The organism is Micromonospora sp. DSM 43699 (assembly GCF_055517075.1).
Window position 1 is genome coordinate 1 of the sequence record NZ_JBTMMT010000033.1, and the last position, 57,671, is coordinate 57,671.

Annotated in this window: 17 protein-coding genes and 1 pseudogene (1 of these 18 running past the window's edge); 7 read left to right on the forward strand and 11 right to left on the reverse strand. The window is 73.7% G+C overall.

Translation table 11 applies throughout. From position 1 onward, the window contains the following. The 4 genes from AC0AIB_RS17480 to AC0AIB_RS17495 all read right to left on the reverse strand — a co-directional run. A partial coding sequence (locus tag AC0AIB_RS17480) for an SDR family NAD(P)-dependent oxidoreductase (protein ID WP_465097073.1) occupies positions 1 to 9,083 on the reverse strand: 9,083 nt, incomplete at its 3' end. 344 nt (positions 9,084 to 9,427) lie between these two features. Next, positions 9,428 to 10,279 (reverse strand): metallophosphoesterase family protein, encoded by an 852-nt coding sequence (locus tag AC0AIB_RS17485; RefSeq protein WP_465097074.1) that lies wholly within the window; start codon positions 10,277 to 10,279, stop codon positions 9,428 to 9,430. Positions 10,280 to 10,436: 157 nt separating this feature from the next. After that, entirely contained in the window at positions 10,437 to 24,560 is a 14,124-nt protein-coding gene (locus tag AC0AIB_RS17490; RefSeq protein ID WP_465097075.1) for a type I polyketide synthase, read from the reverse strand. Between the two features lie 47 nt (positions 24,561 to 24,607). Continuing rightward, positions 24,608 to 30,148, reverse strand: coding sequence for a type I polyketide synthase (locus AC0AIB_RS17495; RefSeq protein WP_465097076.1), 5,541 nt, complete (start codon positions 30,146 to 30,148; stop codon positions 24,608 to 24,610). A gap of 275 nt (positions 30,149 to 30,423) precedes the next feature. Between AC0AIB_RS17495 and AC0AIB_RS17500 the strand changes: the two genes are divergently transcribed. Further along, entirely contained in the window at positions 30,424 to 31,182 is a 759-nt protein-coding gene (locus AC0AIB_RS17500; protein WP_328348256.1) for a thioesterase II family protein, read from the forward strand. Positions 31,183 to 31,252: 70 nt separating this feature from the next. Here AC0AIB_RS17500 and AC0AIB_RS17505 read toward each other — a convergent pair whose 3' ends face one another. The 3 genes from AC0AIB_RS17505 to AC0AIB_RS17515 are packed head-to-tail and all read right to left on the reverse strand — an operon-like array spanning position 31,253 to position 48,605. Continuing rightward, positions 31,253 to 32,140: an SAM-dependent methyltransferase gene (locus AC0AIB_RS17505; protein WP_328348258.1), complete on the reverse strand. Its 888-nt coding sequence runs from the start codon at positions 32,138 to 32,140 to the stop codon at positions 31,253 to 31,255. Positions 32,141 to 32,167: 27 nt separating this feature from the next. Next, the gene (gene mhpA / locus AC0AIB_RS17510) at positions 32,168 to 33,787 is read right to left on the reverse strand and encodes a bifunctional 3-(3-hydroxy-phenyl)propionate/3-hydroxycinnamic acid hydroxylase MhpA (RefSeq protein WP_328348260.1); all 1,620 of its coding nucleotides are present in this window, start codon (positions 33,785 to 33,787) and stop codon (positions 32,168 to 32,170) included. A 34-nt stretch (positions 33,788 to 33,821) separates the two neighbouring features. Next, positions 33,822 to 48,605: an SDR family NAD(P)-dependent oxidoreductase gene (locus AC0AIB_RS17515; protein WP_465097077.1), complete on the reverse strand. Its 14,784-nt coding sequence runs from the start codon at positions 48,603 to 48,605 to the stop codon at positions 33,822 to 33,824. Between the two features lie 192 nt (positions 48,606 to 48,797). Between AC0AIB_RS17515 and AC0AIB_RS17520 the strand changes: the two genes are divergently transcribed. Then, positions 48,798 to 49,622 carry a hypothetical protein gene (locus AC0AIB_RS17520; RefSeq protein ID WP_465097078.1) on the forward strand — a complete coding sequence of 275 codons (825 nt, stop codon included), beginning with the start codon at positions 48,798 to 48,800 and terminating at the stop codon, positions 49,620 to 49,622. Beyond that, positions 49,619 to 50,656 carry a 3-dehydroquinate synthase family protein gene (locus tag AC0AIB_RS17525; RefSeq protein WP_465097079.1) on the forward strand — a complete coding sequence of 346 codons (1,038 nt, stop codon included), beginning with the start codon at positions 49,619 to 49,621 and terminating at the stop codon, positions 50,654 to 50,656. Before AC0AIB_RS17520 ends, AC0AIB_RS17525 begins: the two co-directional genes overlap by 4 nt. 157 nt (positions 50,657 to 50,813) lie before the next feature. Here AC0AIB_RS17525 and AC0AIB_RS17530 read toward each other — a convergent pair whose 3' ends face one another. The 3 genes from AC0AIB_RS17530 to AC0AIB_RS17540 are packed head-to-tail and all read right to left on the reverse strand — an operon-like array spanning position 50,814 to position 53,822. Continuing rightward, positions 50,814 to 51,509 carry an HAD-IA family hydrolase gene (locus AC0AIB_RS17530; protein WP_328348265.1) on the reverse strand — a complete coding sequence of 232 codons (696 nt, stop codon included), beginning with the start codon at positions 51,507 to 51,509 and terminating at the stop codon, positions 50,814 to 50,816. Between the two features lie 31 nt (positions 51,510 to 51,540). Further along, entirely contained in the window at positions 51,541 to 52,662 is a 1,122-nt protein-coding gene (locus tag AC0AIB_RS17535; protein ID WP_328348266.1) for a Gfo/Idh/MocA family protein, read from the reverse strand. Further along, positions 52,659 to 53,822, reverse strand: a complete 1,164-nt coding sequence (locus AC0AIB_RS17540) for a DegT/DnrJ/EryC1/StrS family aminotransferase (protein ID WP_328348268.1) — start codon at positions 53,820 to 53,822, stop codon at positions 52,659 to 52,661. Before AC0AIB_RS17540 ends, AC0AIB_RS17535 begins: the two co-directional genes overlap by 4 nt. A 522-nt stretch (positions 53,823 to 54,344) precedes the next feature. Between AC0AIB_RS17540 and AC0AIB_RS17545 the strand changes: the two genes are divergently transcribed. The 4 genes and pseudogenes from AC0AIB_RS17545 to AC0AIB_RS17560 all read left to right on the forward strand — a co-directional run bounded on the left by AC0AIB_RS17545 (position 54,345) and on the right by AC0AIB_RS17560 (position 57,016). After that, positions 54,345 to 54,776, forward strand: coding sequence for a type II 3-dehydroquinate dehydratase (locus tag AC0AIB_RS17545; RefSeq protein WP_465097080.1), 432 nt, complete (start codon positions 54,345 to 54,347; stop codon positions 54,774 to 54,776). Positions 54,777 to 54,842: 66 nt separating this feature from the next. Continuing rightward, entirely contained in the window at positions 54,843 to 55,199 is a 357-nt protein-coding gene (locus AC0AIB_RS17550; RefSeq protein ID WP_328348270.1) for a DoxX family protein, read from the forward strand. An 8-nt stretch (positions 55,200 to 55,207) separates the two neighbouring features. Then, a pseudogene (locus AC0AIB_RS17555) lies at positions 55,208 to 56,116 on the forward strand (ROK family protein); the annotation flags it as partial. Positions 56,117 to 56,194: 78 nt separating this feature from the next. Continuing rightward, a complete protein-coding gene (locus AC0AIB_RS17560; RefSeq protein ID WP_328348833.1) occupies positions 56,195 to 57,016 on the forward strand; it encodes a shikimate dehydrogenase family protein in 822 nt (273 codons plus the stop codon). 184 nt (positions 57,017 to 57,200) lie between these two features. Here the strand turns inward: AC0AIB_RS17560 and AC0AIB_RS17565 are convergent, their stop codons facing one another. Then, a protein-coding gene (locus tag AC0AIB_RS17565; RefSeq protein WP_465097081.1) for a glycosyltransferase crosses the window boundary here: on the reverse strand, positions 57,201 to 57,671 show its 3' end. Its footprint extends 813 nt past the window's final position; the window shows 471 of its 1,284 coding nt (coding positions 814–1,284); the start codon falls outside the window, past its right edge — the gene reads right to left on this strand; it ends in the stop codon at positions 57,201 to 57,203.

The following is a 57,671-nucleotide window of genomic DNA, read 5'->3' on the forward strand; positions in this document are numbered from 1 at the left end:
CAGACAGCCGCACCCAACAACGGATGCCCCGCCGCCGCGAGACCCACCCCCGACACGTCGCCCGCACGCCAGGCCACCGCCACCGGCCAGAACCGCTCCCGCTGGAACGCATACGTCGGCAGGTCCACCCGCACCGCACCACCACCGGCGAAGACGCCTGCCCAGTCGACGGGTACGCCGGCCGTGTGCAGGCTGCCGAGAGCGGTGAGGAGCTGGCGGGGGCCGTTCTCGTCGCGGCGCAGGGAGCCGACCACGACGCCGGGCTGCCCGGCGGCCGGGTGCTGGCCGGCCGGGTCGGCGACGGCCCGGTCGAGCGCGTCCTGAACCACCACCTTGAGCACGGGGTGCGGGCTGACCTCGACGAACGTCCGGTGGCCGGCGGCGATCAGGGCGTCGACGACGGGAGCGAGGCGGACCGGCTCGCGCAGGTTGCGGTACCAGTAGTCGGCGTCCAGCTCCGTGGTGTCGACGCGATCGCCGGTGACGGTGGAGTGGAAGGCAACCTCGGTGGGGTGGGACTCGATCGTGCCGAGTGCCACGGCCAAGTCCTCACGGACCGCTTCGACGTGGCCGCAGTGGGACGCGTAGTCCACGGCGATCTGCCGGGCCCGGATGCCGCGCTCCGTGCAGGTGGCGAGCAGTTCGGCGACGGACGTCGCGTCGCCGGAGACGACGGTGACGCCTGCCCCGTTCAGCGCGGCGACGGAGAGGGTGTCCGCCCAGGGCGCGATGAGCTGCCCGGTGTCGGCGGCAGAGAGCGGCACGGAGACCATGCCGCCGAGCCCGGAGATGGCGAGCAGGCCCCGGCTGCGGGCCACGACCAGACGGATGGCGTCGGGAAGGGTGAGCGCGCCGGCGGCGCAGGCGGCGGCGATCTCACCCTGCGAGTGGCCGATGACCGCGTCCGGCCGGACGCCGCAGGCCTTCCACACCTCGGCGAGGGAGACCATGACGGAGAAGAGCAGCGGCTGGACGACGTCGACGCGGTCCATCGGCGGGGCGCCCGGGGAGCCCCGCAGGACGTCCTCGACGGACCAGTCGACCAGTCGGGACAGCTCCGCCGCGCACTCCCGCATCCGGCTCCGGAAGACCGGCGAGGAGTCGAGGAGGTCGAGGGCCATGCCGGTCCACTGGGAGCCCTGGCCGGGGAAGACGAAGACGACCTTGGGCGTGCCGTCGCCGATGCTGACGCGGTGGTCCGCCTCGACCAGGGTGGCGAGCCCGGTCAGCGCGTCGTCGCGGTCGGCGGCGACCACGACCTGCCGGTACGGGTGGTGCGCGCGGCCGGTGGCGAGCGAGTACCCGAGGTCGAGCAGGTCCAGGTCCGGGTGCTCGGCGAGGTGGTCGCGGATCCGCGCCGCCTGGTCGCGCAGCGCGCGGGCACTGCGCGCCGAGACGGGCAGCGGTACGGCGTCGACGGCGACCAACCCGGGCAACGCGGCAGGACGCTCGGGGCGGGGCGTCGGGGTGTCGACCCGGGCCTGCTCGATGATCACGTGCGCATTCGTGCCGGAGATCCCGAACGACGACACCGCCGCCCGACGCGGCCGATCCACCACCGGCCACGGCATCGCCTCCGTCGCCAACGCCACCGCCCCCGCCGACCAGTCCACATGCGGCGACGGCTCATCCACATGCAACGACGCCGGCACCAGACCATGCCGCATCGCCATAACCATCTTGATCACACCCGCCACACCCGCCGCCGCCTGCGTGTGACCAAGATTCGACTTCACCGACCCCAACAACAACGGCCGACCCCCCGACCGACCCTGCCCATACGTCGCCAACAACGCCTGCGCCTCGATCGGATCACCCAGCGTGGTCCCGGTGCCATGCGCTTCGACAACATCCACATCCGCCGTCGACAGCCGCGCGTTGGCAAGAGCCTGACGAATCACCCGCTGCTGCGACGGACCATTCGGCGCCGTCAACCCATTCGACGCACCATCCTGGTTCACCGCACTACCCCGCACCACCGCAAGAACCCGGTGCCCACGCCGCCGGGCGTCTGACAGCCGCTCCACCAGGAGCATGCCCACACCCTCACCCCAACCAGTGCCGTCCGCACCCCCGGCGAACGCCTTGCACCGACCATCCGGAGCGAGACCGCCCTGGCGGGAGAACTCGGAGAACATGCCCGGAGCGGCCATCAGCGCCACGCCACCGGCGAGGGCCATCTCGCACTCGCCGGAGCGCAGCGCCTGCGCGGCCAGGTGCAGGGCCACCAGCGACGACGAACACGCCGTGTCCACAGTCACCGCCGGCCCCTCCAGACCGAAGGTGTACGCGACCCGGCCGGAGGCGACACTGCCGGCGGTGCCGGTCAACAGGTGGCCTTCGAGCCCGTCGAGGCCGTCGCTGCCGCTGGCGGCGTAGCCGGAGGAGGCGGCACCGATGAAGACACCGGTGATGGTGCCGTGTCCGCTGGTGGGGTCTATGCCGGCGTACTCGAACGCCTCCCACGAGGTCTCCAACAGCAACCGCTGCTGCGGATCCATCGCCAGCGCCTCACGGGGCGAGATGCCGAAGAAACCCGGATCGAACTCGGCCGCGTCGTACAGGAAGCCACCCTGCCGGGTGGTGGACGTCCCCGCCCGGTCGGCGTCCGGGTCGTAGAGGGTCTCCAGGTCCCAACCCCGGTCGGTGGGGAAACCGCCGATCGCGTCCCCACCCGAGGCGACCAGAGCCCACAACTGTTCGGGGGTCGCCACCCCACCCGGGTAGCGGCAGGCCATACCGATGATCGCGATGGGCTCGTCGGAGGCCGCCGTACCGGCGGTCGGGGCCACGGGCCGGTCGCCGCTGCTGGTCTCGTCGAGCCGCTCGTGCAGGTGCTCGGCGAGCCGGGCCGGTGTCGGGTAGTCGAAGACGAGGGTCGCGGAAAGCCGCAGCCCGGTCACCGAGGCCAACCGGTTCCGCAGCTCCACCGAGGTCAACGAGTCGAACCCGAGTTCCTTGAACGCCCGACCACCCGGCACCGCCTGCGCCGACGCATGCCCCAGCACCGCCGCCGCCTGGGCACAGACCAACTCCACAAGCAACCGACGGGCCTCGTCCTGCGACAGCCCGACCAGCCGGTCACGCCAGGAAGAGCCACCGGTGCCGGTCGGGCCGCCGGCCTGGCGGCGTCCGCCCGATCGGGCGAGCAGCCGCAGGATCGGCGGAACCTGTCCGGCGTCCCCGGTGATCCGGAGGCGGGCCGCAGCGATCGCCGGCAGTGCCCTGGCCGTCGCGGCGTCGAACAGGGCGGCGCCCTCGGCGGCGGTGAGGCCGGTCATGCCGAGCCGGCTCAGCCGCTGCTCGTCGTCCCGGTCGAGGTGGGCGGTCATGCTGCTGGTGGCGGCCCACATGCCCCAGCCGATACTGGTGGCCGGCAGTCCGTCCGCCCGCCGGTAGGACGCGAGGGCGTCGAGGAACGCGTTCGCCGCCGCGTAGTTGCCCTGACCGGGCGAACCGAGCGTCGCCGCGATCGACGAGAACATCACGAACGCCGACAGGTCCAACCCCGCCGTCGCCTCGTGCAACGCCCACGCCGCATCCACCTTCGGCCGCATGACGGTGGCCACGGCGTCCGCGTCGAGGGAGGTGATCGTCGCGTCGGCGATGACCCCCGCGCAGTGCACCACCGCGGTCAACGGATGCGCCGGGTCCACACCCGCGACCAGAGCAGCGACCTGCGCCGGATCGGCGACGTCCACAGCCACCGGCATCACGACCGCGCCCGCGCCGGTCAGCTCCGCGACCGACGCTGCGTAGTCGCTGCCCTCGGCGGGCAGACGACGCGACACCAACAGCAGACGGCGGGACTGCCCGGTAGCGACCAGATGCCGCGCCACCACACCCGCCAAAGTGCCCGACGCACCCGTGACCAGCGTCGTGCCCTCCGGGTCCACCGGGGCAGGCACGGTGAGCACCACCTTGCCCACGTGCCGGGCCTGACTGATGTGCCGCAACGCCCCCCGCGCCTCCCGCACATCCCACACCCGGATCGGCAACGGCCGCAGCACACCCCGCTCGAACAACCCCAACAACTCGGCCAGCATCTGCCCGATCCGGACACCACCCGCCTCGTTCAGATCGAACGCCCGATAAGCGACACCCGGATACTGCTCCGCCACCACATCGGCGTCCCGGACGTCGGTCTTGCCCATCTCCACGAACCGACCACCACGCGGCAACAACCGCAACGACGCGTCCACGAACTCACCGGCCAGCGCGTCGAGCACCACGTCCACACCCGAACCACCCGACGCGGCCAGGAACACGCCCTCGAACTCCGTGGTCCGCGACGACGCGATCCGCTCCGGCGCGACCCCCAACTCCCGCAGAACGCCCCACTTCCCAGGACTCGCCGTCGCATACACCGTCGCACCGAAATGCCGGGCGAGCTGGATCGCCGCCATACCCACACCACCGGCACCCGAATGGACCAGCACCGACTCACCGGCCCGCAGACCAGCCAGGTCGCGCAACGCGTAGAACGCCGTCAGGAAGACCAGCGGGACGGAGGCGGCCTGGGCGTACGACCAGCCGGCGGGGATCCTGGCCACCCGCTCCCGCTGCGCCACCACCTGGGGGCCGAACCCGGGCTCGAACATGCCCATGACCCGGTCGCCGGGCACGAGGTCGTCGACGTCCGGACCGACCTCCAGCACCACGCCCGCGCCCTCGCTGCCCATCCGGGCCGCCGGGTCCGGGTACATGTCGAGCGCGATCAGCACGTCGCGGAAGTTCACGCCTGTGGCCCGCACCGCGATGCGCACCTGCCCCGGCGCGAGCGGCAGAGCCGGGGCGGGCACCAGGTCGACGCCGTCCAGCGTGCCGGGCGTGACCGGCGCGAGGTGCCAGAGGCCCGACGCCGGGGGCACCAGGTCGTCGCCGGTGAGGCGGGTCAACCGGGGTACGAAGACGGTGCCGCCGCGGATCGCGAGCTGGTCGCCGGTCGGGGTCGGGTCGCCGGCCACCGCCGCGACCAGCGCAGCGGCGTCGACGTCCAGGACACCGTCCAGGTCGACCAGGACGATGCGGCCCGGGTGTTCGGACTGCGCCGACCGCAGCAGACCCCACACCGCCGCACCGGCCGGATCGACAGCCCGGTCCTCGTCGCCGACCGCCATCGCGCCCCGGGTGAACACCACCAGCCGGGAGTCGGCGAGCGCGTCCGCCGCCAGCCACGCCTGCACCGTCACCAGGACGTTCACGGTCGACGCCCGGACCGCCTCCGGCACCGGGACCCCGGTGACGTCCCGCGTCGGCAGCAGCAGCAACGTCGGTGAGGGCTCCCCCGCCTCGACGGCGGCGAGCAGGGCCGCCACGTCCGCGTACGCCGACACCCCGGGCAGGTCGACGCCGAGCGCGGCGTCACCGGTCGTCAGCACCGCCGAGCTGACCAGCGCCGCGACCGGCGCGACGTCCTCGACGTGCCAGGAGACCTCGAACAGGGAACGGTCCACCGCGCTCGGCGCGGAGGCGGCACCCATCTCCCGCAGGACGAGAGAGTCCACCGACACCACCGGCGCACCCGACTCGTCCACCGCCACCAGACGCACACCCGAACCCACCCGCCTCAACCACACCCGCAACACACGAGCACCCGAGGCATACACCTGCACACCCTCGAACACGAACGGCACCCGAGGACCCGACGACCCGTCCCCCACATCCAACAACCCGATCGGATGCAACGCCGCATCCAACAACGCCGGATGCACCCCGAACCCCGACACGTCCACCACACCATCAGGCAGAACCACCTCGGCGAACACCTCGCCATCACCCGACCACACCCGACGCAACCCCTGAAACACCGGCCCGTACGACAGGCCGTGCTCCGCGAACGTCGGGTACCAGCCGGCGAGTTCCACCTCGGACGCCCCGGCCGGCGGCCAGACCGGCAGGACCGGCTCGTCGGCCGTCGCGGGTTCGAGCACGCCCTCGGCGTGCCGGATCCACTCGGCGTCGACGTCGTCGTCGAGCTGCGAGTACACCGCCACATCCCGACCACCGGCACCATCAGCATCACCAACACGCACCTGCACCCGAACCCCACCGACAGCCGGCAGATGCATCGGCGCCGCAACTGTCAACTCCCGAACCCGCGACGCACCCACCTCATCACCAGCCCGCACCACCAACTCCACAAACGCCGTACCCGGCACCACCACCGAACCCGACACCACGTGGTCGGCCAGCCACGGGTGGGTCGAGGCCGACAACCGACCCGTCAACAGCACCCCACCATCACCAGCCAACCGCACCGCCGCACCCAACAACGGATGCCCCGCCACACCCAGACCAGCACCCGAGACATCACCCACCCGCCACGCCGACACCACCGGCCAGAACCGCTCCCGCTGAAACGCGTACGTCGGCAGGTCCACCCGCACCGCACCACCACCGGCGAACCACGACGCCCAGGTCACCGGCACGCCATGGACGTGCAGTTCGGCCAGGGCACCCAGCAGGCCGATCACCTCGGACCGGTCCCGGCGCTGGGCGGCGACGGCGAGGACGTCGTCGCCGGGCAGGGCGTCGGCGGTCATCGCGGTCAGGACGCTCTGCGGGCCGACCTCCAGGAACGTGTCCACCCCGGCGGCGCGGAGCGCGGTGATCCCGTCGGCGTACCGGACCGCGTCGACGACGTGGCGCACCCAGTAGTCGGGGGTGCGGAGGTCGTCGCCGTCGGCGAGGGCACCGGTCAGGTGCGACACCACGGGCAGCACCGGCGCGGAGAAGGTGAGCCGGGTCAGCAGCGCCCGGAACTTCGCCAGCATCGGTTCCATCAGCGGGCTGTGGAAGGCGTGGCTGACGGTGAGCCGGCGGGTGCGCACACCCCGGTCCCGCCAGACCCGCTCCACCTCGTCCAGCGCTTCGACGGCACCCGACACGACGACCGCCGACGGGCCGTTCACGGCCGCGATCCCCACCCGGTCGGTCGACCCCTCGATCGAAGCGGCCACGTCGGCCTCCGGCGCGGCCACCGCGAGCATGCCGCCACCGGCCGGCAGAGCCTGCATCAACCGGCCACGGGCGGCGACCAGCGCGCAGGCGTGCTCCAGGGACAGCACCCCCGCCACGTGCGCGGCGACGATCTCCCCGACCGAGTGGCCGGCTACGAAGTCGGGAACGATCCCGAACGACTCCACCAGGCGGAACAGCGCCACCTCGACCGCGAACAGCCCGGCCTGGGTGAACTCCGTCCGGTCCAGCAGCGCCGCCGCCGGCGAGCCCGCGTCGGCGAACAGCACCGCCCGCAGGGGCTGCGACAGGGCCCGGTCGAGGTGCCCGCAGACCTCGTCGAAGACGGCGGCGAACACCGGGAACGCCGCGTACAGCTCCCGGCCCATGCCGGCACGCTGCGCGCCCTGCCCGGAGAAGAGCACCGCGAGCGGACCCCTGTCGGCCGCCTGACCGGTGACCACCACACCCGACGGCTCCCCCGCCGCCAGCGCCCGCAGCCCGGCCAGCAGGTCGTCGCGGCCGGTGGCCGACAGGACGGCCCGGCTGTCCAGAGTGGTCCGCGAGGTGGCCGACGCGAACCCGACGTCCAGGGGGCGCAGGTCCGCGTCGCTGTCCAGCCAGGCCGCCCAGCGGCCGGCCTGCGCGCGGAGCGCGGCGGGATTCGCGGCGGAGAGCAGGACCGGGGCCGCCGGCAGCGTCCGCGCTCCGGGCGTACCGTCGGTCGGGGGTTCGGACGCGGCGGCCTGTTCCAGCACGAGGTGGGCGTTGGTGCCGCTCATGCCGAACGACGAGACGGCGGCGCGGCGCGGCCCGTCCGTTTCGGGCCACGGTTGGGCCTCGGCGAGCAGGGAGACCGCGCCGGCCGTCCAGTCGACGTGCGGGGTGGGCTCGGCCACGTGCAGGGTCGCCGGCAGCAGCCCGTGCCGCATCGCCATGACCATCTTGATCACACCGGCCACCCCGGCCGCCGCCTGGGTGTGCCCGATGTTCGACTTCAGGGAGCCGAGCCAGAGCGGCCGGTCGGCGGGTCGCTCCCGGCCGTACGTGGCGAGCAGGGCCTGGGCCTCGATCGGGTCACCCAGCCGGGTGCCGGTGCCGTGCGCCTCGACGACGTCGACGTCGGCGGGGGTGAGCCGGGCGTTCTCGAGGGCCTGCCGGATGACGCGCTGCTGCGCGGGGCCGTTCGGGGCGGTGAGGCCGCTGCTGGCCCCGTCCTGGTTGACGGCGCTGCCCCGGATGACGGCGAGCACGGGGTGGCCGTTGCGCCGGGCGTCGGAAAGCCGCTCCACGAGCACCATGCCGACGCCCTCGGCCCAGCCGGTGCCGTCCGCGTCGGCGGAGAACGCCTTGCAGCGCCCGTCGGAGGCGAGGCCGCGCTGGCGCGAGAACTCGACGAACCCACCGGGGGTGGCCATCACGCTGACGCCACCGGCGACGGCGAGGGTGCACTCACCGTCCCGCAGGGCCTGACCGGCCAGGTGCAGGGCGACCAGCGACGACGAACAGGCGGTGTCGATGGTGACGGCCGGGCCCTCCAGCCCGAACGTGTAGGCGAGCCGTCCGGAGATGACGCTCGCGGCGGTGCCGGTCAGCACGTACCCCTCGACGCCCTCCGGCAGGCGACCCAGCACGGACGCGTAGTCCTGGCCGGCGGTGCCGACGAACACCCCGGTGCGGCTGCCGCGCAGGGTGCCCACGTCGATGCCGGAGCGCTCGAAGACCTCCCAGGTGGTCTCCAGCAGCAGCCGCTGCTGGGGATCCATGGCCAGCGCTTCGCGGGGCGAGATGCCGAACAGGGTGGGATCGAAGTGACCGGCGTCGCGCAGGAAGCCGCCCCGGTCGCTGTACGAGGTGCCCGGGTGGTCCGGGTCCGGGTCGTACAGCGCGGCCAGGTCCCAACCGCGGTCCGTGGGGAACGTCCCGGTCGCGTCCGTGCCGGCGGCGACGAGGTCCCACAGCTCCTCCGGCGAGCTGACGCCGCCGGGGAAGCGGCACGCCATGCCCACGACGGCGATCGGCTCGGCTTCGGCGTCCTCCAGTTCCCGCAGGCGCCGGTGCGCCTGGCGGAGTTCCGTGGTCACCCACTTCAGGTGTTCGAGGAGCTTCTCTTCGTCCGCCATGACCCACCCGCCCGGAACTTGCTACCGATCGATTTCCGCCGAACACTGAGGAAGCCGTCGATCCGGCCCGGCATCTTCGACAGGCAGCGACCGATGGCGGCGCGGAGGCGCACTCACCGCATCAATGTCCGTCCCTCACCGCTGACCAACCGCACACCACCGCACCGTCCGCCCTGGGGATGCCGGTATCCGACCGCTAACGTGAGTGGACGGTACTGAGCGGTGAACTGCCGCCCAACCCCTACGGACCCCTCATTCAGCCCGGCCGGACGGGCCATCGGAGCAGCGGAAAACAGCAGGATGAGGGCGGTCGAGACGTTCCCGGACGCTCTTGCGGTGCACCGTCAGGCGGAGTACCCGGCGGGAGTCGGCAGGAGGGACCGCAACCGGCCGGGAGGGGTGGCACGACGACGCCACTCACGCGGGTAGCCGACCGACACCTCCTCGAAACGCACCCCGTCGTACCAGGTGGTGCGGGGGATGTGCAGGTGCCCGTACACGGCCACGCGGGCCTCGTAGCGCAGGTGCCAGTCCGCCGTCAGATCGGTGCCGCACCACTGGGCGAACTCGGGGAACCGCAGGATGCGGGTCGGCTCACGGACCAGCGGGTAGTGGTTGACCAGGACGGTGGGCAGCCTCCCACGCTCCGCGTCGAGCCGCCGCTCGGTCTGGATGACCCGGGCCCGGCACCAGGCGTCCCGACTCGGATACGGGTCCGGGTGCAGCAGGATCTCGTCGGTGCAGACGACACCGGTCTCGTGCGCCAGCGCCAACGCCTGCTCCCGGGTGTACGTCCCCGGGGGCCGCCACGTGTAGTCGTAGCCGACGAAGAGCGGGGCGACGAGGACGGGGTCGCCGTCGGTGTCCCACACCGGGTACGGATCCTCCGGTGTGACCACACCCAGCCGGCGGCACAGCTCGACCAGGTGCCGGTAACGCGCCTCGCCACGCAACTGCACGGCGTCGTCCCGAGGCGTCCACAGCTCGTGGTTGCCCGGTGCCCAGATCACCTTGGCGAAGCGCTCGCTGAGCAGACCGAGCGCCCACTCGACGTCGGCGACGAACTCGCCGACGTCACCGGCGACGATCAACCAGTCCCCGTCGTTACCGGGGCGCAGGCCCTCGACGATCGCGCGGTTCTCCGCGTACACGACGTGGAGGTCGCTGATCGCCAGCAGTTGACGGACGTGGGTCACCCGGAACCTCCCGTACCTGCGGGCACCCGCGCGCACCCCACCGTCCGTCCCGCGTGCCGGCCGGGGACGACCACCTGACGGGCTCCGACCCTACGGAGCCCGTCAGGTGGTGGCACACCCCTAGGTGCGCGCGGCGCACCCCTAGGGCGGACCATGGTCACGACTTGCCGAACTCCCGCTGGATGATGTCGAAGACGTCGTCCTCGGTGGCGCTGGCCAGGTCGTCGGCTACGTCGCCCTCGTCCCCGGCGGGTGCCGGAGCGGCTGCCACGGGGGACGTGCCGCCCCGCCACCGGGCCACCAGGTCCTCCAGCCGGCGGGTGATCTCCGCGTCGTCGCGCCGGTCGTCGGGGACCGCGCGCAGGAGCTGGTCGAGCCGCTCGATCTCGGCGACGACCGGGCCGGCCGCCGCGTGCGGCACCAACTCGGCGCGCAGGTGCGCGGCGAGCGCCGCCGGCGACGGGTGGTCGAAGACCAGGGTCGTCGGCAGGGTCAGACCCGTCTCGGCGGTGAGCCGGTTGCGCAGCTCCACGGCGGTGAGCGAGTCGAAGCCGAGTTCCAGGAAGCCCCGGCCGGCCCGGATCGCCGCCGGGGTGCGGTGCCCCAGGACGGTGGCCGCGGTGCCGCGTACCAGGTCGAGCAGGATGCGCTCCCGCTCGGCCTCGCCCGCGGCGGTGAGCCGGTCCCGCAGAGCCTGCGGTGCCCCGGTGTCCGCCGCTGGCGTCTCCGGCTGGCCGGCGGCACCGGCCTCCGGAATGCCGTCGAGCAGCGGGCTGGGGCGCAGGGCGGTGAAGGAGGCGGCGAACCGGTCCCAGGCCACGTCGGCGACGACCACCGAGACGTCGTCCCGGTCCAGGGCACCCTGCAACGCGGCGACCGCCAACTCGGGCCTCATTGCCGGCAGACCACGCCGGGCCAGTTGCTCCTGCTGCTCGCCCTGGGCCATGCCGGCACCGGCCCAGGGGCCCCAGGCCACTGCGGTGCCGGCGCGGCCACCGGCCCGGCGCCGCGCGACCAGCCCGTCGAGGTACGCGTTGGCCGCCGCGTAGCCGGCCTGCCCCGCCGAACCCCACACACCCGCGATCGAGGAGAACACCACGAACGCGTCCAACCCGTCGGGCAACAACTCGTCCAGGTGGACCGCGCCGTCGACCTTGGCCCGGAGCACCTCGGCCAGTTCCCCGGCGGTCATCTCGGCCAGCGGAACGGACTGCGCCGCCCCGGCGGCGTGCACGACGGCGCGGACCGGGTCACCCTGCCCCGCCAAACCCTCCAACAACGCCGACACCTGCGCCCGATCAGCCACGTCACACGCGACCACAGTCACCCGCGCCCCCGCCACCCGCAACCGCTCCACCAACTCCACCACACCAGACGCCCGCCCACCCTGCCGACTCGCCAACACCACATGCCCCGCACCCGCACCGACCACCCACTCCGCCACCCGCGAACCGAGCGCCCCCGTACCACCGGTGACCAACACCGTCCCCGACAACCCGAACACCCGACGCACCGGATCACCCGACGCACGCACCAACCGCCTGACGAACACCCCCGACGGCCGCACCGCCACCTGGTCCTCGACACCGGAGGCCAGCACCCCGGCCAGCCGACGGACAACCCGGCCATCCACCACCTGCGGCAGATCCACCAGACCGCCCCACCGACGCGGCTCCTCCAACGCCACCACCCGACCGAGACCCCACACCGCAGTCCCGACGGCATCCGGCACGGCATCGGAGCGCCCGACGGAGACCGCACCCCGGGTCAGCCACCACACCCGGGCACCCACACCGCAGTCACCCAACGCCTGGACCGTTGCCAGCGCCGCACCGACGCTCGCACCGGCGAGCGACAGCAACGAGACGATTCCGGCGACCTCGCCGACGTCGCGGAGCGCCTTCGCCACCGGCTCGCGGTCGTCGGCCGGACCATCGAGCGTCACCGTCCGGACCTGCCCGCCAGCCGCGGTCAGTCCTTCGGTCACGGCCGCGAGCACCGCACCGTCCAGACCGAGGTACGGCACCAGCAGCAGCCACGTGCCGGACAGCGCCGGCTCGGCGTCCGGTACGGCCGTCCAGTCGATCCGGTAGCGCCAGGAGTCGGCGGTGGAACGCTGCCGTCCCTCCCGCCGCCAGCGGGCCAGCTTCGGCAGCAGCGCACTGAACGGCTGATCGGCGTCGAGCTGGAACTCCTCCCCCAGCCCGGCCAGATCCTCCTGCTCCACCGCCGCCCAGAACCGCTGGTCGGTCTCCGACGCGGGCACTGCGGAGGGGACGACGGCCGGCGGCGTGTCGTACAACCAGTAACGCTGTCGTTGGAAGGCGTAGGTGGGCAGGTCGACAGTGCGCGGCTGGCCGCCGGTATGGGTGAACCAGCCCGCCCAGTCCACCGCAGTGCCGGTCACGTGCAGTCGAGCCAGGGCGGTGACCAGAGCCGTCGTCTCCGACTGGTCCCGGCGCAGCACGGGAACCAGATGCACCGCCCGGTCAGCCGGAATGTCGGCAGCCATCGCCGTCAACGTCGCGTCCGGACCCACCTCCAGAACCGTGGTCACACCCAGCCCATACAACGTGGCGACCCCGTCGGCGAACCGCACCGCCTCACGAACATGCCGCACCCAATAATCCGGACCCGCGATCTCCACCGGATCCGCCACCCCACCGGTCAGATTCGACACCACCGGCAACCTCGGCGCACACCAGGCCAGACCCGCAATCGCGGCCCGGAACTCCTCAAGCATCGGCTCCATCAACCGCGAATGAAACCCATGACTCACCAACAACCGCTTCACCCGCCAACCCCGCCCAACACACCACTGGGCCACCCGATCCAAATCCTCCACCAGACCCGACAACACCACCGACGCCGGACCATTCACCGCCGCCACATCCACACCACCACCGACCAACTCACGCACCTCGGCCTCAGAAGCACCCACCGCCAACATCCCCCCACCAGCCGGCAACCCCTGCATCAAAGAACCCCGCGCCGCCACCAACACACACGCATCCTCCAACGACAACACCCCCGCCACCCACGCCGCCGTCACCTCACCGATCGAATGCCCGGCCACAAAGTCGCCGGTCACACCCCACGAGGACAACAACTCATACAACGCCACCTCCACCGCGAACAACCCCGCCTGCGTGAACACCGTCTGATCCGCCAAACCCGCCAGATCAGACCCCGGCCCGGCGAACACCACCTCCCGCAACGAACGCGGAAGCCGACCCTCGAACAACCCACACACCCGATCGAACACATCCGCGAACACCGGAAACCGATCGTAGAGTTCCCGACCCATGCCGGACCGCTGCGCACCCTGACCCGTGAACACCAACCCCAGACGACCAGACACGGCCTGCCCGACCACCAGCGTGCCGGCCCGCTCGGCAGCACCACCGGCCAACGCCTCCAACCCCGCACACAGGTCACCGCCGGTCGCACCCAACACCACCGCCCGATGCTCCAACGCCGCCCGAGTCGTCACCAACGACCAACCCACATCCACCGGCGACAACCCGGCCCGCTCCCGGACGAAACCGGCCAACCGACCCGCCTGACCGACCAGAGCCTCCACCGACCGCCCCGACACCAACCACGGCACCACCGGCAGCGAACCAGCCGCTGACCCGGCATCCACCGACGCGAGGGACGAAGCCGACACCGGCTCGGCCTCGGCCTCGGGCTGCTCGATGATCACGTGCGCGTTCGTGCCGGAGATACCGAACGACGACACCGCCGCCCGACGCAGCCGATCCACCACCGGCCACGACCGCAACCCCGCCACCAACTCCACAGCACCCGCCGACCAATCCACCCTCGACGAAGGCACATCCACATGCAACGACGGAGGAACAACACCATGCCGCATCGCCAGCACCATCTTGATCACACCCGCCACACCCGCAGCCGCCTGCGTATGACCGATATTCGACTTCACCGACCCCAACAGCAACGGCTCATGCCCGTCCCGCCCCTGCCCGTACGTCGCCAACAACGCCTGCGCCTCGATCGGATCACCAAGAGTCGTCCCGGTGCCATGCGCCTCCACCACGTCCACGTCCGCCGCGCCCAGACGGGCATTCGCGAGAGCCTGCCGGATCACCCGCTGCTGCGACGGACCGTTCGGCGCCGTCAACCCGTTCGACGCACCATCCTGATTCACCGCACTACCCCGCACCACGGCGAGGACTCGACGGCCATCGCGGCGCGCGTCGGAAAGCCGCTGCACCAACAGCACCCCGACGCCCTCGGACCAGCCGGTCCCGTCGGCGCCCTCGGCGAACGACCTGCACCGCCCGTCCGGCGCGAGGCCGCCCTGCCGGGAGAACTCGACGAAGGTGGCCGGGGAGGCCATCACGGTCACGCCGCCGGCCAGGGCCAGGTCGCACTCCCCCGACCGCAGCGACTGCGCCGCCAGGTGCAACGCCACAAGCGACGACGAACACGCCGTGTCCACGGTGACCGCCGGCCCCTCGAACCCGAACGAGTACGACACCCGCCCCGACAGCACGCTGGTCGCGCTGCCGGTGAGCAGGTGACCGCCGACCTCCTGGTCCCGACCCATCGCTGTCGAGGCGTACCCCTGGAAGCTGGCGCCCGCGAAGACGCCGACCCGTTCGCCCTTGAGGCGCGACGGGTCCACGCCCGCGGATTCGATCGCCTCCCAGGACACCTCCAGCAGCAGCCGCTGCTGCGGGTCCATGGCCAGGGCCTCGCGGGGCGAGATGCCGAAGAACTCCGCATCGAACGCTCCCGCGTCGTAGACGAAGCCGCCCTGGCGGGGGAAGGACGTGTCGGTGAGCTGGCCGTCGAGGAAGCTGTCCCAGCCCCGGTCGAGCGGGAAGTCGGAGATGCCGTCCCGGCCCTCGGTGAGCAGTTCCCAGAGCTGGTCGGCGCTGTCGACACCGCCGGGCAGGCGGCAGCCCATGCCGACGATGACGATCGGGTCGTCGTCGACCGCGACGGGCCGGCCCTCGGCCACCGCCGACGCCGGTGCGCCGGTCAGTTCCCTGCCCAACTGGGCTGCCAGAAGCAGCGGTGTCGGGTGGTCGAAGACCAGGGTGCTGGGCAGGGTCAGGCCGGTCTCGGCGGTGAGCCGGTTGCGCAACTCGACGGCGGTGAGCGAGTCGAAGCCCTGACGCTGGAACGCCCGGTCGGCCGGTACGGCGTCCGGCGTCGCGTGCCCGAGCACGGCGGCAGCCTGAGTCCGGACCAGGTCGAGCAGGTAATCGTCCCGCTCGGTGGTTGTCATGCCGGCGAGCCGACGGCCGAACTGCGTACCGTCGCCGGTGTCCCCGTCGGCGTCGGTCCGCGCGGGTCGCGCCTCGGGAATCTCCTCGAGCAGCGGGCTGGGGCGCAGGGCGGTGAAGGAGGCCGCGAACCGGTCCCAGGCCACGTCGGCGACGACCACCGAGACGTCGTCCCGGTCCAGGGCACCCTGCAACGCGGCGACCGCCAACTCGGGCCTCATCGCCGGCAGACCACGCCGGGCCAGTTGCTCCTGCGCCTCGCCCCGCACGGCCATGCCTCCGCCGGCCCAGGGCCCCCACGCCACGGCGGTGCCGACAGCACCCCGGCCACGACGGCGTGCGACGAGTGCGTCCACGAAGGCGTTGGCCGCCGCGTAGCCGGCCTGCCCCGCCGAACCCCACACACCCGCGATCGAGGAGAACACCACGAACGCGTCCAACCCGTCGGGCAACAACTCGTCCAGGTGGACCGCGCCGTCGACCTTGGCCCGGAGCACCTCGGCCAACTCGTCCCGACCGGTCTCGGCCAGCGGGGTGAACTGGGGGGCGCCGGCGGCGTGCACGACGGCGCGGACCGGATCGCCCTGCCCCGCCAAACCCTCCAACAACGCCGACACCTGCGCCCGATCAGCCACGTCACACGCGACCACAGTCACCCGCGCCCCCGCCACCCGCAACCGCTCCACCAACTCCACCACACCAGACGCCCGCCCACCCTGCCGACTCGCCAACACCACATGCCCCGCACCCGCACCGACCACCCACTCCGCCACCCGCGAACCGAGCGCCCCCGTACCACCGGTGACCAACACCGTCCCCGACAACCCGAACACCCGACGCACCGGATCACCCGACGCACGCACCAACCGCCTGACGAACACCCCCGAGGAGCGCAGGGCGAGCTGGTCCTCGCTGCCGCCGGCCGTCAGCATTCCGCAGAACCGGCGGACCGCCCGCTCGTCCATCTCCTGCGGCAGATCCACCAGACCGCCCCACCGGCGCGGCTCCTCCAACGCCACCACCCGACCGAGACCCCACACCGCAGCTCCGACCGGATCCACGGGCTCGTCGGCCCTGCGCACCGAGACCGCACCGCGCGTCACCCACCACACCCGGGCACCCACACCGCAGTCACCCAACGCCTGGACCACCGCCAGCCCGTCACCTACACCCGCACCCGCGAGCGACAGCAACGACACCACTCCGGTGAGGTCGTCCGGGTGGGATACGGCGGCACGCAGCCGGTCGGCTACCTCGTCACGGCCAAGCGCCGTCGGGTCGAGGAGCACCGTCACGACCTCGGCACCGTGCCCGGCCAGGCCGGCGATCACGGGGTGGTCGGTCTGCGTCGACGCTGCCAGCACCAGCCAGGTCCCGGTCAGGTCCGCCTTCGGTACGGACGCCGCTGGCCGCCACTCGACCCGGTAGCGCCACGAGTCGGCGGTGGAACGCTGCCGTCCCTCCCGCCGCCAGCGGGCCAGCTTCGGCAGCAGCGCACTGAACGGCTGATCGGCGTCGAGCTGGAACTCCTCCCCCAGCCCGGCCAGATCCTCCTGCTCCACCGCCGCCCAGAACCGCTCGTCGACGTCGCCGTCCGAGCGCAAGGTCGTGCCGCCGGCCGCCGTCACCTCCGGCCAGTACCAGGTGCGCTGGAAGGCGTAGGTGGGCAGGTCGACGGTGCGCGGCCGGCCGCCGGTGTGGGTGAACCAGCCCGCCCAGTCCACCGGAGTACCGGTCACGTGCAGTCGGGCCAGCGCGGTCATGAGACTGCTCGTTTCCGGCTGGTCCCGGCGCAACGCGGGGATCAGGTGCACCGCCCGGTCGGCCGGAATGTCGGCGGCCATCGCCGTCAACGTCGCGTCCGGACCCACCTCCAGAACCGTGGTCACACCCAGCCCGTACAACGTGGCGACCCCGTCGGCGAACCGCACCGCCTCACGAACATGCCGCACCCAGTAATCCGGACCCGCGATCTCCACCGGATCCGCCACCCGACCGGTCACGCCCGAGACGACCGGCAACCGTGGCGCACCCCAATTCAAACCCGCAATAGCAGCCCGGAACTCATCGAGCATCGGCTCCATCAATCGCGAATGAAACGCATGACTCACCGACAACCGCTTCACCCGCCAACCCCGCTCGGCACACCACCCGGCCACCCGATCCAGATCGTCGACCCGACCCGACAACACCACCGACGCCGGACCGTTCACCGCCGCCACATCCACACCGGCACCCACGACAGCCCGCACCTCGGCCTCAAAAGCACCAACCGCCAGCATGCCCCCACCAGCCGGCAACCCCTGCATCAACGAACCCCGCGCCGCCACCAGGACACACGCATCCTCCAACGACAACACCCCCGCCATCCACGCCGCCGCCACCTCACCAATCGAGTGCCCCGCCACAACATCGGCGGTCACACCCCACGAGGACAACAGCTCATACAACGCCACCTCCACCGCGAACAACCCCGCCTGCGTGAACACCGTCTGATCCGCCAAGCCCGCCAGATCAGTACCCGGCCCGGCGAACACCACCTCCCGCAACGAACACGGAAGCCGACCCTCGAACAGGGCACACACCCGATCAAACACGTCCGCGAACACCGGAAACCGGTCGTAGAGTTCCCGACCCATGCCGGACCGCTGCGCACCCTGACCCGCGAACACCAACGCCCGACGACCCGACACCACCTCACCCGTCACCAGGCCAGGCCTCGATTCACCCCCGGCCAGCGCCGCCAACCCGGCCGACAGGTCACCGGCGCTGCTACCCAACACCACCGCCCGATGCTCCAACGCCGCCCGACTCGTCGCCAACGACCAACCCACATCCACCGGCGACAGCCCGGCGTGCTCCCCGACGAACCCCACCAACCGACCCGCCTGACCAGCCAGAGCCTCCACCGACCGCCCCGACACCAACCACGGCACCACCGGCAGCGAACCAGCCGCTGACCCGGCATCCACCGACGCGAGGGACGAAGCCGACACCGGCTCGGCCTCGGCCTCGGCCTCGGGCTGCTCGATGATCACGTGCGCGTTCGTGCCGGAGATACCGAACGACGACACCGCCGCCCGACGCAGCCGATCCACCACCGGCCACGACCGCAACCCCGCCACCAACTCCACAGCACCCGCCGACCAATCCACCCTCGACGAAGGCACATCCACATGCAACGACGGAGGAACAACACCATGCCGCATCGCCAGCACCATCTTGATCACACCCGCCACACCCGCAGCCGCCTGCGTATGACCGATATTCGACTTCACCGACCCCAACAGCAACGGCTCATGCCCGTCCCGCCCCTGCCCGTACGTCGCCAACAACGCCTGCGCCTCGATCGGATCACCAAGAGTCGTCCCGGTGCCATGCGCCTCCACCACGTCCACGTCCGCCGCGCCCAGACGGGCATTCGCGAGCGCCTGCCGGATCACCCGCTGCTGCGACGGACCGTTCGGCGCCGTCAACCCGTTCGACGCACCATCCTGATTCACCGCACTACCCCGCACCACGGCGAGGACTCGACGGCCATCGCGGCGCGCGTCGGAAAGCCGCTGCACCAACAGCACCCCGACGCCCTCGCCCCAACCCGTGCCGTCCGCCGAGTCCGCGAACGACCGGCAGCGCCCGTCGGCGGAGAGCCCCCGCTGCCGGGAGAACTCCACGAAGGCACCCGGGGTGGACATCACGGTCACGCCGCCGGCCAATGCCAGATCGCACTCCCCCGAGCGCAACGACTGCACCGCCAGATGCAACGCCACAAGCGACGACGAACACGCCGTGTCCACGGTGACCGCCGGCCCCTCGAACCCGAACGAGTACGACACCCGCCCCGACAGCACGCTGGCGGAGGCACCGGTGGCGCCGTACCCGGCGAGGTCTTCGCCGCCGTGGCGGATGAGGTTGTCGAAGTCCTGCCCGTTCGTGCCGGCGAAGACACCGACGCGGCTGCCACGCAGAGCGTCCGGGTCGATCCGGGCGTCCTCGATCGCCGCCCAGGAGACCTCCAACAGCAGCCGCTGCTGCGGGTCCATGGCGGTCGCCTCGCGGGGCGAGATGCCGAAGAACTCCGCGTCGAACGCTCCCGCGTCGTCCAGGAAGGCACCCTGGGTGACGTACGACGCCCCGGGGTGGTCCGGGTCGGGGTGGTAGAGGGCGGCCAGGTCCCAGTGCCGGTTCGTGGGGAAGTCGGACATCGCGTCGACGCCGTCGGCGAGCAGCCGCCAGAACTCCTCCGGCGATCCGGCCCCGGCAGGGAACCGGCAGCCCATGCCGACGATGACGATCGGGTCGTCGTCGACGGGGCGTACCACCGGGTGTGGCGTCTCGGGCCGGGCATGCCCGCCCAGCAGCTCGGTACGGACGTGGGCCGCCAGCGCGGTGGGGTTGGGGTGGTCGAAGGCGAGGGTCGTGGGCAGCGTGAGCCCGGTGGCGGCGTCGAGCCGGTTACGCAGCTCGACGGCGGTCAGGGAGGTGAAGCCGAGGTCCCGGAAGGCGCGCTCGGCCGGCACCTGGTCGGCGCTGCCGTGGCCGAGCACCGCCGCGACCTCGACGCGCACCACGTCGCGCAGGGCGTCGAGTTGTTCGCTCTCGGAGAGCCCGGCGAGACGGTGTCGCAGGGCGCTGCCACCGCCGGCCCGGTCGGCGGTGGCGGCGTCGGTGACCTGCGGTGCGGTCAGCAGGTCCCGGATCAGCGGATCGGGCCGACCACCGACGGCGCTGGCCGCCACCCGGTTCCAGTCGACGTCGGCGACCACCAGGTGGGTCTCGTCGTGCTCTAGTGACCGGGTGAGGGCGCGGACAGCCGTCGCGGGGTCCATCGCCGCGATGCCGTTGCGGGCCATCCGGCGTTCGAAGCCGCCGGCACTGACCCCACCCTCGGCCCACAGGCCCCAGGCGACGGAGGTGGCGGGCAGTCCTTCGGCGCGACGGCGTCGGGCGAGGGCGTCGAGCCAGGCGTTCCCGGGAGCGTAGTTGGCCTGCCCGGGGCCGCCCATGGTGCCGGCCAGGGAGGAGAACAGGACGAACGCCGACAGCTCGTGGTCGCGGGTCAACTCGTCGAGGTTCCGGGCGGCGTCGACCTTGGCGCGCAGGGCGGTCGTCATCTGCGCCACGGTGAGAGCGTCGACCAGCGTGTCGTCGAGTGCCGCAGCGGTGTGTACGACGGTGGTGAGCGGCAGGTCGGCGGGGACGGTGGAGAGCAGGTCGCGCAGCGCGTCCCGGTCCGCCACGTCGCAGGCCGCGACGGTGACCCGGGTGCCCAGCCCGGTCAACTCCTCGGCCAGGGTGCCGGCACCGGGGGCGTCCGGACCGCGCCGGCTGACGAGCAGCAGGTGCTCGGCACCCGCCGCCGCGAGGGCACGGGCGACGTGGCCGCCCAGCGCACCCGTACCGCCGGTGACGAGCGCCGTGCCACGTGGGGTCCAGCTACGGCCGGGACCGGCCGGCTGACCGGAGGGGACCAGCCGTTTGGCGTACGCGCCGGTGGCCCGGAGGGCGAGCCGGTCCTCGGTGCGTTCACCGCCGAGCAGCCGGCGCAGCAGCCGTACGCCCCGCGCGTCCGGCGTCCCGGGCAGGTCGACGAGGCCACCCCAGCGGTGGGGGTGCTCGGCACGCAGCACACCGCCGAAGCCCCAGAGCATCGCCTGGTCGGGGTCGACGAGGCCCTCACGCGGGTCGACGGAGACCGCGCCCCGGGTGGCGATCCAGAGTCGGGCGGCGGTCCCGGCGTCGCCGAGGGCCTGGGCGAGGGTGACAGTGGCGGCGAGGCCGGCCGGCACGGAGGCGGAGTCGGGATGCGTGCCGGAGGAGAGGGCGAGCAGGGACAGGACGGTACCGGGTTGTCCCTCGGCGTACGCCCCGGTCAACTCCTGCGCCAGGCGGGCCCGGTCGATTCCGGCGGCCACCGGCAGCACCCGTACGCCGGGCGCGGTGAGTGCCGCCGCCCACTCCCCGGCGGTTCCCTCCGGCTCGGCGGGCACGACGAGGAGGAGGTCCCCGGTCTCCGGGCGGGTGCTGTCGGGAAGCGGCTGCCAGGCGACCCGGTACCGCCACGAGTCGAGGGTCGAGTCGGTCTCCTGGCGGCGTCGCCACGCGGAGAGTGCGGGGAGCACGGCACCGAGCGGGGCCCCGGGGTCGACGGCGAGGGTGGCGGCGAGCGTCTCGACGTCCTGGTTCTCGATGACCTGCCAGAACGTCTCGTCGCGGGGAGCTGTGACACGGCCCTCGGCACCGGCGGCGCGCGTGCGGGCGTTGAGCCAGTACCGCTGTCGCTGGAAGGCGTAGGTGGGCAGGTCGACAGTGCGCGGCTGGCCGCCGGTATGGGTGAACCAGCCCGCCCAGCCCGCCCAGTCCACCGGAGTCCCGGTCACGTGCAGTCGAGCCAGCGCGGTGACCAGTGCGGTCGTCTCCGGCTGGTCCCGGCGTAGCACGGGAACCAGATGCACCGCCCGGTCAGCCGGAATGTCGGCAGCCATCGCCGTCAACGTCGCATCCGGACCCACCTCCAGAACCGTGGTCACACCCAGCCCATACAACGTGGCGACCCCGTCGGCGAACCGCACCGCCTCACGAACATGCCGCACCCAATAATCCGGACCCGAGATCTCCACCGGATCCGCCACCCCACCGGTCACGCCCGAGACGACCGGCAACCGTGGCGCAGACCAGGCCAGGCCCGCAATCGCGGCCCGGAACTCGTCGAGCATCGGCTCCATCAACCGCGAATGAAACGCATGACTCACCGACAACCGCTTCACCCGCCAACCCCGCCCAACACACCACTGGGCCACCCGATCCAGCTCGTCGACCAGACCCGACAACACCACCGACGCCGGACCATTCACCGCCGCCACATCCACACCGGCACCCGCGACAGCCCGCACCTCGGCCTCGGTGGCACCAACGGCCAGCATGCCCCCACCAGCCGGCAACGCCTGCATCAAACAACCCCGCGCCGCAACGAGAGCACACGCATCCTCCAACGACAACACCCCCGCCACCCACGCCGCCGCCACCTCACCAATCGAATGCCCCGCCACAACGTCGACGCTCACACCCCACGACGACAACAACTCAAACAACGCCACCTCCACCGCGAACAACCCCGCCTGCGCAAACACCGTCCGATCCAACAAACCCGCCAGATCAGACCCCGGCCCGGCGAACACCACCTCCCGCAACGAACACGGAAGCCGACCCTCAAACAACCCACACACCCGATCGAACACATCCGCGAACACCGGAAACCGGTCGTAGAGTTCCCGACCCATCCCCAACCGCTGCGCACCCTGACCCGCAAACACCAACCCCAGACGACCCGACACCACCTCACCCGTCACCAGGCCAGGCCTCGATTCACCCCCGGCCAGCGCCACCAACCCGGCCGACAGATCGCCGGCGCTGCCACCCAACACCACCGCCCGGTGCTCCAACGCCGCCCGCGAACTGGCCAACGACCAACCCACATCCACCAGCGACAACCCGGCCCGCTCCCGGACGAAACCGGCCAACCGACCCGCCTGACCGGCCAGAGCCTCCACCGACCGCCCCGACACCAACCACGGCACCACCGGCAGATCGACAGCCGCTGGTCCCGCCTCCACCGATGCCGCAGACGAAACCGGCACCGCTTCGGCCTCGGGCTGCTCGATGATCACGTGCGCGTTCGTGCCGGAGATACCGAACGACGACACCGCCGCCCGACGCAGCCGATCCACCACCGGCCACGACCGCAACCCCGCCACCAACTCCACAGCACCCGCCGACCAATCCACCCTCGACGACGGCACATCCACGTGCAACGACGGAGGAACCAGACCGTGCCGCATCGCCAGCACCATCTTGATCACACCCGCCACACCCGCCGCCGCCTGCGTATGACCGATATTCGACTTGATCGAGCCGAGCAACAACGGCTCGTCCCGCCCCTGCCCGTACGTCGCCAACAACGCCTGCGCCTCGATCGGGTCACCAAGAGTCGTCCCGGTGCCGTGGGCCTCGACCACGTCCACGTCCAGGGTCGACAGCCGCGCCGCCGCGAGCGCCTGTCGGATGGCCCGCTGCTGGGCCGGGCCGTTCGGCGCGGTCAGCCCGTTCGACGCACCGTCCTGGTTGACCGCGGTGCCCCGCACCACGGCGAGGACGCGGTGGCCGTTGCGGCGGGCGTCGGAGAGCCGCTCCACGAGGAGCATCCCGACGCCCTCGGACCAGCCGGTCCCGTCGGCGCCTTCGGCGAACGACTTGCACCGCCCGTCCGGGGCGAGGCCGCGCTGCCGGCTGAAGTCGATGAACGTCTCCAGGGTGGTCATCACGGTGACGCCGCCGGCCAGCGCGAGGGTGCACTCGCCGGACCGCAGGGACTGCACCGCCAGGTGCAACGCCACCAGTGAGGACGAGCAGGCGGTGTCGACGGTGAGCGCCGGCCCCTCGAACCCGAAGGTGTAGGCGACCCGGCCGGAGAGGACGCTGCTGGCGGTGCCACCGCCGATGAAGCCGTCCAGGGTCTCCGGGACCTCGTCCAGTCCGGCGGCGTAGTTGTGGTACATCATGCCGGCGAACACGCCGACGCGGCTGCCTCGCAGGGAGAGCGGGTCGACCCGGGCGTCCTCGATCGCCTCCCAGGACGCCTCGAGCATGAGCCGCTGCTGCGGGTCCATGGCCAGGGCCTCGTACGGCGAGATCTTGAACAGCTCGGGATCGAAGTCCCCGGCGTCGTGCAGGAATCCGCCCTCGCGGGCGTACGTGCTGCCCCGCCGCTCCCCCGTCGGGTCGTACGCCCGGTCGATGTCCCAGCCCCGGTCGACGGGGAATCCGGTGATGCCGTCGGTGGCGGTGGCGACGAGGTCCCAGAGCTGCTCGGGCGAGCGGACCCCGCCGGGGTAACGGCAGCTCATCCCGACGATCGCGATGGGCTCGTGGTTCTTGGCATCGACCGCCTTCAGGCGTTCGCTGGTCTCGTGGAGATCGGCGGTGACGCGCTTGAGGTACTCACGGAGCTTGGCTTCGTTCGCCATCGGGGATTCACCTGTCGCGTTGGTCGGCAAGCGGGGCGGTTCGACGGTCAGGAACGACCGAACCTGCTGTCGATGAAGTCGAAGATCTCGTCGTCGCTGGCGTCGTCGAGGGACGGGGCGGCCGAGTCGGTGTCTCCGACCTCGCCCTCCCAACGGGTGAGCAGCGTCCTGAGCCGCGCGGTCACCGCCGTGCGGGTCTCCTCGTCGGCGGTCAGCTCGGCCAGGGCCCCCGCCGGGGTCGCGGCGAACACCGCCTCCAGCCGGTCCAGCTCGTCGAGGAGGGTCGGCACGGATCGGGCGGGGCCGAACTGCGCCATCAGGTGCCCGGTCAACGCCTCCGGAGTGGGATGGTCGAAGACCAGGGTGGCCGGCAGGGGCACACCGGCCAGGCTGGTGAGCCGGTTGCGCAGTTCCACGGCGGTCAGCGAGTCGAAGCCGAGTTCGGTGAAGGACTGCCCGGTGCCGACGGCGGCCGATGAGGCGTACCCGAGCACCTCGGCCACCTGGCCGGTGACCATTTCCTCGACCAGCCGGCGTCGCTCCTTGTCGGAGGCTGCGGCGATCCGGTCGCGGAACCCGCCGGCCGGCGCGGCCGACCCGGCGGCGCTGCGCCGCACGCGTACGCCGGCCAGGCCGCGCAGCGGCGCCGGGAGGTGCTCGACCGTGTCCATGGTCCGCAGCCCGGCCAGGTCGAGGCGGACGGGCAGCAGCAGCGCTTGCGGGCTGCGCCGGCTGGCGTCGAAGAGGGCGAGGGCCTGGTCGGTGCCGAGCGGGACGAAACCCTGGCGCGCCATCCGTTCCCGGCTGCCGGTGCCCAGGTCCCGGGTCATCCCGCTGCCCTCCTCCCACAGCCCCCACGCCAGGGAGGTCGCGGCGAGCCCGGCGGCGTGCCGGTGGTGGGCCAGACCGTCGAGGAAGGCATTGGCCGCCGCGTAGTTGCCCTGCCCCGGGCCACCGAGCGGGCCGGCGATCGAGGAGAAGAGCACGAACATCGGCAGGTCCAGGTGCCGGGTGAGGTCGTGCAGGTGCCAGGCGGCGTCCGCCTTGGGACGGAGCACGGCGGCGGCCCGCTCCGGGGTCAGCGCGGTGACCACCGCGTCGTCGAGGGTGCCGGCGGCGTGCACCACCCCGGTGAGCGGGTGCTCGGCGGGGACGGCGGCGAGCAGCGCGGCGACCGCGTCCCGCTCGGCCACGTCGGCGGCGACGAGGCGGACCTGCGCGCCGAGGCGGGCGAGGTCGGCGAGGAGGTCGGCCGCGCCGGGGGCCTCGTGGCCGCGCCGGCCGACGAGGAGCAGGTGCCGGACCTTGTGCGCGGTGACCAGGTGACGGGCGATGATGCCGCCGAGGGTGCCGGTGGCACCGGTGACCAGCACCGTGCCGTCCGGCAGCAGGTCGGTGGTGTCAGTCGGGTAGGCGTCGGCCTGGGTGAGCCTGGGTACGAGCAGTTGCCCGTCACGGACGGCGAGTTGGGGCTCGTCGCTGGCCAGGGCACGGCCGAGCAGGTCGGCGTCGACCCCACCGTCGAGGTCGGCCAGCACGAACCGGCCGGGGTGCTCCAGTTGCGCCGTGCGCACCAGACCCCAGACGGTGGCACCGGCCAGGTCGGTCACCTCTGCGCTCGGGCCGGCCGGGACCGCGCCCCGGGTGAGCACGACGAGCCGCCGATCGGCGAACCGGTCGTCGGCCAGCCACTCCTGCACGGCGGCCAGGACCTCGGCGAGCCGGGTGTGGGCCGAGGCGAGGGGATCGCCGGACGGGGTGTCCTCGACGGGGAGCAGCACCAGTCGGGAATCCTGCCGGCCGGCATCGATGTCGTCGACGAGCGCGGGAAGTCCACCGGCCAGCGACGAGCCAGCGAGTCCGGCGGCGGCGTGGAGCGCCACGATCCCCGACGCCGGCCGGGACGGCAGCGTCAGCGGCGACCACCGCACGTCGAAGAGCGGCAGCCCGGCCGATCCGGTGGAGTCGAGCTGGCCGGCGCCGACGGGCCGGGAGAGCAGCGAGCCGATCCGGGCGACGGGGGCACCGGCACCGTCGGCGAGGGTCAGCGAGACCGCCGAACCTGTCCGGGTGACGCGTACCCGGAGGTGGGTCGCGCCGACGGCGGCGAGTGTGACGCCGGACCAGGCGAACGGGAGGCGGGCCCCGGACGCGTCGGCGTCGACCTCGTCGGTGAGGCCGACGACGTGCAGCGCCGCGTCCAGCAGGGCCGGGTGGAGGGTGAACCCGCCGGTGCCGGTGCCGTCGGGCAGGGCGACCTCCGCGAAGACCTCGTCGCCGGTACGCCACACGGCGCGCAGCCCCCGGAAGGTGGGACCGTGATCCACCCCGAGGCGGTGCAGCTGCTCGTAGATCGGGTCGACCGGCAGGGCGGCGGCATCGGCCGGTGGCCACTCGGTGAGCGGTTCCGGCGCGTCGGGGGTGCCGGGGGCGAGGACGCCCTCGGCGTGCCGGGTCCAGTCGCCGCGCGGGTCGTCCGCCTGACGGGAGTGGATGGTGACCCGGCGGCGGCCGTGCTCGTCGGGGGCGGCGAGGTGGAGTTGCACCGTACGGGCGCCCTGCTCGGGCAGGACGACCGGGGCGGCGAGGGTCAGTTCCTCCAGCGTGTCGCAGGCGGCCTGCGCCCCCGCGTGCAGCGCCATCTCCACCAGTGCCGAGCCCGGTACGACGACCGAGCCCCACACCACGTGGTCGGCGAGCCAGGGCTGGGTCTGCACGGACAGCCGCCCGCCGTGGATCCGGACGTCGTCGGCGGCGGTGACGAGTTCGGCGTCGAGCAGGACGTGTTCCGTACCGCGCACCCCGAGTCCGGAGGCGTCGGCACCGGACGGCCCGGCGTTGAGCCAGTAACGCTGTCGCTGGAAGGCGTAGGTAGGCAGGTCGACAGTGCGCGGCTGGCCGCCGGTATGGGTGAACCAGCCCGCCCAGTCCACCGCAGTGCCGGTCACGTGCAGTCGAGCCAGGGCGGTGACCAGAGCCGTCGTCTCCGACTGGTCCCGGCGCAGCACGGGAACCAGATGCACCGCCCGGTCGGCCGGAATGTCGGCGGCCATCGCCGTCAACGTCGCATCCGGACCCACCTCCAGAACCGTGGTCACACCCAGCCCATACAACGTGGCGACCCCGTCGGCGAACCGCACCGCCTCACGAACATGCCGCACCCAATAATCCGGACCCGCGATCTCCACCGGATCCGCCACCCCACCGGTCAGATTCGACACCACCGGCAACCTCGGCGCACACCAGGCCAGACCCGCAATCGCGGCCCGGAACTCCTCAAGCATCGGCTCCATCAACCGCGAATGAAACCCATGACTCACCAACAACCGCTTCACCCGCCAACCCCGCCCAACACACCACCCCGCCACCCGATCCAAATCCTCCACCAGACCCGACAACACCACCGACGCCGGACCATTCACCGCCGCCACATCCACACCACCACCAACCAACTCACGCACCTCGGCCTCAGAAGCACCCACCGCCAACATCCCCCCACCAACCGGCAACGCCTCCATCAAAGAACCCCGCGCCGCCACCAACACACACGCATCCTCCAACGACAACACCCCCGCCACCCACGCCGCCGTCACCTCACCGATCGAATGCCCGGCCACAAAGTCGCCGGTCACACCCCACGACGACAACAACTCATACAACGCCACCTCCACCGCGAACAACCCCGCCTGCGTGAACACCGTCTGATCCGCCAAACCCGCCAGATCAGACCCCGGCTCGGCGAACACCACCTCCCGCAACGAACACGGAAGCCGACCCTCGAACAACCCACACACCCGATCGAACACATCCGCGAACACCGGAAACCGATCGTAGAGTTCCCGACCCATGCCGGGCCGCTGCGCACCCTGACCCGTGAACACCAACCCCAGACGACCAGACACGGCCTGCCCGACCACCAGCGTGCCGGCCCACTCGGCAGCACCACCGGCCAACGCCTCCAACCCCGCACACAGGTCACCGCCGGTCGCACCCAACACCACCGCCCGATGCTCCAACGCCGCCCGAGTCGTCACCAACGACCAACCCACATCCACCGGCGACAACCCGGCCCGCTCCCGGACGAAACCGGCCAACCGACCCGCCTGACCGACCAGAGCCTCCACCGACCGCCCCGACACCAACCACGGCACCACCGGCAGGTCCACCTCGACCGCCGCCTGCGATACATCCACGTCGGCCGGCAGGGGTTCGGGCTGCTCGATGATCACGTGCGCGTTCGTGCCGGAGATACCGAACGACGACACCGCCGCCCGACGCGGCCGACCCACCACCGGCCACGGCATCGCCTCCGTCGCCAACACCACCCCACCCACCGACCAGTCCACCCTCGACGACGGCACATCCACATGCAACGACGGAGGAACAACACCATGCCGCATCGCCAACACCATCTTGATCACACCCGCCACACCCGCCGCCGCCTGCGTATGACCGATATTCGACTTCACCGAACCGAGCAACAACGGCTCATCCCGCCCCTGCCCGTACGTCGCCAACAACGCCTGCGCCTCGATCGGATCACCAAGAGTCGTACCCGTACCGTGCGCCTCCACCACATCCACGTCCGCCGCGCCCAGACGGGCATTCGCGAGAGCCTGCCGGATCACCCGCTGCTGCGACGGACCGTTCGGCGCCGTCAACCCGTTCGACGCACCATCCTGATTCACCGCACTACCCCGCACCACGGCGAGGATTCGACGGCCGAGCCGCTGGGCGTCGGAGAGGCGTTCGACGAGAAGGACGCCGACCCCCTCGGCGAGGGAGGTGCCATCGGCGGCGTCGGCGAAGGCGCGGCACCGGCCGGTGCGGGAGAGGTTCCCCTGGCGGGTGAAGTCGACGAAGACCGCCGGGGTGGGCATCACGGAGACGCCGCCGGCCAGGGCCAGGTCGCACTCCCCCGACCGCAACGACTGCACCGCCAGATGCAACGCCACAAGCGACGACGAACACGCCGTGTCCACGGTGACCGCCGGCCCCTCGAACCCGAAGGTGTAGGCGACCCGGCCGGAGCTGAGGCTGCCGGCGTTGCCGAGGCCGAGGTAGTCGACGACGCCGTCGGGCACGTCGGTGGCACCGGCCGCGTAGTCGCCGTGGGTGAGGCCGGCGAAGACACCGACCGGACCGCCCCTCAACGCGGTCGGGTCAACCCCGGCGGACTCGAACGCCTCCCAGGAGACCTCCAGCAGCAGCCGCTGCTGCGGGTCCATGGCCAGGGCCTCACGGGGCGAGATGCCGAAGAAGCGGGGGTCGAAGTGGCCGGCGTCGTGGAGGAAGCCGCCCTCCCGGACGGAGGAGGTGCCGGGGCGTTCCCCGGTCGGGTCATAGAGATCGTCGAGGTCCCAGCCCCGGTCGGCGGGGAAACCGGCGACGGCGTCCCCGGACGCGGCGACGAGTTCCCACAGCGCCTCGGGCGAGGTGACGCCGCCGGGGAACCGGCACGCCATCCCGACGATGGCGATCGGCTGCCGGGCCTCGTCCTCGACGTCACGGAGCCGTTGCCTGGTCCGCCTCAGGTCGGTGGTGACCCGCTTCAGATACTCCCGGAGCTTCTCTTCGGTGTCCATCAACCTGACCCATCGCAGTGGCCGGCGGAGACCTGACGCGGTTGACGGTGCGCATGCGCGAATTCTCAGGCCAGTTCGGTTCCACGTCCTTGAGTACACGTCACCCGAGAGCCACGGGTCCCCCTCTGCGGGGAAGCTATGGCGTCGTATGACCTGCGACAACCCCTAACCGGTACGGCCGGTCCGCTAGGGGTGGCCCACCTCCGGCGGCGCGGATAGCGTCCGGTGGAGTGGCCGGGTCGCCCGGGCCCCATCGCTGGGAAGGACCGCGCAGAGATATGACCGAGCACGACAACGGCCTGTGGGTACGCCGGTTCCACCCGGCTCCGGCCGGTACGCCCCGGCTGGTGTGCCTGCCGCACGCCGGCGGGTCCGCGAGCTTCTACTTCCCGGTCTCCCGGGCGCTGTCGCCGGCCGTGGAGGTCCTCAGCATCCAGTACCCGGGGCGGCAGGACCGCCGCCACGAGCCGTGCGTCGACAACATCCCGGAGCTGGCCCGGCAGGTCTTCCGGGTGCTGCGGCCCTGGATCGACGAGCCGTTGGCGATCTTCGGACACAGCATGGGCGCGAGCCTCGGCTTCGAGGTGGCGCGGCTGATGGAGGCGGAGACCGGCAGGCCGGTTACGCGCCTGTTCGCGTCGGGACGACGGGCGCCGTCCTGCCACCGGGACGAGACGGTGCACCTGCTCGACGACGAGGGCCTGCTCGCCGACGTGGAGAAGCTGAGCGGCACGAACGTGGCGACGCTCGGCGACCCCGACATGCTCCGGGCCGCGCTGCCGGCCATCCGCAACGACTACCGGGCGGCGGAGAAGTACGAATACACCCCCGGGCCGAAGCTGTCCTGCCCGGTGACGGTGTTCACCGGCGACGACGACCCGAAGACCACTGTCGACGAGGCCAGGGTGTGGCAGGAGCACACCACCGGGCCGTTCGACATGCACGTCTTCCCCGGCGGGCACTTCTTCCTGACCCCGCACCAGCCGGCGATCCTGCGTACCCTCTCGGCGACGCTGACCCGGACGGCGGTCGGCTGACCGGAGCTGCCCCGACGCACGTCGTGGCCCTCACCACCGGGTGTCCCCGGACGGTGAGGGCCACGTCGTGTCACGGCTTGTGGGCGACGGCGATGACGTAGTCGAGCAGGGCGATCTCCTTCTTGATCAGGTTCTCGTCGCGCCAGTGGTTCGCCATCCCCTTGACGGCGCTGCGCTCGGCGGCGGCCTGGAACGCCGGGTCGTCGGGCCGGGCGGCCTGGAACCGTCGCCATCCTTCCCAGGTGCGGTCCTGGATCGACTGCACGTCAGGATTGACGAACCCGGCCGCGGTGAGCTGCTCGGCGTAGACACTCCGGTCGTGCCAGTTCTCGTCCGGGATGCTGAACTTGACGAAGCTCAGCGGCCCGGAGCTGATGGACATCCGGGGGGTCCCGCCGTTGAGCGGGATGATGTCGGCGGTGGCGAGGGTGCCGCCGGGCTTGAGCACCCGGAACGCCTCGGCGAAGAAGGCGCTGCGCGGATAGAAGTGGAAGGCCGACTCGAGCGCGACGACCCGGTCGAAGGTGTCGTCCGGGAAGGGCAACTCGGTGGCGGTGCCGAGCTGGAAGTCGGTCTGCCCGGTCAGGCCCTCGCGCCGGGCACGGTCACGTGCGTGCTCGACGTGCCGGGGGGTGACGTTGATCCCGTGCACCTTCGCCACCCGGCGGTCGCGCAGCCAGGCGAAGTCCTGGTCACCGTAGCCGAAGCCGACGTCGAGGAGGGTGTCGTCGGGCTTGAACCCGGCGGCGTCGGCGAGTTTCCCGGCCAGCGCCTCGCCGGCCACGTCCAGGCTGGTCACGCCCTCCTCCCAGTAGCCGACGTTCATGTACCGGCTGCTGCGGGCGGCGAACTCCACGTCCGGGGACTGGATCTCGTAGAAGCGGCGGACCCGGGTCACCGGATCCTTGGTGGCCAGGGTGCGGATCACCCGGCCGAGGGTGCGGAGGTTCTCCAACATGTCTGCTCCTTCAGCAGCGGGGAATGGTCAGGGGTGCAGGGCCCGAGCGGAGACCTGGCGACGCAGGTCGTCCACGAGGGCGGCCGGGCCGGCCGGGCCGGCCGCCACGCCGAAGACGTAGAAGTCGGGTCGGACCAGCACGGCGTCGGCGTTCGCGTCGGCCAGCCAGGCCAGGTGGACGCCGTCGAGGTCGACGACGTCGATCGGCGCGGTGGGGTCGTCGACGGCGGGGGTGCCGCCGCCGGGGGCGGAAGGGGTGGTGTCGGTGTGGTCGGCGGTGCGCACGGTGACCCGGTGGGCACCGAGGGTGTGAAGGAACGCGGTGGCGTCCGGGTCGAGCGTGGCCGGACCTCGGGTGAGCAGGACGAATCCGGTGCCGACCACCTCGTCGAAGCGTCCGGTCCGGCCGCCGACGGCCACCCGACCCTGCACGGCGGGGGCGCCGGCGAAGGGGGCGGGGCTGCCGTCCGGGTTGCGGTGCAGTACGCCGTCGACGATCGCCTCACGCAGCGAGCGGGCGTGCCGCTGCTGGGTACGCCGACGCAGCGCGGCCAGCATCACCGCGTCCCGACCGGCGGCCTTCTTCTGGTCCGTCTCGCAGATCACGGTGCCGGAGTCGATGGACATCCGGATGGCGTGCTGCACGTGGGCCCGTCGCTCCGTCTCGTACGTGTCGAGCAGGGACTCGTCGGCGACGCCCCGGTGCACCAGGTCCAGCTTCCAGGCGAGGTTGACCACGGCCCGGAAGCCGGAGCTCATGCCCTGGCCGAGGAAGGGGGGCATGACGTGGGCGGCGTCGCCGGCCAGGAACACCCGCCCGGAGCGCCAGGTGTCGGCGTAGCAGGCCTGGGTGGTGTAGACGCCGTAGCGGTCCAGCCGGGCGGTGTCCGGGGTGATGTCGAACAGACCCAGCAGCCGCCAGGCGCTCGCCTCGCTGCGGAACTCCTCCAGGCTCTCCCCCGGCACCCGCATGAACTCCCACCGGCGGTGGTCGGGGCCCGCGGAGACGGCGGTGCGCGGCCGGGCCGGGTCGCAGATCTGGAGGTTGTTGGGCTTGAACTCGTGCGGCTCGTTGAGCACCACGTCGCAGACCAGCCAGTCGTAGCCGAAGCCCAGGTCGGTGACTGTGGTGCCGAGCCAGCGGCGGACGAAGCTGTTCGCGCCGTCGCAGCCGAGCACCCAGGAGGCGGTGAAGGTGTGCTCCGCGCCGTCGCCGTCGACGGCGGTCACGTCGACCCGGTCGCCGTGGTCGGTCAGGTCGGTGACCTCCAGCCCTCGGTGCACCTCGACACCGGGCAGGGCCCGCCCCCGTTCGGCGAGGCGGTCCTCCAGACCCGGCTGGTAGAAGGAGATGGAGTCCGGCCAGCCGGTGGGGCCGTCCTCGGCCACCTTGGCGTGCAGCAGCGTCCGGCCGAACCCGTTCTTCCAGGTGTACTCGCCGGACAGCTCGGTGACGGCGTCGAGGCGGTCGCCGAGGCCGCAGGCGGCGAGGATCCGGCTGGCCTCGCCGTCGTAGGACACCGCACGGGGCATGCTGTACGGGGTCGGCCACTTCTCCACCACGCGCACGGTGAATCCGCGCTGGGCGAGCAGGATCGCCGCCACCTGGCCCACCGGGCCGTAGCCCACGATCAGTACGTCGGTCATCGCCGTTCCTCGTGTGTCCGCGTCGGGCCGGGCATCAGAGCCCGAGTTCCGTGTCGATCAGGCTGAAGATCTCGTCGTCACTGGCCTGGTCGAGGTCCAGGTCGTGGTCGGTGGTGGAGGCGCCGCGCATGGTCCGCCACTTGGCGACCAGCACCTCCAGCCGGGCCGTGACCTGGATGTGCAGGTCGGCCCCGACTGTCGTCTCGACGAGGGTGCGTTCCAGGTTCTCCAGCTCGGTGAGGATGGCCGCGGTGGCCTCCGCGTCGTCGGGGACGAGCCGGGAGCGCAGGAACGCGGCGAGCGCTGTGGGTTCCGGGTAGTCGAAGACCGCCGTCGCCGGCAGTCGCTCGCCGGTCACCTCGGTCAGCCGGTTACGCAGCTCCACGGCGGTCAGCGAGTCGAAGCCGATCTCGTTGAACGCCTGCTCCGGCCGGATCGCGTCGGGGCTGGCGTGGCCGAGCACCGCCGCCGCCTCGGCCCGGACCAGGTCGAGCAGGAACGCGGACCGCTGGGTCGCGGTGAGCGCGCGCAACCGTCCGGCGAGGTCCTGACCACCGGCGACCGCCGTGGCCCGGGAACGGGGTCGCTCCCGCCGCACCAGGCCGCGCATCAGCGCCGGCACCACGGCCCGGCCGGCGAGGGCGGTCACGTCGACCCGGGTGGGCACCAGGTGTTCCTCGTCGGTGGCCAGACCGGCGTCGAACAGGGCCATGCCGAGGTCGGTGGGGATGGCCAGCTGACCGTCCCGGGCGGTGATCCGGGGGTCGGTGCGGTCCAGCCCTCCGGTCATCGCGCTGGCCTGCTCCCACAGCCCCCACGCGTACGACTGGGCGGGCAGGCCGGCGCCGCGCCGGTGCCGGGCCAGGGCGTCCAGGTACGCGTTGGCGGCGGCGTAGTTGCCCTGCCCGGGCACACCGAAGACACCGGCGCCGGAGGAGAAGAGCACGAACCCGGCGAGGTCGAGGTGGCGGGTCAGCTCGTCGAGGTGCCGGGCGGCGTCCACCTTGGGTCGGAAGACGGTGTCGATCCGGTCGGGGGTGAGCGCGGTGACCACCCCGTCGTCGAGCACCCCGGCGGCGTGCACCACGGCGGTGAGTGGGTGCGCGTCGGGCACCCCGGCGACGAGTCGGGCGACCTCGGTCCGGTCGGCGACGTCGGCGGTGGCCACGCTGACCGTGGCGCCGAGGGCGGTCAGCTCGCCGGTCAGCTCGGCCACGCCTGGGGCATCCGGGCCACTACGGCTGGCCAGCAACAGGTGCCGCACCCCGTGCCCGGTGACCAGGCGGCGGGCGACCAGCCCACCGAGCAGGCCGGTGCCACCGGTGAGCAGCACGGTGCCGTCCGGGTCCCACCTGGCGGGCATGGTGAGCACCACCTTGCCGACGTGTCGGGCCTGGCTGACGTACCGGAACGCGTCGGGGGCCTGGCGGACGTCCCAGGCGCTGACCGGCAGCGGACGCAGGGTGCCGTCGGTGAAGAGGGCCATCAGGGTGATCAGCATCCGCTGGATCTCGTCGGGATGCACAGTGGTCAGGTCGTACGCCTGGTAGGCGACGCCGGGGTGGTCGACGGCGACCCGGCCCGGATCGCGCAGGTCGGCCTTGCCCATCTCCAGGAACCGCCCGCCGCGCGGCAGCAGCCGCAGCGACGCGTCGACGAACTCGCGGGCCAGGGCGTCGAGCACCACGTCGACTCCGCGTCCGCCGGTGGCGGCGCGGAACTGCGCCTCGAAGTCGAGCGTGCGGGACGAGGCGAGGTGGTCCCCGGGGATGCCCATGGCCCGCAGCGCCGGCCACTTGCCGGGGCTGGCGGTGGCGTAGACGTCGGCGCCGAGGTGGGTGGCGATCTGGACGGCGGCCATGCCCACGCCACCGGCGGCGGCGTGCACGAGCACGGATTCGCCGGCCCGCAGCCCGGCCAGGTCGACCAGACCCCGGTACGCGGTGAGGAAGACCACCGGCACGGACGCGGCCTGGGCGAAGGTCCACCCGTCGGGCATCGGGGCCAGCAGCCGGCGGTCGGTGACCGCGACCGGTCCGAAGCAGCCGAGGAAGACCCCGAGCACCCGGTCACCGGGGCGCAGGTCGGTCACGGCCGCCCCGACCTCGGTGACCACGCCGGCAGCCTCGCCACCGGGCGGGCCGGGGTCGCCTGGGTAGAGGCCGCGCGCGTTGAGCACGTCCCGGAAGTTCAGTCCGGCGGCGCGGACCCGGACGCGCACCTCCCCCGGACCGAGCGGGACGTCGGCCGCGTCGGTGGGCACCAGCGTCAGCTGTTCCAGGCTCCCCCGGGTCGGCACGTCGAGCCGCCACGCCGGGGCGGCCGGCGGGGTGAGTGTGGCCGCGTCGGCGCGGCGGGCCAGGCGCGGGGCGTACGGGGTGCCGTCCCGCCACGCCACCTGCGGCTCGCCGGTGGCGAGCACGGCGGCGAGCTGCCCGGCGTCCGGTGTGACGTCGGAGTCGAGCAGGACGAACCGGTCGGGGTGCTCGGACTGGGCGGAGCGGACCAGCCCCCAGGCGGTGGCCGCGTCCGGGTCGTCGACCTCGGCGGGACCGTGTACGCCGACGGCGCCCCGGGTGAGCAGGACCAGCGGGATGCCCACCCAGCGGGCGTCGGCGAGCCATGCCTGCACCGACGCGAGGGCCTCGGCGGCGACGAGCCGGGCCCGGTCGCCGGTCGCAGCGACGGCGGTGGCGCGCCGGCCGCCCGCCGTCGGCTCGGGCCAGCCCGGCGCGGCGAGCACGACGTCCGGCGTGGGTGCCCCGGCGTCGACCGACCGGGCGAGCGCGGCCGGGTCGGCGTGGTACGGGAACCCGCCGACGGACCGGCCGAGCGCGACCACCCGGGCCGGGGTGACGGGTTCGGGCACGGCCAGCGGCTGCCAGCCGAGCCGGAACAGCGCGTCGTCGACGGCCGCGTCCCGCGCGCCCAGTTCGGCGCGGGAGATGGGACGCATGGTCAGCGAGGCGACCTCGGCCACCGGGGCACCGGCCGCGTCGACGGCGGCCAGGGTGAAGGCGTGCGCGGCCACCCGGCGCAGCCGGACCCGCAGCGTGCCGGCCCCGGCGACGTGCAGGGTGACCCCGTTCCAGGCGAACGGCAGCAGTATGCGGTCGGCTCCGGCGTCGGCGAGTCCGCCGAAGTGCGCGGCGTGCAGCGCGGCGTCGAGCAGCGCGGGGTGCAGGCCGTACCGGTCGGCGTCGACGCGCGGACCGGCGGGCAGTTCCACCTCGGCGTGGACCTCGTCGCCGGTGGTCCAGACCGCCCGCAGACCCTGGAACGCCGGTCCGTACGCGTAGCCGTCGTCGGCCAGGCGGGCGTAGAAGCCGGTCAGGTCGACCGGGCGGGCGTCGCGCGGGGGCCAGGCGGGGAACTCCGGCGACGGCGTGCTCTCCCCGGCGGAGAGGGTGGCGGTGGCGTGCCGGGTCCACGGTGCCCCGGCCGGGCCGTCGGCGGGACGGGAGTGCAGGGTCACCGGGCGGCGGCCGTCCTCGCCGGGCGGGCCGACGGCCACCTGCACCTGGTTCGCCCCGTCGGCCGTGAGGGCGAGCGGGGCCTCGATGACCAGCTCGTCGAGGGTGGGGCAGCCGACCTCGTCACCGGCGCGCAGGCACAGCTCGACCAGGCCGGTACCGGGCACCAGCACCGTCCCGCCGACCGTGTGGTCGGCCAGCCACGGCTGGTCGGCGACGCAGAGCCGGCCGGTGAACAGGTGGCCGCGCGCCTCGGCCAGCGGCACGGACGCGCCGAGCATCGGGTGGTCGGCGGCGGCCAGGCCGACCGCGCCGACGTCGCCGCGTCCGGTCACCGGCCGGGGCCAGTAGCGGCGGTGGGCGAAGGCGTACGTGGGCAGGTCCACCCGCCGCCCGCCGGCCAGGGCCGGACGCCAGTCGACCGGGACGCCGCGCACGTGCAACTGGGCCAGGGAGAGCAGGAAGCGGTCCAGGCCGCCCTGGTCACGCTGGACCGACCCGACCGTCACCGCCCCGACATCGCCCTCGTCGTCGGAGAGGATCGGTTCGATGCCGACGGTGAGCACCGGGTGCGGGCTGCACTCGACGTACGTGTCGTGGCCCTCGGCGGCCAGCGCGCGGACCGCCCGCTCCAGCTCGACCGGCTGGCGCAGGTTGCGGTACCAGTACCCGGGGTCCATCTCCGGGCCGTCGAGCCAGCGCAGGTCGGTGGTGGAGTACAGCGGTACGGCGGCCGGGCCGGGCGTGATCCCCGCCAGTGCCCCGGCCAACTCGTCGCGGATCCGCTCCACCTGGGCGGAGTGGGAGGCGTAGTCGACCGCGATCCGGCGGACCCGGACCTGCTCGGCGGCGAGTTCGGCGAGGAGGTCCTCGACGGCCGTCTCCTCGCCGGAGACCACCACGGCGGCCGGACCGTTGACGGCGGCCACGGCGACCCGGTCGCCGAAGCGGCCGATCCGTTCCCGGACCACGTCGGCGGCGAGCGCCACCGAGGCCATCGCCCCCTGCCCGGCCAGCGTGCGGAGGGCGCGGCTGCGCAGCGCCACCACCCGGGCGGCGTCGGGCAGGGAGAGCACCCCGGCGACGCACGCGGCGGCGATCTCGCCCTGCGAGTGGCCGACCACGGCGGCGGGTTGGACGCCGTACGAGCGCCACAGCTCGGCCAGGGAGACCATCACCGCGAACAGGACGGGCTGCACCACGTCGACCCGCTCCAGGCCGGGCGCGCCGGGAACCCGACGCAGCACGTCCAGCAGGGACCAGTCCAGGTGCGGCCGCAGCGCGGCGTCGCAGGCGGACAGTCGCTCGGCGAAGACGGGGGCCTGGTCCAGCAGGTCCAGGGCCATGCCGTCCCACTGGGAGCCCTGCCCGGGGAAGACGAACACGCACCGGCGGTCCGGGCCGGCGTCGCCGCGCACCAGTTCGGGCGCGGAGCGGCCGTCGGCGAGCGCGTCGAGCACGGCGGCGATCCGGTCGGGATCGGTGCCGACGAGCACCGCCCGGGTGTCGAAGGTGGCCCGGGTGGTGGCGAGCGACCAGGCCATGTCGAGCGGACGCTGGTCGGGCCGCCCGGCGAGGTGGGCGCGCAGCCGCCGGGCCTGGCCAGCCAGTGCCTCGGGGGTACGCGCGGAGAGCAGCCACGGCAGGGCCGGCGCGTCGCGGGGCAGGTCGACGGCCGGCGGGTCGGCGGGTGCCCCGGCGGCCGGCACGTCGGCGGGTGCCCCGGCGGCCGGCTCGGTCCCGGGCACCGCCTCGACGATGACGTGCGCGTTGGTGCCGCTGATGCCGAACGAGGAGACGCCGGCCCGCGCCGGCCGGTCGGTACGGGGCCAGGGGCGGGTCTCGGTGAGCAGGTCGACCGACCCGGCGGCCCAGTCGACGCGGGAGGTGCGCTGTTCGGCGTGCAGGGTACGGGGCAGCAGGCCGTGCCGCATGGCGAGGACGACCTTCAGCACCCCGGCGACACCGGCGGCGGCCTGGGTGTGCCCGAGGTTGGACTTCACCGAGCCGAGCAGCAGGGGCGGGACGTCGGCCGGGCGCTGCCCGTACGTGGCGAGGATCGCCTCGGCTTCGATCGGGTCGCCGAGCGGGGTGCCGGTGCCGTGCGCCTCGACCACGTCCACGTCGGCCGGGGTGAGCCCGGCGGCGCCGAGCGCGGCCCGGATGACGCGTTCCTGGGAGGGCCCGTTCGGGGCGGTGAGCCCGTTGGACGCGCCGTCGGAGTTGACCGCCGTGCCGCGCACCAGGGCGAGCACGGGGTGGCCCCGCCGCCGGGCGTCGGAGAGCCGCTCCACGACGAGCATCCCGACGCCCTCGGACATGCCGAACCCGTCGCCGGACTCGGCGAACGCCTTGCACCGACCGTCGGCGGCGAGGCCGCGCTGACGGCTGAACCCGGTCAGACCGGCCGGAGTGGACAGCACCGACACACCACCGGCCAGCGCCAGGTCGCAGTCCCCCTGCCGCAGGGCCTGCACCGCCAGGTGCAGCGCCACCAGCGACGACGAACACGCCGTGTCCACGGTCACCGCCGGGCCCTCCAGCCCGAGCGCGTACGCCACCCGCCCGGAGAGGACGCTGCCGGCGGTGCCGGTGAGCAGATGTCCTTCGTCGGCGATGGTCTCCCCGTCGTCGGAGGAGACTCCGGGGGCGATGTGGTCGGCGTAGTCCTGGCCGTGGGTGCCGGCGAAGACGCCGGTGCGGCTGCCGCGCAGTGTGCCGGGATCGATGGCGGCGTGTTCCAGGGCCTCCCAGGAGGCCTCCAGCAGCAGCCGGTGCTGCGGATCCATGGCGAGGGCCTCGCGGGGGCTGATGCCGAAGAACGCGGCGTCGAAGTCGGCGACGCCGGTGAGGAAGCCACCGGCGCGCACGTACGTCCGGCCGGGGGTGCCGGGGACGGGGTCGTACAGTTCGCCCAGCGGCCAGCCCCGGTCGGTAGGTAGGTCACCGACGACGTCGTCACCGGCGTCGAGCAGCCGCCACAGTTCCTCCGGGGAGCCGATGCCGCCGGGGAACCGGCAGGCCATGGCGACGATCGCCACCGGCTCGTCGAGGGCGACGGTGGTGGCGTCGGCGACCTCGGTGGCCGCGGTGCCGAGCAGCCGGGCGTGCAGGTGCGCGGCGAGCAGTTCCGGGGTGGGGTGGTTGAACACCGCGTGCGGGGCGAGCCGGACCCCGGTGACGGCGGAGAGCCGGTTGCTCAGCTCCACCGCCGTCAGCGAGTCGAAGCCGAGTTCCTTGAACGGGCGGTTCGGCTCGACGGCGGTGGGGTCGGTGTGCCCGATGACGGTGGCGCACCGGCTGCGGACCAGGTCCAGCAGCAGGGCGGCCCGTTCGGGCTCGGCGAGGCCGGCGAGGCGGTCGGCGAACCCGGCACCGGTGCGCGGGGCGGGGTCGGCGTTGACCGCCCGGCGGGGCGGCGGGGGCAGCAGCGCCCAGAGCAGGGCGGGCACCTCCCCTGAGGCGCGCACGGCGGCCAGGTCCAACCCGATCGGCACCAGGGTCGCCCGGTCGGCGGCCAGGGCGTCGTCGAAGAGGGCCAGGCCGGCGGCGGTGTCGAGCGGACGGGTGCCGCCACGGGCGAGGCGGGCCAGGTCGGCGGCGCCGAGGCGGCCGGCCATGCCGTCCTGCTCGGCCCAGAGTCCCCAGGCCAGCGCGGTGCCCGGCCGTCCGTGGGCGCGCCGGTGCGCGGCGAGCGCGTCGAGGAACGCGTTGCCGGCGGCGTAGTTGCCCTGGCCGGGACTGCCGAACACCGCCGAGGCGGAGGAGAAGAGCACGAACGCGGCGAGGTCGAGGCCGGCGGTCAGCTCGTGCAGGTGCCACGCGCCGTGCACCTTGGCCCGCAGGGCGTTGGACCACCGGACCGGGTCGAGGTCGGTCAGCAGCGCGTCGTCGGTGACGCCGGCGGCGTGCACGACGGCGACGAGCCGGTCCGCCAGCGGGGTGAGGACCGTTTCGAGGGCCGCGCGGTCGGCGACGTCGACGGCGACCACCCGTACGCTCACCCCGGTCTCGGCGAGCGCGTCCGTCCAGGGGGCCGGCCGACCGGTCCGGCTGAGCAGGACCAGTTCGGTGACGCCGTGCGCGGTGGCGAGGTGGGTGGCGACGTGCCGGCCGACACCACCGGTGCCACCGGTGACCAGCACCGTCCCGCCGGCGAGCATCGGCGGCGGGGTGCCGGGGTCGGGGTCGGCGGGGCGCAGCCGGGGCACCAGGGCCCGGCCGGCGCGCACGGCCACCTCCTGCTCGTCGACGGCGGCGGCCAGCGCCGCCCGGACGGTGGCGTCGTCGGTGGCGTCGAGACTGAGCAGCAGGAACCGGCCGGGGTGTTCGGCGCGGGCGACCCGGAGCAGCCCCACTACCGGCGCGTGCACCGGGTCGCCGTCACGGACCGCCACCGCGAGCCGGGTGGTCTCGGCGCGCGGGTCGTCGAGCCAGCTCCGGAGGACGCCGAGCAGTTCGAGGCCGACGGCGTGGGCCCGGTCGGGCACCGACACGTCGGGGCCGCCGTCGCCGACACGGAGCACGAGCAACGGGGGCAGCGGTCCGGTCGGCGGGGTGCCGTCGGCGACGGTCCACGTGGGGACCGGCGTCGCCGGGGTCGCGGCCGGCAGCCAGTCGACCGTGTACAGGCCGGCGGGGTCGGTGTCGGCGGCCGGGGCCGCCACGTCGGCGGGCGGCACCGCCACCTCACGCAGGACGACGCGTTCCACGTCGAGCACCGGGGCCCCGGCGTCGTCGACGGCGCTGAGCGTCACCGCGTCGGCCCCGGCGCGGCCGAGGCTGACCCGCAGCGCGTGCGCGCCGGTGGCGTGCCGGCGGACACCCGTCCAGTCGGTGGTCACCGTCCGCCGGCCGTCGCCGGGGTGCGGGGCGAAGCCGGCGAGCGGGAGCAGGCGCAGGGCGGCGTCGAGCACCTGCGGGTGCACCCCGTACCGCTCGGCGTCGGCGTCGGCGGTGTCCTCGGGCAGGCGCACGTCGACGAGCAGCCGGTCCCCCGCGACCCAGGCGGCCCGGGCCAGGTCACCGGCGAGCATGCGGTGTGCGTCGACGGTCAGGTCCACCGGTCGGGCCCCGGCGGGCGGCCACGACGACCCGGCCGCGGTCGGGACGGCGGTCGGGTCGGCCGGGACGAGCAACGCCTCGGCCACCTCCCGCCAGGACTGGCCGGGTCCGCCGCGCACGTGGCAGCGGGCGGTACGGTGCCCGTCGGAGTCAGGGCCGGCGACCTCGACCTGCACGTCGACGGTCAGGTCGGCCGGGAACGGGACCGGCTCGGGTACGTGCAGCCGCGCCACGGTGGGCACGCCGAGCTGCTCGCCGAGATGGGTCAGCACGTCCAGCAGTGCGGTGGCGGGCAGCAACGGTGCGCCCTCGGCGGTGGTCGGACCGGGCTGGCCGGCGGTGACCCGGCCGGTGCCGACCACCTGGCCGGTGCCGGCGACCGGCAGCACGCCGTCGAGGAGCGGGTGTCCGGCGTCGACGAGGCGGCCGGAGCCGGGACCGTCGGAGGGCAGCCAGTAGTGCCGGCGCTGGAAGGCGTAGGTGGGCAGGTCGACCCGGCCGTGCGGGCCCGGGCCGGTGACCGCGGCCCGGTCCACCCCCACGCCGCGTACGTGCAGTCGGGCGACGGCGGTGAGCAGCGCCTCCGGTTCCGGTGTACCGGTGCGCAGGGTGGGGACGAACGCCAACTGGTCGCCGGCGTCGGCGAGGCAGTCCTGGGCCGTGGCGGTGAGCACCCCGGCCGGTCCGACCTCGAGGAACGTGGTGACGCCGTGCCGGTGCAGGGCGCGCACCCCGTCGAGGAAGCGGACGGTGCCCCGGACGTGGTCGACCCAGTAGTCGGCGGAGCAGAGCCGCGCCGGGTCGACCAGCTCGCCGGTCAGGTTCGACACCACCGGCAGGCGGGGGGCGCGGTAGGTCAGGCCGGCGGCCACCTCGCGGAACGCGTCGAGCATCGGCTCCATGCGCGGCGAGTGGAAGGCGTGCGACACCCGCAGCCGGCTGGTCCGGCGGCCGGCGGCGCGCAGGGTCGCCGCGACGGCCAGTACGGCGTCGGTGTCCCCGGAGAGCACCACGCTGGTGGGGCCGTTGACGGCGGCCAGACCGACCCGTTCGGTGAGGTGGGCGGCCACCTCGTCCTCGGCCGCCTCGACGGCGACCATCGCACCCCCGGTGGGGAGCTGCTGCATGAGCCGGGCCCGCGAGGCGACCAGGGCGGCCGCGTCGACGAGCGGGAACACCCCGGCCACATGGGCGGCGGCCAGTTCACCGACGGAGTGGCCGAGCAGCAGGTCGGGACGGACGCCCCAGGACTCGACGAGCCGGTACAGCGCCACCTCGACGGCGAACAGCGCCGGCTGGGTGTAGAGAGTCTGGTCGAGCAGGGCGGCGCGCTCGTCCCCGTCGGGGGCGCAGACCACGTCGGCGACCGGGTGCGGGGCCTCCCCCGCCAGGTGCCTGTCGAGTTCGGTGCAGGCGGCGTCGAACGCCTCGGCGAAGACGGGGTACGCGGCGCGCAGCCCGGCGCCCATCCCGGGCCGCTGGCCGCCCTGACCGCCGAAGAGCACGGCGAGCAGCCCGTCGTCGACCCGGCCGGTGAGGACGGTGGGCAGGTCGGCGTCCCCCCGGGTGAGCGCGGTCAGCCCGGTCCGGGCCCCGGCCGGGTCGGAGACCAGCAGGACGGCCCGGTGGTCCAGCGCGGCCCGGGTGGTGGCCAGGGCGTGCGCGACGTCGCCCGGGTCGGCGTCCGCCCCGGGGCCGTCGCACCAACCGAGCAGGCGGGCGGCCTGGTCCCGCAGGCCCTCCCGACTGGCGGCGGAGAGCAGCCAGGGCACTGTCGTCCCGGTGCGGACCCCGGCCGGCTGCGGCGCGGCGGGGTCGGGCCGGGTGTCCGGGGCGGCGGGTTCGGGGGCCTCGACGATGACGTGGGCGTTCGTGCCGCTGATGCCGAACGACGAGACGCCGGCCCGGCGGGGTCGGTCGACCGCCGGCCACGGGCGGGCCTCGGTGAGCAGTTCCACCGCCCCGGCCGTCCAGTCCACCTCGGCGGTCGGCGCGTCCACGTGCAGGGTGCGGGGCAGCGTCCCGTGCCGCATCGCGAGGACCATCTTCATCACCCCGGCCGCCCCGGCGGCGGCCTGGGTGTGCCCGAGGTTGGACTTCAGCGAGCCGAGCAGCAGCGGCCGGTCGGCGGGACGGTCCTGCCCGTACGCGGCGAGCAGCGCCTGTGCCTCGATCGGGTCGCCGAGGCGGGTGCCGGTGCCGTGCGCCTCGACGGCGTCCACGTCGGCCGGGCGCAGGCCGGCGGCGGTCAGCGCCCGCCGGATCACCCGTTCCTGGGCGGGTCCGTTGGGCGCGGTGAGCCCGTTGGACGCGCCGTCGGAGTTTACCGCCGTCGCCCGCAGCACGGCGAGGACCGGGTGCCCGTTGCGTCGGGCGTCGGAGAGCCGTTCCAGCAGCAGGACGGCCACGCCCTCGGACCAGCCGGTGCCGTCGGCGGCCTCGGCGAACGCCTTGCACCGCCCGTCCGGGGCGAGACCGCGCTGGCGGCTGAACTCGACGAACGCCTGCGGGGTGCCCATCACCGCCACCCCGCCGGCCACGGCGAGGGAGCAGTCCCCGGCGCGCAGCGCCTGCGCGGCGAGGTGCAGTGCCACCAGCGAGGACGAGCAGGCGGTGTCGACTGTCACCGCCGGGCCCTCCAGCCCGAGCGTGTACGCGACGCGGCCGGAGACGACACTGCCGGCGGTGCCGACGCCCAGGTAGCCCTCGACGCCGGGCGGTGCCTGGCGCAGGTTAGCGGCGTAGTCATGGTGCATGACGCCGGTGAAGACCCCGGTGGCGCTGCCCCGCAGCGTGGTCGGGTCGATGCCCGCGCGCTCGAACAGCTCCCACGAGCTCTCCAGCAGCAGCCGCTGCTGGGGGTCCATGGCCAGCGCCTCGCGGGGACTGATCGCGAACAGGGTGGCGTCGAAGTCGGCCGCGTCGGCGAGGAAGCCCCCGACCCGCGCGTACGAGGTGCCCGGCTGGTCCGGGTCGTCGGAGAAGAGGTGGGCGAGGTCCCAGCCCCGGTCGGTGGGGAACCCGGTCAGTCCCTCCCGGCCCTGTTCGAGCAGCTCCCACAGTTCCTCGGGCGCGGTGACGCCGCCCGGGAGCCGGCAGGCCATGGCGACGATCGCCACCGGCTCGTCGGTGGATGACGGCGGGGCCGCCTCGTTCGCGGCCACCGGGGCGGCGCCGCGTAGCCGGGCGGCCAGGTGCCGGGCGAGCGCCTCCGGCGTCGGGTGGTCGAAGGCGGCCGTGGCCGAGAGCCGGGCCCCGGTCTCCCGGGCCAGCCGGTCGCGCAGGGCGACCGCGCCGACCGAGGTGAACCCGAGTTCCTTGAAGGCCCGCCCGGGGCGGACCGCCGCCGGACCGGGCATTCCGGCGACCTCGGCGGTGGCTGTCCGGACCAGGTCAAGCAGGAGCCGGTCGCCCTCGGCGGCGGTCAGCACGGCCAGCCGGCGGCGCAGCGCGCCGGCCGCGGCGACGGTGTCGCCCGCCGGCCGGCTGGGTTCCCGCCAGGCGGCATGGTCGGCGGCGGGCCGGGCGAGCAGGACGAGGTCGGCACCGTCGTGGGCGATGTCGAAGGCGTCGAGGTCGCGGCGGAGGTCCACGACCGCCGGGGTGGGGCCCCGGGTGACGGTGCCGGCCAGCCGGGCGGGGAGCCCGGCCGCGCGCCGTCGGGCGAGCAGGGCGTGCAGGGCGCCGACGACGGCGGCTGCCCGGTGGCCGCCGGCCGTCCCGAGCAGCGGCTCGGTCGGCACGAGCACGGTGAAGGCGGTGACGTCGGCGTGCCGGGTCCGCCGGTGCAGCCCTTCGGCGAGGGCGAGCAGCCGCCCCGCCTGGTCGTCGGCGTCGTCGTCGGGGCGGTCCCGACCCGGACGGGCGTCCGGGTCGGCGACGTCGGCGGTGAGGTCGTCGCCGGTGAGGCAGAGAACGGCCGCCCCGATCTCCTCGTCCCCGAGCGACGCGGCAGGGTCGGCGACGGGCCCGGGAGCCAGCGGGGTGGCCTCGGCGCCGGCGGCGGTGAGCTCCGCCGCCAGGGCGGCCAGGGCGGGGGCGTCCGCCGGGCCGGTGGGGAGCAGTCGCAGCCGCCGGACGCCGTGGGCGGTGACCAGGTGCCGGGCCAGCGCCGCCCCGAGTGGGGTGCCCGCGCCGGCCAGCACGACCGGTTCGGCGAGGGTGGCCGCGCGCCCCGAGGCCGGGACGGGTACCGGTCCGAGGTGCGCGTGGCGGACCTCACCGGACCGCAGGGCGACCTGGGCGGCACCCGTGGCCACGGCCACCGGCAGCAGGGCGGCCGGGTGGGCGTCGGTGTCCCGGTCGACCAGCACGATCCGGCCCGGATGAGCGGCCTGCAGACCCCGGGCCACCGTCCAGGTCGCGACGGCTGTCGGGGCGAGGTCGGGGTCGTCGGCCCGGTCCGGGGTGGAGGCGTCCACCGCCCCGCTGGTCAGCAGCACCAGCCGGGTGCGGGTGTAACAGTCGTCGGAGAGCCAGTCGCCCAGCCGGTCGGCGAGTGCCACCGGGTCCGCGTCCGCCGACCCGACCGGCAGGACCACCACGTCCGGCACCTGCTCGCTGTCGCGCAGGGCGGCCAGGTCGGGATGGAACCGGAGGCGGTCCGGGTCCGCCGCCGCGTCGAGCGCGTCGTCGGTGCCGACGACAGCCCAGTTCCGGTCCGGCACCGGCACGCCGGCCAGGTCCAGGGGAGTCCAGCCGATCCGGACCAGTTCGTCGTGGTGACTGCCGTTGACCGCGCGGAGCCGGGCCGGCTGGTCGGGCAGCAGCCGACGGGTGACCTTGCCGGAGGCCGTGCGCGGCACGGCAGCGATCTCGTACAGCTCCTGCGGGACCTTGTGATAGGCCAGCCGTTCGCGGCAGGCGGCCAGGGCGGCCCGGGGCGCGAAGCCCTCCGGTCCGGCGACGACGTACGCCACCGGTACGTCGCCGAGCACCTCGTGCGGCCGACCGGTGACCGCGACGTCGGCGACGCCGGGGACGGTGCGCAGCACCTCCTCCACCTCGGCCGGGTGGATCTTCTCGCCACCCCGGATGATCAGCTCCCGGTGCCGGCCGGTGACGAAGAGGTTGCCGGCGTCGTCCCGGCGCGCCAGGTCACCTGTGCGGTACCAGCCGTCGCGCAGCACCGCGTCGGTGTCGGTGGGCCGGCCGTGGTAGCCGAGCATGACGCTCGGTCCCCGTACCCACACCTCGCCCTCCACCCCGGCGGGGACGTCCCGGCCGGTCTCGGGGTCGACCAGCCGGACGTCGACGCCGGGCACCGGACGCCCGCAGGACCCCTCGACCCGGGGTTCGTCCGGGCGGGTGACGGCGATCGAGCCGCAGGTCTCGGTGCTGCCGTACGCGTCGAGCAGCGGCGCGTCGAAGACCTCCTCGAACGCCCGACGCAGCGGGCCGGTGGTGATCGCACCGCCGACCAGGCACACGCGCAGTGCGGGGGCCCGGAAACCGGTGTCCCGGGCGGCGGCGACCAGGTGGTGGTACATGGCCGGCACCCCGGCCAGCACCGTGGCCTCGTCCTGCTCGACCGCGCGCAGGACGTCCTCGGCGGAGAACCCGTCGACGAGCCGGGCGGTCGCGCCGACCGCGGTCACGCTGAGCACGCAGCCGATGTGGGAGAGGCTGTGGAACAGCGGCAACGGCCAGACCACCCGGTCCTCGGAGGTCAGACCGGGGATCGGCACGTAGCAGGAGGCGACGGACCAGAGGCAGGTGCGCTGGGTGGAGAGCACGCCCTTGGGCCGGCCGGTGGTGCCCGAGGTGTAGAGCATCCAGGCGACCTCGTCGAGGCCGAGGTCGTCGCGGGCGTCCACGGCCGGCTCGGCGTCGGCACGTTCGGACCAGGCGGCGACGCCGTCGGGGAACGGACCGGTGCCGGTGACCCACACCCGCAGGTCGGGGCGGTCCCGGCGCAGCCGGAGCAGCTGGTCGAGGTGCTGCGGGTCGGTGACCACCAGTACCGCGCCGGAGTCGTCCAGCAGGTGGGCCAGCTCGGCGTCCGTGCTGCGCGGGTTCACCGGTACGCCGACCGCCGCCGCGCGCGTGACGGCCAGCCACGTCTCCACGGTCTCCACCCGGTTGCCCAGGCAGAAGGCGACCCGGTCGCCCCGGGCCACCCCGGTCGCGGCCAGGTGCCCGGCCAGGCGGCGGGTCCGCTCGGCGAGCGCGGCGTAGCCGACCGACCGGTACTCGTCGCGGAACGCGACCCTGTCCCCCAGCCGGGCGGCGTGGGCCCTCAGCAAGTCGGGCAACGGCTGGATCAGGTCGCTCCGAAGCATGTCGCCACATCCGTCCCTCGCCGTAACGGCCCAAGTCTTCCCAGCGACCTTCCGGTGACCTACCCCTGTCACCCCCTAAAGTCGTCCCCAGATCCCCAGGTGGAGGCGATGACCAGGGGCGTCGTGAGCCGATGATGGGGTGGCCCGGGGGCCGTCGCACCCGTCCCGGTCCCGCCCCGCCCACCAGTCGAGGTGCCGTCGTTGGAACGCTCCTGGATGTTCGCCCACCTCGCCGTGCCCGGCGGGGGGTGTCCGGACGCCCGCGCGGCCGAGCTGGTCGGCACCGTCGTGGCGGGACTGGTCGCCGCCGTGCGCGCCGCCGACCCGCGGTCCCGCTGGTTCTACGACCGGCTCGGCTCCCCCGCCGGCCCGCGCCTACGCGTCGGTCTGCACGCCAGCGCCGCCGCCCTCGACGCGGCCCGGCGGCGGCTGGGTGACGCGCCGACGGCCCTCGCCCCGGACCCGTACGCCGTCCGGGACGCCGCCCGCGGCGGGCCGCTGGCGCAGGCGGGCAGCGAGGTGGCCCTGACCCTGCTGGGAGGGGATGTGCCCAGGCTGACCGGCATGGAGCTGCCGCTGGCCGTTGCCCACCTGCGGCACCTGTGCGACCTCATGCCGGTGGCCGACCGGCCGGCCTTCCTCTTCCTGCACTGGCAGGACCGCAGCCGGTCGCTGACCGGCGCGCACCGTTGCGAACTCGCCGCCCAGGCGGACACCGGGGCGGAGAAGATCGCCCTGGCCGCCGGGGACCTGCCGTCGACCGGTCCGGTCGCGGCGGCCTGGCGGTCCTACCTGGACCGGGTGACCGAGGTGATGGGCGAAGACCACCAGACGGCACCGCGCGGTTTCCTACTGGCGGCGCACGCCCAGCTCACCCACGAGCGGTGGGGCATCGACGCCGCCGTCGACTCGCTGGCCGCGATGGCGCTCCGGCTGGCCCTGCTGCGGGACCGTCCCCCACCGTCCGCGCCGCCCGTCCCCACCGCCGCCTCGACGAGGAGAACCACCGCCGTATGAACCCCACCCGCGCCGACGGTCCCGACCCGACCGCCACCCGCGTCGACGTCGTCCTCGGCGACCGGAGCTACCCGGTGCTCGTCGGCCCGGGGATCCGCCACCAGCTGCCGGAGGAGGTGGCGCGCGTCGGTGCGCGCCGGGTCGTGGTGGTCTCCGCCCGGCCACCGGAGTGGACCCCGGATCCTGGGGTGCCGCACCGCGTCGTGCCGGCCCGCGACGGCGAGCACGACAAGACGCTGTCCACAGTGGAACACCTGTGCCGGGCGTTCGCCGACTTCGGCCTGACCCGCGCGGACGCGGTGGTCTCCTGCGGTGGCGGCACCACGACCGACGTGGTCGGGCTGGCCGCCGGCCTCTACCACAGGGGGATCTCGGTGATCCACCTGCCGACCTCGCTGCTGGCCCAGGTGGACGCCAGCGTCGGCGGCAAGACCGCGGTGAACCTTCCCGAGGGCAAGAACCTGATCGGCGTCTACTGGCAGCCCAGGGCGGTGCTCTGCGACACCGAGCAGCTCGACACCCTGCCCGCCGTGGAGTGGCGCAACGGCTACGGGGAGATCGCCCGGGCCCACTTCATCGGGGCCGGGGAGCTGCGCGACCGCCCGGTGACCGAGCAGATCACCGCGTGCGTGGCGCTCAAGGCGCGGGTGGTGGCCGCCGACGAGCGCGACGCCGGCCCGCGGCACATCCTGAACTACGGCCACACCCTGGGCCACGCGTTGGAACGCGCCACCGACTTCCTGCTGCGCCACGGTGAGGCGGTCGGAATCGGCACGGTGTTCGCCGGTCGGCTGGCCGGCCTGCTGGGCCGGATCCCGGTGGAGCGGGTCGACGAGCACCACGAGGTGGTCGCCGGCTACGGCCTCGACACCGGCCTGCCCGCCGGGGTGGACCACGACGGCCTGCTGGCGTTCATGCGGCGGGACAAGAAGTCCACCTCGGGCCTGTCCTTCGTCCTCGACGGGCCGACCGGTCCGGAACTGGTCGCCGACGTCGACGAGGCCGCCGTCCGGGCCGCCCTCGCCACCATGTGACGCCCCGGCGCTCCCGGCCCGCGAGCGCAGGCCCGGGTGGTCGCATCCCCGGCACGGTGCGGTCGGCGGCCCGGCCCGGCGCGGGCCGCCTCCTACCGCTTGCTGACGGGCAAGAGCCTCCTGCGACCCGACCGGAACCCGCCGGGCGAGCTGGTGGTCAGGCGGCGGGCACGGCCGGGCAGTGGGCGAGCAGTTCCTCCGGCTTGCGCGCGACCAGGTCGGGGGCGGCGGCCAGCAGGTCCTCGACGTCCCCGCCGTGCCAGGTGGTGGCGACCGTCGTCACCCCGGCGTCCCGGCCGCTGGTCAGGTCGGTGATCGCGTCACCGACCATCATCGCCTGCCGCGGGGGTACGCCGAGCAGGTCCAGCGCCCGCAGCACGATGTCCGGCGCCGGCTTCGGACGGGGCACCTCGTCCGAGCCGATCACGTGGTCGAACAGGTGGAGCACACCGAGCAGGTCGAGCAGCGACCGGGCCCGGGGGCCGCTCTTGCCGGTGGCGATCGCCATCCTGATGCCCCGCCCGGACAGCTCCTCCAGCGTCTCCCGGACTCCCGGGAAGAGCGGCACCCGGTGGGCGAGCCGGTAGCTCTCCCGGACGAAGGGCTCCTCCATCTCCAGCGGCAGCCCCATCAGCCGCATGATGTCCGGGAAGTACCGCCCCATGTGCTTGTTGTACTCCTCGAACGGCGCGGGACCCGTCCCGACCACCTCGGCGTAGGCGACGCTGAACGCCTGACGCATCACTGCCGAACTGTCGACCACGACCCCGTCGAGGTCGAAGACGACCGCCCGGATCGGGCCCGGTCGCGCCGGGACCGTGCTGGCCTCGATGGTGGACGGCGGATGGCTCATGGCTGCTCCCAGGTGGGTTCGCCGGTGGTTCTCACCGGTCGAGGGTTCCCGCCAGCGCGTACGTCGGCGCGGTGGGCCGGGCGCAGCGGTAGATCCGTTCGATGACGTCGATGGTCCGGCGGGCGTCGGCCGCCGCCCCCCGGCAGGTCTGCGCGGCGAGCAGCTCGGGCAGCACGTCGAGCTGACTGTCGTATTCGGCCCCGATGGGCTCCACGGGCAGCGGCAGGCGGACGGTCTCGCCGTCGCGGGTCCGGGTGAGGACCGGCGTCGGTTCGCGGTGGGGGCTGAACCCGAACGTGCAGTGCAGGGTCACCGAGCCCGCGATGCCGTGCACGGTGATGGTGGTACGGTCACGCGCCTCGTGCGAGGCCCAGCAGGCGTGCACACTGGCGGAGGCGCCGTCGGCGTTGAGCAGGAACGCACGGGCGGTGTCCTCGACGTCGCCACGGGCCCGGCCGGTCGCCGCGGCCGTGCCCCGCCAGGCCGCGGCGGCGTCGTCGTGGTTGACGAAGTCGTCCGAGACGCTGCCCACGGCATGGACCACCGGGGACGGGCCGAGCAGCGGCAGCACCGTGTCGAGCAGGTGCCAGCCGAGGTCGACCAGGGCTCCGCCACCGGCCAACTCCCGCCGGGTGAACCAGCCACCGGCGTCGGGCACGCCGCGCGCCCGTACCCAGGCCACGTCGACGTGGCGGATGGCACCCAGGTCGGCCGCGGCCTCGACCAGCGCCCGGACGTCCGCCCGGTAGCGGGCGGCGCTACCGGCGAGCAGCACCGCCCCGCCGGCCTCTTCGGCCTCGGCCAACTGCTCCGCCTCGGCGGAGCTGAGGCAGACCGGCTTCTCCAGGAAGACCGGTACGCCCCGGCGCAGCAACCGGGCCGCCACGCCCGCGTGCAGGTGGTTCGGCACGGCGACGACCACCAGGTCGACGGTGTCGGCGGGGACCTCGTCGACGTCGGCGTACGCGGACGGCACCCACCGGGCGGCGCGGGCCCGGTCGCGCGCCGCCGGGTCGGGGTCCACCACTGCGGTGACCTCGAAGCGCGGGTGCAGGGCGAGCCGGGGCAGCCAGATCTCCCGTCCGGCCCAGCCGAGGCCGGCCACGGCGACCCGGACCTGCCCCGGCGTCGCGGTCGACGACGGCACTGTCATTCGCCGAGGACGTCGGCGAGCACGGCGGCGATCTGGTGCATCTGCTCCTCGGTGCCGAGCAGCGTGCGGTGGTGCAGCCAGATGCAGTCGAGGTGGATCTGCTCGACGTTCGGGCACCGGGCGGCGACCTGGTCGACCGTCTCGTCCGGGGCACCGGCGAGCCAGAAGCCCTCACACCGGTAGATGGCGCGGAACGCGACGAAGGCGGGGATGCCCCGGGCGATCAGCTCGTCCACCACGACCCGGCGGCGCTTCTCACCGATGCCGGGGATCCGGAACATCGCCATGTAGTGCGGGTTGCGGTCGCCCCGCTCGTCGCGGCCCTGCGGCACCACGCCGGGGATCTGCGCGAGCAGGCTCGCCAGCAGCGGCCAACGCTGCTCGCGCAGCGCGATCTGGCTGTCCAGCCGGGACAACTGGGCCCGCAGGACGGCGGCGCTGAACTCGTTCATCCGGTAGTTCGATCCGGTGGTGCGGTGCAGGTAGTCGCGGTCGGTGCGCGGCCGGCCGCAGCTGTGCACGAGGAACGCCCGCTCGTACAGCTCCTGGTCGGGGAAGAGCACCGCGCCGCCCTCGCCTGCGGTCATCAGCTTGCCGTTCTGGAAACTGAACGCGGCCACCGAGCCCAGTTCGCCGACGCGCTTGCCCTGCCACTGCGCGCCGTGGGCGTGCGCGGCGTCCTGGAGGATCGCGGCTCCGGCGTCCGCGGCGATCTTGTCGAGGGCGTCCATGTCGGCCATCTGCCCGGCCATGTGCACCGGCATGATCACCCGGGTCCGGTCGGTGATCGCGGCGGCGACGGCCTCCGGCTGGATGCAGTACGTGTCCGGCTCCACGTCGACCGGTACGGCCACCGCGCCGAGCCGCTGCGCGGCCAGCGACGACGAGATGAACGTGAACGCCGGGACGATCACCTCGGTGCCCGGTCCGACCCCGAGCACCTCCAGGGCCACCTCAAGGGCGTGGGTGCCGTTGGTGACGGCCAGCGCGTGCGGCGTGCCGTGGTAGGCCGCGAACTCCGCTTCGAAGGTGTCGACCTCGCTGCCGCCGACCCGCCACCACTGGCCCTGCTCCAGGGCGCGGACCAGTCCGGCCCGCTCCTCGTCACCGAACTGCGGCCACTCGGGGAACTCCGGCGCGCTCGCCGACAGACCACTCATGATGTCCCACTTCCCAATCCTGGAACGGCGGTTCACTGGCCGTTCGCCGACGGCTGCGCCGCCCCGCGCCCAGGGGCACCGGGCGCCACCCGTGCCGCCCGGCGGGTTCTCGGGGCGGACGCCACCGTCGATAGCGGCGACGTGCCTGGCTCGCGGTGGACGCTAACCGACCTGACCGGCGGCTCAACTCCCCTAACGGCCCCTAACCGCCCCTAACCGCCCCTAGCCAGCATGTCGTACGGCGCCGTCCGGGCCGGCAGGGCAGTAAGGCTGCGGGGGCGACGCGAGCCGCCTCCGTGCCCGGATCGCCGACCCGCTCCCGGCCACTCGCGGGTGGGCATCGGACGGGCGGGGACCCGACCGGCCGGGCGGGTCGGCCGGTGCCCCTAGCTGCCCCTACGCACCCCTTAGTTCGCGCCGGGTGTCGCGGCCACCGGTGGCAGCCGACGCGATACTGCGGGGACCCGTCGTCCGAACCCCGTCGGGACGCCGACCGACGCCGACCGCTCCGCGAGGTGAACCGTGCCCCACGTGCTCCTGCTCAACGGCCCGAACCTGGGCATCCTCGGTCGGCGGGAGCCGGAGATCTACGGCACCGACACCCTGGCCGACATCGAGCGGGCGGTCGCCGAGGAGGTCGCGCCGCGCGACTGGCAGGTGGCCGCCGAGCAGCACGACTGCGAGGGCGCCCTGATCCGCGTCATCCAGGACAGCTACGACACGGTAGGCGCGATCGTCAATCCCGGCGCGCTGATGATCGCCGGCTGGAGCCTGCGGGACGCGCTGGCCAACTATCCCCGCCCGTGGATGGAGGTCCATCTGTCCAACGTGTGGGCGCGGGAGAGCTTCCGGCACGACTCGGTGCTCGCCCCGCTCGCCAGCGGGGTGATCGTCGGACTCGGCGCGCTGGGCTACCGCCTGGCCGCTCGGGCTCTCGTCGAGACCGTACCCTGATCGTTTCCCTCCACGGCCGTCACCAGCACGGCCGTCGTCCGTTCCGCCCGACCTGAGGACAGTCCCGTGCGTATCCCCATCATCACCCTGACCGTCATCATCGCCTCCGTCCTCATCTCCGTGGCGCTGCCGAAGCTCCTCGGCCAAGGGGAGATGCGGAAGCGGATGGCCCACATCGGCGTCTCGGCCGGCCTCACCCGGACGATCGGCGCGCTGGAGGTCGCCGGCATCGCCGGGCTGCTGCTCGGCCTGCTCTGGTGGCCGTTGGGCGTCGCCGCGGCGGTCGGGCTGACCCTGCTGCTGATCGGGGCGGCCGTCTACCACCTCCGCGCCAAGGACCCCGTTTCGATGGTGGCGGTGCCGGTGGCGTTCGCCCTGGCGGCGGCCGCGCTCGCCGTCCTGCACATCCTCCACAACAACTGACCGTCGACATGACGGGCGGGCCCGACGGCGGCGTCCTGGGGGTCGACGTCGGAGGCACGAAGGTGGCGTTGCGCGCCGAGGCGGCTGGCCGGACCGCGTACCAGTCGACCTTCACCTGGCCGCCCGGCGGCGATCCGGCCGCCGACCTGGCCGCGCTCGACGCGGCGGTGGCCGCGCTGCGCGCCGCCTGGGGACCGGTCAGCGCCGTCGGCGTGGCGATGCCCGCCATCACCGACCGGGACGGGAGGGTCCTGACCTGGCCGGGCCGGCCGAGCTGGGCCGGACTCGACCTCACCGCCGCGCTGCGGCGGCTCTTTCCCGACGTCCCGACCGCGTACGCCGACGACGGTGACCTCGCCGCGCTGGCCGAGGCGCGGAACGCCGGCCACGACGACCTGGTGTACCTGGGGGTGGGCACCGGGATCGGCGGCGGGATCGTGCTGGCCGGCCGACCCGTTCCCGCCCACGCTTCCGCCGAGGTCGGCCACCTGGCCGTCGACCTCGACGGCGACCGGTGCGACTGTGGCCGTACCGGATGCCTCCAGTCGGTCGCCTCCGGCCCGGCCACGCTGCGGCGGGCTGCTCGGGAACGCGGGGGCGAGGTCACGTTCGACCAGCTGCGGGCCGGGTTGCGGGGCCACCGGCCATGGGCGGTCGAGGCGGTCCACCGCAGTTGCGCCGCGCTGGCCGCGGCGGTGGTGAGCCTCGGCGAGCTGCTGGCCGTGCCCGTGGCGGTCGTGGGCGGCGGCTTCGCCGACGGACTGCCCGGCTTCGTCCCGCTCGTCGCGGACCTCGCCCGCCAGGCGGGACGCCCCGGACGACCGGCCCCGACGGTACGGGCCGCCGCCCTCGGCGGTCTCTCCTCGCTACACGGCGCGCTCTGGCTGGCCCGCGACCTCACGAACGGACAGGGCCCCCGGACCGACGGGACCGACCGGGCCCCCGGGACCGACAGGGCCCGACCAGGTGAGCCGCACCCGGAAGGAACGCGACCGATGGTCGTCGTCGCCGCCCCGGCGCCGACCGGGTCGGGGATCAGCGGCACCACCCGGGTGTACGCCCTGCTCGGCGACCCGATCGCGCAGGTACGCGCGCCCGGTCTGCTCAATCCGGTGCTCGCCCGACGCGGCGCCGACGCCGTGCTGGTCCCGGTGCACGTGACGGCGGCCGACCTCGAACCGGTGGTGCGCGAACTGCGGCAGATCGTGAACCTGGACGGGATGCTCGTCACCATGCCACACAAGGCGGCAGTCCTCGACCTGGCAGACCGGGTCACCGACCGTGCCCGCCTGGCCCGCAGCGCGAACGCGCTCCGCCGCGAGCCCGACGGCACCTGGACGGCCGACACCTTCGACGGTGACGGGTTCGTCCGCGCTCTGGTGGAGGCCGGCCACGATCCCCGGGGACGCCGCGTCTGCCTGGTGGGAGCGGGCGGCGCCGGAAGCGCCATAGCGGTCGCGCTGCTCGACGCCGGGACGGCCGAACTACGCCTGGTCGACACCGACCCCGGCCGGCTCGGCACCCTGCACCGGCGGTTGTCCCCGGTCTACCCGGGACGGATCGGTGCCTCGACCCACCCGCTCCTGACCGACGTCGATCTCGCGGTCAACGCCACGCCCCTGGGACTGCGTACCGATGATCCGCTGCCGTTCCCGGTGGCCGACCTGCCGGCGCACGCGGTGGTGGCCGACATCATCATGACTCCGGCGGAGACGGCGTTGCTGCGTGCGGCGACCGCCCGTGGCCTCACGGTCCAGCCCGGTCTACCGATGCTCGCCCACCAGATCGACGCCTACCTGGAGTTCTTCGGCCTCTAGCGGCATCCGGGACGGCCGGCCGCGCTGGTGGTCGAGGCGCGACCGGAACAGCCGCCGGTCGGCCTCTGACCACCATCGGAGGGCCGCCCGTCCAGCGGGCGGCACCTCGGTGGCCCGAACCGGCCGGCACCGCCCTCCGGCCGGCACCGCCCTCCGGCCGGCACCGCCCTCCGGCCGGGTCCGGTCAGCCGGCGACGGCTCCGGCGGGTTCGGGGGTCGGATCGACGAACGGGCCGCGCACCGTCCGGCCGATCCGCCCGGCCTCGGCCAGGACGTGCGCCCGCCACCGCCGGAGCGGGATCATCCGGGATGTCACCAGCACGACGTCGACCGCGTCGTCGGGCAGCACGGTACGGATGCCGAGGCTGTGGTGGACGGTGTGTGCCGGGTCCGCCGGCAGCCCCCGGAGCAGCTCCTCGTCGAAGTCGAAGAGGTGGGCGGCGGGAAAGCCGGACGGCAGGGTGCCGCCGCAGCCGATCACCGCGATCCGGCTGCCCGCCGGCACGGTGTCGCGCAACTGCGCCAACTCCGCCGTCACGTCGCGGTTGCGGGCGTAGGTGATCGCGCGCCGGATGGCTGGCAGTTCCTGCCGGAGATGCCCGGCACGGGTGTCCTTCAGTGGGGGCAGGTGCCGGCAGAACCATGCCCAGAGCAG

Excerpts from the sequence above, each read along its gene's own strand:
- AC0AIB_RS17490 (WP_465097075.1), bottom strand. The coding sequence starts at position 24,560 with ATGGCGAACGAAGCCAAGCTCCGTGAGTACCTCAAGCGCGTCACCGCC.
- AC0AIB_RS17500 (WP_328348256.1), top strand. The coding sequence starts at position 30,424 with ATGACCGAGCACGACAACGGCCTGTGGGTACGCCGGTTCCACCCGGCT.
- AC0AIB_RS17505 (WP_328348258.1), bottom strand. The coding sequence starts at position 32,140 with ATGTTGGAGAACCTCCGCACCCTCGGCCGGGTGATCCGCACCCTGGCC.
- mhpA (WP_328348260.1), bottom strand. The coding sequence starts at position 33,787 with ATGACCGACGTACTGATCGTGGGCTACGGCCCGGTGGGCCAGGTGGCG.
- AC0AIB_RS17515 (WP_465097077.1), bottom strand. The coding sequence starts at position 48,605 with ATGCTTCGGAGCGACCTGATCCAGCCGTTGCCCGACTTGCTGAGGGCC.
- AC0AIB_RS17525 (WP_465097079.1), top strand. The coding sequence starts at position 49,619 with ATGAACCCCACCCGCGCCGACGGTCCCGACCCGACCGCCACCCGCGTC.
- AC0AIB_RS17530 (WP_328348265.1), bottom strand. The coding sequence starts at position 51,509 with ATGAGCCATCCGCCGTCCACCATCGAGGCCAGCACGGTCCCGGCGCGA.
- AC0AIB_RS17535 (WP_328348266.1), bottom strand. The coding sequence starts at position 52,662 with ATGACAGTGCCGTCGTCGACCGCGACGCCGGGGCAGGTCCGGGTCGCC.
- AC0AIB_RS17540 (WP_328348268.1), bottom strand. The coding sequence starts at position 53,822 with ATGAGTGGTCTGTCGGCGAGCGCGCCGGAGTTCCCCGAGTGGCCGCAG.
- AC0AIB_RS17560 (WP_328348833.1), top strand. The coding sequence starts at position 56,195 with ATGGTCGTCGTCGCCGCCCCGGCGCCGACCGGGTCGGGGATCAGCGGC.